Origin of the sequence: Klebsiella ornithinolytica NBRC 105727 = ATCC 31898 (genome assembly GCF_001598295.1) — a bacterium.
Classification (GTDB): Bacteria; Pseudomonadota; Gammaproteobacteria; order Enterobacterales; family Enterobacteriaceae; genus Klebsiella; species Klebsiella ornithinolytica.
In genome coordinates this window covers 283,444-341,114 of the sequence record NZ_BCYR01000005.1, presented here as the reverse complement: position 1 = coordinate 341,114, position 57,671 = coordinate 283,444, and the positions used below count along the sequence as shown (strand labels likewise).

53 protein-coding genes (2 of these 53 only partly in view) are annotated in these 57,671 nt (G+C 56.2%); 35 read left to right on the top strand and 18 right to left on the bottom strand.

Going from position 1 to position 57,671, the window contains the following annotated elements; all coding sequences use genetic code 11:
* On the top strand, positions 1 to 220 hold the 3' portion of the coding sequence (locus ROR01S_RS13155; RefSeq protein ID WP_004860481.1) for a YceK/YidQ family lipoprotein. Its footprint begins 8 nt before the window's first position; 220 of the gene's 228 nt are visible here — the last part of the coding sequence; its start codon lies off the left edge, out of view; it ends in the stop codon at positions 218 to 220.
* Here ROR01S_RS13155 and ROR01S_RS13150 read toward each other — a convergent pair whose 3' ends face one another.
* The 3 genes from ROR01S_RS13150 to ROR01S_RS13140 all read right to left on the bottom strand — a co-directional run bounded on the left by ROR01S_RS13150 (position 221) and on the right by ROR01S_RS13140 (position 3,022).
* Positions 221 to 607, bottom strand: coding sequence for a MysB family protein (locus ROR01S_RS13150; protein ID WP_004860482.1), 387 nt, complete (start codon positions 605 to 607; stop codon positions 221 to 223).
* Positions 608 to 699: 92 nt separating this feature from the next.
* On the bottom strand, positions 700 to 1,950 hold the full coding sequence (mdtG, locus tag ROR01S_RS13145; RefSeq protein WP_015584657.1) for a multidrug efflux MFS transporter MdtG: 1,251 nt from the start codon (positions 1,948 to 1,950) through the stop codon (positions 700 to 702).
* A 151-nt stretch (positions 1,951 to 2,101) separates the two neighbouring features.
* A complete protein-coding gene (locus ROR01S_RS13140) occupies positions 2,102 to 3,022 on the bottom strand; it encodes a Kdo(2)-lipid IV(A) acyltransferase (RefSeq protein WP_004860485.1) in 921 nt (306 codons plus the stop codon).
* A gap of 210 nt (positions 3,023 to 3,232) precedes the next feature.
* Here ROR01S_RS13140 and trhO point away from each other — a divergent pair, with 210 nt between their 5' ends.
* Positions 3,233 to 4,297, top strand: a complete 1,065-nt coding sequence (gene trhO / locus ROR01S_RS13135) for an oxygen-dependent tRNA uridine(34) hydroxylase TrhO (RefSeq protein WP_004860488.1) — start codon at positions 3,233 to 3,235, stop codon at positions 4,295 to 4,297.
* On the opposite strand, the gene ROR01S_RS26185 is transcribed toward trhO, so the two are convergent.
* From ROR01S_RS26185 to mdtH, 7 genes are all read right to left on the bottom strand, one after another.
* A complete protein-coding gene (locus ROR01S_RS26185) occupies positions 4,283 to 4,396 on the bottom strand; it encodes a YceO family protein (protein ID WP_004860490.1) in 114 nt (37 codons plus the stop codon). The genes trhO and ROR01S_RS26185 overlap by 15 nt on opposite strands.
* Before the next feature lie 76 nt (positions 4,397 to 4,472).
* Complete coding sequence (gene solA, locus ROR01S_RS13130; RefSeq protein WP_015584656.1) at positions 4,473 to 5,591, bottom strand: N-methyl-L-tryptophan oxidase; 1,119 nt, start codon at positions 5,589 to 5,591, stop codon at positions 4,473 to 4,475.
* Positions 5,592 to 5,716: 125 nt separating this feature from the next.
* Positions 5,717 to 5,971 (bottom strand): biofilm formation regulator BssS, encoded by a 255-nt coding sequence (bssS, locus tag ROR01S_RS13125; RefSeq protein ID WP_004860493.1) that lies wholly within the window; start codon positions 5,969 to 5,971, stop codon positions 5,717 to 5,719.
* A gap of 386 nt (positions 5,972 to 6,357) precedes the next feature.
* Positions 6,358 to 6,609 carry a DNA damage-inducible protein I gene (gene dinI / locus ROR01S_RS13120; protein ID WP_004860494.1) on the bottom strand — a complete coding sequence of 84 codons (252 nt, stop codon included), beginning with the start codon at positions 6,607 to 6,609 and terminating at the stop codon, positions 6,358 to 6,360.
* A 72-nt stretch (positions 6,610 to 6,681) separates the two neighbouring features.
* The gene (gene pyrC / locus ROR01S_RS13115; RefSeq protein ID WP_032717206.1) at positions 6,682 to 7,728 is read right to left on the bottom strand and encodes a dihydroorotase; all 1,047 of its coding nucleotides are present in this window, start codon (positions 7,726 to 7,728) and stop codon (positions 6,682 to 6,684) included.
* Positions 7,729 to 7,850: 122 nt separating this feature from the next.
* A complete protein-coding gene (locus ROR01S_RS13110) occupies positions 7,851 to 8,411 on the bottom strand; it encodes a lipoprotein (RefSeq protein ID WP_004860496.1) in 561 nt (186 codons plus the stop codon).
* A gap of 113 nt (positions 8,412 to 8,524) precedes the next feature.
* Entirely contained in the window at positions 8,525 to 9,733 is a 1,209-nt protein-coding gene (gene mdtH / locus ROR01S_RS13105; RefSeq protein WP_004860497.1) for a multidrug efflux MFS transporter MdtH, read from the bottom strand.
* A gap of 229 nt (positions 9,734 to 9,962) precedes the next feature.
* On the opposite strand from mdtH, the gene rimJ reads away from it, so the two are divergent.
* The 4 genes from rimJ to murJ all read left to right on the top strand — a co-directional run bounded on the left by rimJ (position 9,963) and on the right by murJ (position 13,778).
* Positions 9,963 to 10,547 (top strand): ribosomal protein S5-alanine N-acetyltransferase, encoded by a 585-nt coding sequence (gene rimJ / locus ROR01S_RS13100; RefSeq protein ID WP_004860498.1) that lies wholly within the window; start codon positions 9,963 to 9,965, stop codon positions 10,545 to 10,547.
* Between the two features lie 9 nt (positions 10,548 to 10,556).
* Positions 10,557 to 11,204, top strand: a complete 648-nt coding sequence (locus tag ROR01S_RS13095) for a YceH family protein (RefSeq protein WP_004860499.1) — start codon at positions 10,557 to 10,559, stop codon at positions 11,202 to 11,204.
* A 2-nt stretch (positions 11,205 to 11,206) separates the two neighbouring features.
* Positions 11,207 to 12,130, top strand: coding sequence for a Gfo/Idh/MocA family protein (locus tag ROR01S_RS13090; protein WP_015584654.1), 924 nt, complete (start codon positions 11,207 to 11,209; stop codon positions 12,128 to 12,130).
* A 112-nt stretch (positions 12,131 to 12,242) separates the two neighbouring features.
* Positions 12,243 to 13,778 carry a murein biosynthesis integral membrane protein MurJ gene (gene murJ / locus ROR01S_RS13085; RefSeq protein ID WP_015584653.1) on the top strand — a complete coding sequence of 512 codons (1,536 nt, stop codon included), beginning with the start codon at positions 12,243 to 12,245 and terminating at the stop codon, positions 13,776 to 13,778.
* Positions 13,779 to 13,832: 54 nt separating this feature from the next.
* Here the strand turns inward: murJ and ROR01S_RS13080 are convergent, their stop codons facing one another.
* The gene (locus ROR01S_RS13080; RefSeq protein WP_015584652.1) at positions 13,833 to 15,047 is read right to left on the bottom strand and encodes an MFS transporter; all 1,215 of its coding nucleotides are present in this window, start codon (positions 15,045 to 15,047) and stop codon (positions 13,833 to 13,835) included.
* Positions 15,048 to 15,063: 16 nt separating this feature from the next.
* On the opposite strand from ROR01S_RS13080, the gene ROR01S_RS13075 reads away from it, so the two are divergent.
* Positions 15,064 to 16,092: a LysR family transcriptional regulator gene (locus ROR01S_RS13075; RefSeq protein WP_162268837.1), complete on the top strand. Its 1,029-nt coding sequence runs from the start codon at positions 15,064 to 15,066 to the stop codon at positions 16,090 to 16,092.
* Positions 16,093 to 16,788: 696 nt separating this feature from the next.
* Here the strand turns inward: ROR01S_RS13075 and rne are convergent.
* Positions 16,789 to 20,085: a ribonuclease E gene (rne, locus tag ROR01S_RS13070; protein WP_064359561.1), complete on the bottom strand. Its 3,297-nt coding sequence runs from the start codon at positions 20,083 to 20,085 to the stop codon at positions 16,789 to 16,791.
* A gap of 828 nt (positions 20,086 to 20,913) precedes the next feature.
* Between rne and rluC the strand changes: the two genes are divergently transcribed.
* Complete coding sequence (rluC, locus tag ROR01S_RS13065) at positions 20,914 to 21,867, top strand: 23S rRNA pseudouridine(955/2504/2580) synthase RluC (protein ID WP_015584649.1); 954 nt, start codon at positions 20,914 to 20,916, stop codon at positions 21,865 to 21,867.
* Positions 21,868 to 22,332: 465 nt separating this feature from the next.
* Here the strand turns inward: rluC and ROR01S_RS13060 are convergent, their stop codons facing one another.
* A complete protein-coding gene (locus ROR01S_RS13060; protein WP_015584648.1) occupies positions 22,333 to 22,917 on the bottom strand; it encodes a Maf family protein in 585 nt (194 codons plus the stop codon).
* Between the two features lie 141 nt (positions 22,918 to 23,058).
* Here ROR01S_RS13060 and yceD point away from each other — a divergent pair, with 141 nt between their 5' ends.
* The 14 genes from yceD to ptsG all read left to right on the top strand — a co-directional run bounded on the left by yceD (position 23,059) and on the right by ptsG (position 35,675).
* A complete protein-coding gene (yceD, locus tag ROR01S_RS13055; RefSeq protein ID WP_004860507.1) occupies positions 23,059 to 23,580 on the top strand; it encodes a 23S rRNA accumulation protein YceD in 522 nt (173 codons plus the stop codon).
* A gap of 16 nt (positions 23,581 to 23,596) precedes the next feature.
* The gene (rpmF, locus tag ROR01S_RS13050; RefSeq protein WP_000290724.1) at positions 23,597 to 23,770 is read left to right on the top strand and encodes a 50S ribosomal protein L32; all 174 of its coding nucleotides are present in this window, start codon (positions 23,597 to 23,599) and stop codon (positions 23,768 to 23,770) included.
* 201 nt (positions 23,771 to 23,971) lie between these two features.
* Positions 23,972 to 25,069, top strand: a complete 1,098-nt coding sequence (plsX, locus tag ROR01S_RS13045) for a phosphate acyltransferase PlsX (RefSeq protein WP_071824628.1) — start codon at positions 23,972 to 23,974, stop codon at positions 25,067 to 25,069.
* A gap of 53 nt (positions 25,070 to 25,122) precedes the next feature.
* Positions 25,123 to 26,076 (top strand): beta-ketoacyl-ACP synthase III, encoded by a 954-nt coding sequence (locus ROR01S_RS13040; protein ID WP_064359560.1) that lies wholly within the window; start codon positions 25,123 to 25,125, stop codon positions 26,074 to 26,076.
* Positions 26,077 to 26,091: 15 nt separating this feature from the next.
* Positions 26,092 to 27,021, top strand: coding sequence for an ACP S-malonyltransferase (gene fabD / locus ROR01S_RS13035; protein WP_004860511.1), 930 nt, complete (start codon positions 26,092 to 26,094; stop codon positions 27,019 to 27,021).
* Between the two features lie 12 nt (positions 27,022 to 27,033).
* Positions 27,034 to 27,768: a 3-oxoacyl-ACP reductase FabG gene (fabG, locus tag ROR01S_RS13030; protein ID WP_004860512.1), complete on the top strand. Its 735-nt coding sequence runs from the start codon at positions 27,034 to 27,036 to the stop codon at positions 27,766 to 27,768.
* Between the two features lie 210 nt (positions 27,769 to 27,978).
* Positions 27,979 to 28,215 (top strand): acyl carrier protein, encoded by a 237-nt coding sequence (acpP, locus tag ROR01S_RS13025; RefSeq protein WP_000103754.1) that lies wholly within the window; start codon positions 27,979 to 27,981, stop codon positions 28,213 to 28,215.
* An 86-nt stretch (positions 28,216 to 28,301) separates the two neighbouring features.
* Positions 28,302 to 29,543: a beta-ketoacyl-ACP synthase II gene (fabF, locus tag ROR01S_RS13020; protein WP_004860514.1), complete on the top strand. Its 1,242-nt coding sequence runs from the start codon at positions 28,302 to 28,304 to the stop codon at positions 29,541 to 29,543.
* Between the two features lie 132 nt (positions 29,544 to 29,675).
* Positions 29,676 to 30,485 carry an aminodeoxychorismate lyase gene (pabC, locus tag ROR01S_RS13015; RefSeq protein ID WP_044346839.1) on the top strand — a complete coding sequence of 270 codons (810 nt, stop codon included), beginning with the start codon at positions 29,676 to 29,678 and terminating at the stop codon, positions 30,483 to 30,485.
* A 2-nt stretch (positions 30,486 to 30,487) separates the two neighbouring features.
* On the top strand, positions 30,488 to 31,510 hold the full coding sequence (yceG, locus tag ROR01S_RS13010) for a cell division protein YceG (protein WP_004860519.1): 1,023 nt from the start codon (positions 30,488 to 30,490) through the stop codon (positions 31,508 to 31,510).
* Complete coding sequence (gene tmk, locus ROR01S_RS13005) at positions 31,500 to 32,141, top strand: dTMP kinase (protein ID WP_004860521.1); 642 nt, start codon at positions 31,500 to 31,502, stop codon at positions 32,139 to 32,141. Before yceG ends, tmk begins: the two co-directional genes overlap by 11 nt.
* Positions 32,138 to 33,142, top strand: coding sequence for a DNA polymerase III subunit delta' (gene holB, locus ROR01S_RS13000; protein ID WP_064359559.1), 1,005 nt, complete (start codon positions 32,138 to 32,140; stop codon positions 33,140 to 33,142). The genes tmk and holB overlap by 4 nt, the downstream gene beginning before the upstream one ends.
* Positions 33,143 to 33,152: 10 nt before the next feature.
* A complete protein-coding gene (locus tag ROR01S_RS12995) occupies positions 33,153 to 33,938 on the top strand; it encodes a metal-dependent hydrolase (protein WP_004860525.1) in 786 nt (261 codons plus the stop codon).
* A 303-nt stretch (positions 33,939 to 34,241) separates the two neighbouring features.
* Positions 34,242 to 35,675, top strand: a complete 1,434-nt coding sequence (ptsG, locus tag ROR01S_RS12990; protein ID WP_064359558.1) for a PTS glucose transporter subunit IIBC — start codon at positions 34,242 to 34,244, stop codon at positions 35,673 to 35,675.
* A 174-nt stretch (positions 35,676 to 35,849) separates the two neighbouring features.
* Here the strand turns inward: ptsG and fhuE are convergent, their stop codons facing one another.
* A complete protein-coding gene (fhuE, locus tag ROR01S_RS12985; RefSeq protein WP_015584644.1) occupies positions 35,850 to 38,045 on the bottom strand; it encodes a ferric-rhodotorulic acid/ferric-coprogen receptor FhuE in 2,196 nt (731 codons plus the stop codon).
* A gap of 359 nt (positions 38,046 to 38,404) precedes the next feature.
* On the opposite strand from fhuE, the gene hinT reads away from it, so the two are divergent.
* The 8 genes from hinT (at position 38,405) to ROR01S_RS12945 (ending at position 44,546) form a co-directional block, all read left to right on the top strand.
* On the top strand, positions 38,405 to 38,761 hold the full coding sequence (gene hinT, locus ROR01S_RS12980) for a purine nucleoside phosphoramidase (RefSeq protein WP_004860530.1): 357 nt from the start codon (positions 38,405 to 38,407) through the stop codon (positions 38,759 to 38,761).
* Between the two features lie 3 nt (positions 38,762 to 38,764).
* Complete coding sequence (locus ROR01S_RS12975) at positions 38,765 to 39,139, top strand: YcfL family putative periplasmic lipoprotein (RefSeq protein ID WP_064359557.1); 375 nt, start codon at positions 38,765 to 38,767, stop codon at positions 39,137 to 39,139.
* Between the two features lie 21 nt (positions 39,140 to 39,160).
* The gene (lpoB, locus tag ROR01S_RS12970) at positions 39,161 to 39,796 is read left to right on the top strand and encodes a penicillin-binding protein activator LpoB (RefSeq protein ID WP_160873623.1); all 636 of its coding nucleotides are present in this window, start codon (positions 39,161 to 39,163) and stop codon (positions 39,794 to 39,796) included.
* Positions 39,777 to 40,595, top strand: a complete 819-nt coding sequence (gene thiK / locus ROR01S_RS12965) for a thiamine kinase (RefSeq protein WP_015584642.1) — start codon at positions 39,777 to 39,779, stop codon at positions 40,593 to 40,595. The genes lpoB and thiK overlap by 20 nt, the downstream gene beginning before the upstream one ends.
* A gap of 20 nt (positions 40,596 to 40,615) precedes the next feature.
* Positions 40,616 to 41,638, top strand: coding sequence for a beta-N-acetylhexosaminidase (gene nagZ / locus ROR01S_RS12960; protein ID WP_015584641.1), 1,023 nt, complete (start codon positions 40,616 to 40,618; stop codon positions 41,636 to 41,638).
* Positions 41,639 to 41,664: 26 nt separating this feature from the next.
* A complete protein-coding gene (gene ycfP, locus ROR01S_RS12955; protein WP_004860539.1) occupies positions 41,665 to 42,207 on the top strand; it encodes an alpha/beta hydrolase YcfP in 543 nt (180 codons plus the stop codon).
* 240 nt (positions 42,208 to 42,447) lie between these two features.
* A complete protein-coding gene (locus ROR01S_RS12950; protein WP_004860540.1) occupies positions 42,448 to 43,752 on the top strand; it encodes an NAD(P)/FAD-dependent oxidoreductase in 1,305 nt (434 codons plus the stop codon).
* Between the two features lie 254 nt (positions 43,753 to 44,006).
* Positions 44,007 to 44,546 (top strand): glycine zipper 2TM domain-containing protein, encoded by a 540-nt coding sequence (locus tag ROR01S_RS12945; RefSeq protein ID WP_004860542.1) that lies wholly within the window; start codon positions 44,007 to 44,009, stop codon positions 44,544 to 44,546.
* Positions 44,547 to 44,601: 55 nt separating this feature from the next.
* On the opposite strand, the gene ROR01S_RS12940 is transcribed toward ROR01S_RS12945, so the two are convergent.
* Positions 44,602 to 46,788: a TonB-dependent siderophore receptor gene (locus tag ROR01S_RS12940; RefSeq protein WP_004860545.1), complete on the bottom strand. Its 2,187-nt coding sequence runs from the start codon at positions 46,786 to 46,788 to the stop codon at positions 44,602 to 44,604.
* Positions 46,789 to 47,032: 244 nt separating this feature from the next.
* Complete coding sequence (locus tag ROR01S_RS12935) at positions 47,033 to 47,668, bottom strand: TetR/AcrR family transcriptional regulator (RefSeq protein ID WP_015584639.1); 636 nt, start codon at positions 47,666 to 47,668, stop codon at positions 47,033 to 47,035.
* Positions 47,669 to 47,916: 248 nt separating this feature from the next.
* Between ROR01S_RS12935 and bhsA the strand changes: the two genes are divergently transcribed.
* Complete coding sequence (gene bhsA / locus ROR01S_RS12930) at positions 47,917 to 48,174, top strand: multiple stress resistance protein BhsA (RefSeq protein ID WP_004860548.1); 258 nt, start codon at positions 47,917 to 47,919, stop codon at positions 48,172 to 48,174.
* A 213-nt stretch (positions 48,175 to 48,387) separates the two neighbouring features.
* On the opposite strand, the gene ldtC is transcribed toward bhsA, so the two are convergent.
* Positions 48,388 to 49,350: a L,D-transpeptidase LdtC gene (gene ldtC / locus ROR01S_RS12925; protein WP_064359567.1), complete on the bottom strand. Its 963-nt coding sequence runs from the start codon at positions 49,348 to 49,350 to the stop codon at positions 48,388 to 48,390.
* A gap of 169 nt (positions 49,351 to 49,519) precedes the next feature.
* On the bottom strand, positions 49,520 to 52,966 hold the full coding sequence (gene mfd, locus ROR01S_RS12920) for a transcription-repair coupling factor (RefSeq protein ID WP_032717210.1): 3,447 nt from the start codon (positions 52,964 to 52,966) through the stop codon (positions 49,520 to 49,522).
* Positions 52,967 to 53,531: 565 nt separating this feature from the next.
* Here mfd and lolC point away from each other — a divergent pair.
* The 4 genes from lolC to nagK all read left to right on the top strand — a co-directional run.
* Complete coding sequence (gene lolC / locus ROR01S_RS12915; protein ID WP_015584636.1) at positions 53,532 to 54,731, top strand: lipoprotein-releasing ABC transporter permease subunit LolC; 1,200 nt, start codon at positions 53,532 to 53,534, stop codon at positions 54,729 to 54,731.
* Entirely contained in the window at positions 54,724 to 55,425 is a 702-nt protein-coding gene (lolD, locus tag ROR01S_RS12910) for a lipoprotein-releasing ABC transporter ATP-binding protein LolD (protein WP_004860555.1), read from the top strand. The genes lolC and lolD overlap by 8 nt, the downstream gene beginning before the upstream one ends.
* Positions 55,425 to 56,669 (top strand): lipoprotein-releasing ABC transporter permease subunit LolE, encoded by a 1,245-nt coding sequence (gene lolE / locus ROR01S_RS12905; RefSeq protein ID WP_004860557.1) that lies wholly within the window; start codon positions 55,425 to 55,427, stop codon positions 56,667 to 56,669. Before lolD ends, lolE begins: the two co-directional genes overlap by 1 nt.
* Positions 56,670 to 56,824: 155 nt before the next feature.
* Positions 56,825 to 57,671, top strand: partial view of an N-acetylglucosamine kinase gene (gene nagK, locus ROR01S_RS12900; protein WP_004860559.1) — the 5' portion only. 65 nt of this gene lie beyond the right edge of the window; only the first 847 of its 912 coding nucleotides appear in the window; its start codon is at positions 56,825 to 56,827; its stop codon lies beyond the right edge, outside the window.

Sequence of the window (57,671 nt, the reverse complement as noted above, 5' to 3'; positions counted from 1 at the left end):
TTTACTGGTTATTGCCATGGCGCTGCTGCTCAGCGGCTGCGGCAGTATTATTAGCCGCACGGTGCCGGGGCAGGGGCATGGGAATCAGTATTACCCCGGCGTGCAGTGGGATGTGCGTGATTCGTCATGGCGATACATCACCATTCTCGATCTGCCTTTTTCGCTGGTGTTCGATACGTTGCTGTTGCCGCTTGATGCCAGCCACGGTCCGTACAACTAATCAGCGTTCATCCCACTCATCGGCAGCGGTCTGACCCTCTTCGGTATCCAGAGAGGGTTCCAGCTGAAACTCTCCTTCGTCCCACTCATGCAGCGTATTCTCTTCCAGCCACTCCTGACGCAGCTCTATCTCGTCATAGTCGCCGTCAAAAACACTCTGTGCCGCTTCGCCGCTTAACATCGGCAGGCATTCGCCTTCTTCATCTTCGTCGGCAAAAAATTCGGCCTGCCAGGCGATATCGCCATCCTGCAGAACGTACTTTTGGATATTCAGCTGCTCAACGTTGGCACTCTCCTCGTCGCTATCCGGATTATTGACCAGGAACTCTTCGCGGGCCGCATCGATAGCTTCTTCGAGCGTGGCATAGAAAATCGAATCCTTTGGCATAGATAACCCCCTAAGAAGAATGAAAAATGGACACGATTCAATCTATAGAAGGCGGTGAGCGTTGCGTCAAGGGGAAGGCGACGCTGTTGAACTTAATTTACCGAACGACCGCCCGAGTCCGCGTTCTGCGCGGGTTCATCACCGGAAGGGCGCCGCAAGCTGAGGGTGGAATAGATAGCGTTGAACAGGACGACCGTCGCGGTGACAAAAAAGACCGCCCGGAAACCATAGCTGGCAGATACCGCTGCGCCGATCAATGGGCCGGTGACGTTGCCGATATCGCGAAATGACTGGTTATAGCTAAAAATGCGCCCGGCCACCTGGCTGGTTGAGTTGTACACCAGCAGCGTCTGGACGGCCGGCAGCAGCGCGCCGTCGGCGGCACCCAGCAGAAAGCGTAAAATAGCCAGCTGCAGCGGCGTCTGGACGAATGACATTGGAATCAGCAGCAGAACGGAGACCATCAGCGCGACGATAAGGATTTTTTCCGGCCCGATACGATCCCCGAGCTTACCGAGGCGCGGGGCGCTGATCAGCGCCGCGACGCCCGGAACGGAGGCTATCATCCCGCTGATAAAGGCGATATTTCCGACGTCTCCGGCCAGCTCCCGAACGTAGAGGGTCAGGATAGGGGCGATTGAGCCGGTGGCGACCTGAATAATCATCGTGGTGACAAACAGACTCAAGACCAGCTTTGGGCTTTTCAGGGACGAAAAGACATCCCTTGCATTAAGCATCTCTTTCTTCGCGACCGGGACGAACTGCTCGCGAATGAAAAACAGCGTCAGGATAAAACAGACGAGCAGGACGCTGGCGGTCAGAAAGAAGACGGTGCGCAGTCCCCAATGGTCGGCAAGAAAGCCGCCCGCCAGCGGGCCAAGCAGCGCGCCGCTCACGGCGCCGGTAGATAGCGTACCCAGCGCCCAGCCGCTCTTCTGGCGCGGGATCTGGGTGGCGATCAGGGCATTCGCATTGGGAATAAAACCACCCAACAGCCCCAGCAAGGCCCGCAGTACCAGAAACTGCCAGATGTTTTGCGCCAGCCCCATCAACATCATGACGATAGCCATCCCCAGCGCGGAGCGCAGCAGCATAATTTTGCGCCCTTTGCGATCGGCCAGGCCGCCCCAGAAGGGAGAGGCAACGGCGGAGAACAAGAAGGTAATGCTGAATACCAGTCCTGACCACATATTCAGGGCACTGTGGCCCGTCACGCCAAGCTGCTCGACGTAGAGCGGGAGAAAGGGCATGACCAGGCTAAAAGCGGCACCGGTCAAAAAACAGCCGAGCCAGGTGACCGTGAGATTTCGTTTCCAGTTAATCGGACTATCTGCAGACGACATAGGCTTCCATTGGCCTGCGATGCAGGACAAAAAACAAAAGATGAGCCTGCTAATTATGCGCCTGAGTAACGATCATCGCAATGGAGGAGAGCGCTTAACGCTAAAGCGGAAAGTGCCTCCGGCCAGCATCGGGCTGCCGGAGGAAGCACACTTAATAGCGTGAAGGTACGCCGGGCGGGCGGGTCTTAAAGCGGCGGTGCAGCCACATATATTGCTCCGGCGCCATCAGAATGCATTTCTCGACGATGCGGTTCATCCAGGCCGCGGTCGTTTCCGCATCATCAAGCGGCGGATCGCATTCCGGCGGCAGAATAATTAGCTCATAACCTTTACCGTCGGGTTTACGCCGCGGAACGAACGGAACAATGCAGGCTTTCGACATCTTTGCCAGCATCCAGGTCCCCGACGTCGTTGCCGCCTGGTCGACGGCAAAGAGCGGCACGAATACGCTGGCGGTCGGGCCGTAGTCGTGGTCCGGCGCATACCAGATCACTTCGCCTTTTTTCAGCGCGCGAATCATCCCTTTCAGATCTTTACGGTCGATCATGTCTTTATTCGAGCGCAGCCGGCCCCAGGTTTGCAGCCAGTCAATGACCGGATTGTCATTTGGACGGTAGACGCCGATGCCGGGTTCGTTGATACCAAACATCCGCGCCCCCATTTCCAGCGTGAGGAAGTGAATGCCGATCAGCAGAATGCCGCGCTGTTGCGCCTGAACGTCCCGGATATGCTCAACGCCGATGGAGTCGGTCCAGCGCGCAATACGCCGGGTCGGCCAGAACCAGGCCATCCCGGTCTCCATTAACCCCATCCCCACCGATTCGAAGTTTTGCACCACCATCTGATGGCGCTCTTCTTCGCTTTTGTCCGGGAAGCACAGCTCCAGGTTACGGTAAGCGATTTTGGCGCGGCGTTTCATAAAGCGCATTGCCAGGCGGCCAATCGCATTGCCAAGGCGGTAAATCAACGGATAGGGAAGCTGAACAACCAGCCACAGCAGGCCAATACCTAGCCAAAGCAGCCAGTAACGCGGATGCAGCAGCGCCGCGGAAAATTTAGGTAAATGGGTCATCTCATACCTGTTTAAATAAGCAACTCATTCTATTATCGCATTTTTTCATGCTTCAGCCAAAACGGCTGTCCCAGGTGGCATTTATTGTTAAACGCGAACGAACGGGAGTGAAATGAATGTAGCGCAAAATGTGGGGATGTAAATTAACGTCGTTTGCTATATGATGCCGGCCGTTTATTTACCTCATTTCCTATGTCGAGCAGGTACACCATGCCAGTGTTACATAACCGCATTTCAAATGAGACGTTAAAAGCGCAGATGTTAGCTGAGAGCGAACCGCGTACAACGATCTCGTTTTATAAATATTTCACCATCGTGGATCCAAAAGCCACGCGCGATGCATTGTGGATTGCCCTCACCAAATTAAACGTGTTTGGTCGTATCTATCTGGCCCACGAAGGGATCAATGCCCAAATCAGCGTGCCAGAAAGTCAGGTCGATGCGCTACGCGAGTTTCTCTACGCCTTCGACCCGGCGCTGGATGGCCTGCGGATGAACATCGCGCTGGACGACGACGGAAAATCCTTCTGGGTGCTACGCCTGAAAGTCCGCGATCGTATCGTGGCGGATGGGATCGATGATCCGACGTTTGATGCCTCAGACGTGGGTGATTATCTGAAAGCGGCGGAAGTGAATGCGATGCTGGACGATCCCGATGCGGTGTTTATCGATATGCGTAACCACTATGAATATGAAGTGGGCCATTTTGAGCAGGCGCTGGAAATCCCGGCGGACACGTTCCGCGATCAGTTGCCGAAAGCGGTCGAGATGATGCAGGAACATAAAGATAAAAAAATCGTTATGTACTGCACCGGCGGTATTCGTTGTGAAAAAGCCAGCGCCTGGATGAAGCACAACGGCTTCAGTAAGGTCTGGCACATTGAGGGCGGGATTATTGAATATGCCCGTCGTGCGCGCGAACAGGGGCTGCCGGTACGCTTTATCGGTAAGAACTTTGTCTTTGACGAGCGGATGGGGGAGCGGATTTCCGATGATGTGATTGCCCATTGCCATCAGTGCGGTACCCCGTGTGATAGCCATACGAACTGCCTGAATGACGGCTGCCATCTGCTGTTTATCCAGTGCCCGAGCTGCGCCGAGAAGTTCGCCGGCTGCTGTAGCGAGGCGTGCATGGAAGAGCATAAGCTGCCGGAAGAGGAGCAGCGTCAGCTGCGTGCCGGACGAGAAAACGGCAATAAGATCTTCAACAAATCTCGCGGCCGCCTGAACACGAAGCTGGGGATCCCGGACCCTGAGACCTCAGAAAAACCATAACCAGATAAGATCAACGATCGCCAGCAGCAGCCACAGTGCGAGATAAATCATAAAGTGCTCGCGGACGTTGTTGACCAGTAAATCGTACAGGCGACGCATAAACTCTCTCTGTGATGAACGGCCTCCTCTGAGGCCGTTTTTTATTGCTCAAATCAACACCGCGCACGGCGGCCATCTAACCCTGAAAGCGTGCCAGCGAGAAGGGGGTCAGGTCGAAGGCGGGGGTTTCCCCCTGGGCAAACTGCGTGGCAATTTCTCCCAGCACCGGGGCGAATTTGAAACCATGACCGCTTAACCCGCTAATCAGCAACGTTTCAGGATGGCCGGGGAGGGTGTCGATAATAAAGTCTTCATCCGCCGTATTATCGTAGGTACAGGAGGCGCCATGCAGGCAGCCGCCGATACCGGGCAGCACGTTACGCAGGAAGCTGAACGACTCAGAGCCGTCGGTGGCCACCGCGCCAAATGGCGTGCGTTCTTCCGGCGCGGAGATAAGTTGCCCGCCGTTGTGCTTGCCGATCTTCAGTTCATTGTCTTCCGCCGGGAAACCATAGAACTGGTCGCCGTTTGGCAGCTCACCGGTAAATGCCGGGAAGTGGTTTTTAGTGCTATAGCGTCCATCAGCCTGGAACCAGGCGAAGATTTTGCGTACGGGCTGGACTGGCAGGTCGGGCAGCAGACGCGTTACCCATGTACCGGCGCTGACCAGCAGTTTCTTGCCGCTGTAGCTGCCATCGGCGGTGTCGATTGTCACGCCATCCGGGTGATGGTGTATGGCGGTAACCGGGCAATTAAACAGCTGAGCGCAGCCCGCCTCACGCGCGAGACGTATCCAGGTTTCGATGGCCAGCTCGCTACGTAAAACCCCGGATGCCGGTTCGAATATGCCACGATAATCATCCGGTACGCGAATCTCAGGCCAGCGGGCCATGATAGCCGGGGCATCCATCTCTTCGACGTTCAGTTGGAACTGGCGGGCGCTGTTCGCAACGTTGCTGAGAAACGTCGAGTTTGCCGGGCCGAGGTTAATCACCCCGGTGCGTTCGAAGACCGCCTCGCCGCTGAGGGTTGCAAGCTCATCCCACAGCGCCTGCGCACGCAGCACCAGCGGGACATATCTCTCTCCTTCACCGTAGGCGTGACGGATAAGACGCGTATTACCGTGATGGCTGCCCTCCTGATGCGGAGGCGTGTGCGCGTCGGTCATCAGCACGTTAAGTCCAGCCCGGCGGGCATAATAGCCGGCAGCGGCGCCAGTGGAGCCGCTGCCGATAATGATGAGGTCGTATTGCATGGTCTGTTCCGGTTTTTTGCTTTATTAGCAGGGTAATTAACAACCTGCACATATACAAGCCCGAAAATAAATCAGGCACCCGCAGGTGCCTGTTTAGTTAGCATATATCGATCGCGGCATAATCATTAATGCCTGCGGTACTCGTTTGCCTGGTATTCACCTGATTCTATCTTCGCAATACCTGCTTCCAGGATAGAAATAAATTGACGTGCGACTTCCGTCGTTAGCCAGAGCGTCTGGCCAATTTCAGCTTCGTTACTGCTTTCTTGAGTGGGGTTTTGGTAGTGCAGGCGCAACATCATTGCATCGTAGCTATCAACGGTGCTGATGTCCCATCCGACGAGGGGATGGGTCTGGATGACTTCATTATTCTTTTCCATCATAACCCCTTATTCATATGTTAAAAGACAACAATTCTCGAGGTTTAATGCATATTTTTTGAAGCAAGTTAATTATATCAGCTGTTAAGAATAAACTCGAGAAATTAAATCAAACAGGGCGAGCTTTCATCTGTTTGGTGCTTTTTTGCGCAAATTTAGTGCCGTGCATCGTTATTTTTAAAGGAAATAATCAGGAGGAAAAAGAAAAGTCTGAGATTGCAACGGGGATAAAAAAGCCGGGGCGACCCGGCAAAAAAAGCACAATGAGGGAGCAAATTGAATTTGCTGTGCCTGACGCGATGTTCCGGCAGCTTTTGCTTCAGACTGGCCTGCTCTGTTTGTTCAGAGCCCGTGCCATTCTGCTGCGGCATGCTGCCAGAGAGGCGTCAGGATGCGTCATGGACAAACCAGTCATCAGCGCTTTCCCAGGTTTCTTGCAGGATTTCGCTTATCCGGTCTTTATCTTCTTTCAGGCCGCCAATGACGGACAAATTGTTATTGGCGGCAAAGCGTACGGTTACCTGGCTTGGAAGAGCCGGGAACTGCTGTTCAATGCGTCGGGAGAGTTCATTATTTAGCGCTTCTAAGGCGCCGTGCGGTAAGGCTGTAGATTTGGCGATAGACACTTCGATGCGCATGATTGCCCCCTGTGTAATATACTGGTTATTTATACAGTATTCAGTTTGCGTTTACAACAAGGGGCAGCGCTTTTATTTTTTCATCGTCCAGCGCAGGGTTTCACCGGCAAGGAAAGGCACCAGGGTGTCGTCCGGCAGGGCGATGCTTTCAACGACGGTGCTCTCTTCGCGCACCAGCTCAACAAAGGTATCATTCACCGGCAGGCCGTAGAAGCGCGGGCCGTTGAGTGAACAAAACGCTTCGAAGTGCTGCAGGGCATTCATCTCTTCAAATACCGTCGCATAGCTGCCCAGCGCGGTCGGCGCGTTAAAGCAACCGGCGCATCCGCAGCTGGCCTCTTTACGATGGCGGGCGTGCGGAGCGGAGTCGGTTCCCAGAAACGCGCGGCTAAAGCCGCTGGCAACCAGCTCACGCAGCGCCTGCTGGTGGATATTGCGCTTCAGAATCGGCAGACAGTAAAGATGGGGACGCACGCCGCCAACCAGCATGTGATTACGGTTAAACATCAGATGCTGAGGCGTAATGGTCGCGGCCAGCAGTTCGTTACCGTCGCGAACGTATTCGGCGGCATCTTTGGTGGTGATATGTTCGAACACCACTTTCAGGCCCGGTAAACGCTGACGCAGCGGCTCCATTACCGTTTCGATAAAGCGCGCTTCGCGATCGAAGATGTCAATCTCGGCGTGGGTGACTTCACCGTGAACCAGCAGCGGCATGCCCAGCTTTTCCATGCGCTCCAGCACCGGCATGATGGCATCGATGCTGGTGACGCCGTGGCTGGAGTTGGTGGTGGCATTGGCCGGATAGAGTTTGGCTGCGGTGAATACGCCAGCGTGGAATCCACGCTCCAGCTCCGCCGGGTCGAGCGTATCGGTCAGGTAGCAGGTCATCAACGGCGTAAAGTCGTGCCCGGCGGGAACGGCGTCAAGGATACGCTGGCGATAGGCTATCGCCGCTTCAACGGTGGTGACAGGCGGCACCAGATTCGGCATCACGATCGCCCGGCCATAAAACTCACTGGTGTAAGGCACGACGATCTTCAGCATATCGTCATCGCGGAGATGGATATGCCAGTCGTCAGGGCGGCGGATTTTCAATACCTGGGATTGTGCTGTCATGGAAAGCTCCGGCTAATAGGGTCAGTCATCAGGGCTGTTTTTGCCGGGCACTAAGGATAAGCGTAAACGTTTTCCTTTGCATCAATTTCCGTAAAAAAACGGGCGCCGCAGCGCCCGTCGTATTAATTGGTGAACGGGATGATAATTTCGCCCGGTTTCACCTCGATGCCTTTTGCGTATTTTTTCGCCAGCGCTTCGCCGGTGCTGGCATCTTCGCGCAGAACGTAGGCCGGCTGCTGGTTAAAATAGCTACGCAGAGACTGATTCAGATAGGGAATCAGGGTCTGTACGACGGACTGCAGTTTCTCAGGCGACACTTTCGCATCAACCACTTCCATCTCCTGCAGGAAGATCGCGCCTTTCTCTTTATTAAAGACCGGCAGCGCCTTGAGCTTCAGGTCGATGGTGGCTTTCTGATTGCCGAATAACGAGTTCAGATCCAGGTTGGCAATGCCGCTCAGCGTCACTTTATTCGGCTCTTCACGGCCAATCGCACTGGTCAGATCGTGTAACTCAATATGGGCATCCGCCACGCCCGGCAGGCCGATATCTTTGGCGAAATGGTTACGTTTCTGTAGCGCCTGGTTAATTTCCTGCTCGCTAACTGAATACTGTGTGAGCTGGTTACAGCCGCTCAGAAGGCCGCTGACAATGAGCGCGGCCACGATAAACATCTTTTTCATTAGATTCCTTAACGGTCATGCCAGGACTTATCCTGACATAAAGCAGTATGGCCTGCCAGCATTCGACGCACTAGCGGAAAATGCTGAAAACAGGCCTTACCTTAAATCTCTGGTCAGGTACGTGGCTCCAGCATGCCGGACGTCGACCGCTTCTGGCTGAACTGCCACCACAGAGCAATGAAGGTAAACAGGCCGATAACACCCAGCATCAGCCACGGCAGTTCGGGCTGATTCAGCGCTTTACCCGCATCGAACAACCATCCGCCGCCGGCGTAGCCAAACGCGCCGCCGAAGGCCAGCCCCAGCCGGCTGAAGCCCATATAGCTGCCGCGCGCCCGGGCATCGGCTAAAGAGGCTCCCAGGGTTTCCCGCGCCGGTTCCGCAACGATCGATCCAATATAGAAGATACAAATCAGGGTAAACAGCTGCTGTAAATTGCTGGTCAAGCCAATAGGCAACATGGCGAGGGTCATCACCAGTAACCCGGCCATCAGCCGATGCTCCAGGCGAAAGCGCTGTTCGCTCCAGCGGGCAATGGGATAGAGCAGGGTTAACGATATAGCGGCTTCAATGGCATACATCCATTTTACCGCGGTCGGTGAACCGGCGATGTCGTTAACCATAATGGGCAGCATGAGCATCACCTGGACGGCCAGCATGTAGTAGCCGGTGAGCGTCAGAACGTAGGTGACAAAGCGCTTGTCGCGCAGCACCCGGCCCAGGCCTTCCCGCACCGGTGTTTTCACGGTGGAAAGCTTCCACGCCGGGAGATACCAGGCGTTGAACGCGGCGCAGGCGACAAACAACGCCGCGCCCACGCTGCAGACCAGGCGGAAGTCGTATTGCAGCAGCCAGCTGCCGAGCAGGGCGCCAATCACCGCCCCGGCGCTGTCCTGCATCATCAGAATCGAAAAGAATCGCCCGCGCTGATGCGGACGCACCAGCTTGACCACCAGCGCGGCGCGCGGCGGATCGAACAGGGTGCCGCCGAGCCCGGAGAGAATGCAGGAGAGCCACAGAACCCACGGTTCATGGGCCACGGCCATCGCCGCGAAACCGCCCGCGCGCATGAGCATGCCGGTGACGATCATCGGCTTGGCGCCAAAGCGATCGGCGACCGCGCCGCCAAAAATGCCTAATCCTTGCTGTACCAGCTGGCGCAGGCCGAGCGCAATCCCGACCATCAGCGCCGCCCAGCCCATCTGGTCAACAAAGCGAATAGAAATTAGCGGGAAGACGACAAAAAAGCCCAGAACCACCAGCATGTTGTCGACCAACAGGAAATATTTACCCAGGCTCCTTGCCTGCGATACGCGGGACATTTCCCCTCCAGGGAAAATAAAGAGTTACCCGGATAGTGTGCGGGGAAGATGCTGACTTTCCCAGCATCATTGCGACAATATTTTTTTATCAAAAAGCAAGATCGATAGAGTCTATTCATCGAAAAAGGGAGATGGTGCAGAAAATGGTATGTTGCTGTTTTCACACAACCGTTCAGGACAGGTATAGTGAAAGGAGCAGGGTAATCAGTCAGGGGAACAGGAGAAGGGAATGTTTGGCTATCGCAGTAACGTACCTAAGGTGCGTTTGACGACGGACAGGCTGGTGGTGCGGCTGGTATACGATCGTGACGCCTGGCGTCTGGCCGATTATTACGCGGAGAATAAAGGGTTCTTAAAACCCTGGGAGCCAGTGCGCGATGACAGCCACTGCTACCCCTCTGGCTGGCAGGCGCGTTTATCGATGATTTCCGAGTTTCATAAACAGGGCTCGGCATTCTATTTTGCGCTGCTCGATCCTGAAGAGAAAGAGATTATCGGCGTGGCAAATTTTTCCAATGTGGTTCGCGGGTCGTTTCATGCCTGCTACCTCGGCTATTCCATTGGCGAGAAGTGGCAAGGCCAGGGGCTGATGTTTGAGGCCCTGACCGCGGCGATTCGCTATATGCAGCGCACGCAGCATATCCATCGCATCATGGCCAACTACATGCCGCATAATCAACGTAGCGGCGATTTACTGGCTCGTCTTGGCTTTGAAAAAGAGGGGTACGCCAAAAATTATCTGCTGATTGACGGGCAGTGGCGTGACCATGTACTGACGGCGTTGACGACACCGGACTGGACTCCGGGTCGCTGAGGAGAGAGCATGAAATATCAGTTAACCGCACACGAAGCGCGCGTCATCGGGTGTCTGCTGGAAAAACAAGTAACCACGCCTGAGCAGTATCCGCTGTCGGTCAATGCGGTGGTGACCGCCTGCAATCAGAAAACCAATCGTGAGCCGGTGATGTCGCTGAGCGAAAGTGATATTCAGGATCTGCTGGATGCCCTGGTCAAACGCCATTACCTGCGTACGGTCAGCGGTTTCGGCAATCGGGTGACCAAATATGAACAGCGCTTTTGTAATTCCGAGTTTGGCGATCTGAAACTGTCTCCGGCGGAAGTGGCGATCGTGACGACGCTGCTGCTGCGCGGCGCGCAGACGCCGGGCGAGTTGCGCAGCCGAGCGCAGCGAATGTATGACTTTAGCGATATGGCGGAAGTGGAGAGCGTGCTGGAAACGCTGGCAACCCGGGATGACGGACCTTTCGTCGCTCGTCTGCCGCGCGAGCCAGGGAAACGAGAATCCCGCTATATGCATCTGTTCTGCGATGATATGGACTCGCTTATTACCGCCGTCGAGGCCGTCTCGCCGCCGGCCGATGATCTTCTCGCGCGGGTTGAGGCGCTGGAAGGCGAAGTCGCGGAACTGAAAGAGCGGCTGGCCTCGCTGCTGGCTCACCTGGGAGATTAATCGTGACCGCGAAATTACGCATTGGCGTGGTGGGGTTAGGGGGCATCGCGCAGAAGGCCTGGCTGCCGGTGCTGGGCGCCGCAGACGGTTGGACGCTGCAGGCGGCCTGGTCGCCGGGTAAAGAGAAAGCGCTACGCATCTGCGACGCCTGGCGCATTCCTTATGCCGACTCGCTGGAGCAGCTGGCGGCGCAGTGTGACGCGGTCTTTGTGCATACTTCAACGGCTTCGCATTTTGAGGTGGTGAGCCGCCTGTTGCATGCAGGGGTGCATGTGTGCGTGGATAAACCGCTGGCCGATAAGCTGAATGAGGCAGAGTCGCTGGTCGAACTGGCGGCGCGCCGCAAGCTCACGCTGATGGTCGGTTTTAACCGTCGCTTTGCGCCGCTGTATCGTGAACTCAAAACGCAGATGGGCGGCGCCGCATCGCTGCGCATGGATAAACATCGCAGCGACAGCGTCGGCCACGATCTGCGTTTTACGTTGCTGGATGATTATCTGCATGTGGTGGATACCGCGCTGTGGCTGGCGGGCGGTACCGCGCGCCTGAGCGGCGGCTCGCTGCATACCACGGCCCAGGGCGAAATGCTCTACGCCGAACACCACTTCAGCACGCCTCAACTGGAGGTCACCACCAGCATGCACCGGCGTGCCGGTAGTCAGCGGGAGTGGGTGCAGGCGGTGACTGACGGCGGACTGTACGCCGTCTGTGATATGCGTGAATGGCAGGAAGAGCGCGGTCAGGGGGTGATTATGCGCCCGGTTCCGGGCTGGCAAACCACGCTCGAGCAACGGGGTTTTGCCGGCTGCGCTCGCCACTTCATCGAATGCGTGCAAAATCAGACGGTTCCGGAAACTGCGGGTGAACAGGCGCTGCTGGCGCAACGGGTGGTCGAAAAACTCTGGCGCGAGGCAATGAGTGAATAATTGGTTGTAACATCTGGGAGTAGTAATTCATGACGAACCCGGTAGACTATCGCCACTTTCCAGCGCCCGCAATCGCGGGCGTTTTACTTCAGGGTTGTGGAATAACACGTTAATGAACCTTTTAAAATCACTGGCAGCAGTCAGTTCGATGACCATGTTTTCACGCGTTCTGGGGTTTGCGCGTGATGCTATCGTCGCCCGAATTTTTGGCGCAGGGATGGCGACGGATGCCTTTTTCGTCGCGTTTAAATTACCGAATTTGCTGCGCCGTATCTTTGCTGAAGGGGCGTTCTCTCAGGCATTTGTTCCCATTCTTGCCGAATATAAAAGCAAGCAGGGCGAAGATGCGACCCGCGTGTTTGTGGCCTATGTCTCTGGCCTGCTGACGCTGGTTCTGGCGGTCGTTACCGTTCTTGGAATGCTGGCGGCACCCTGGGTGATTACCGTGACCGCGCCCGGTTTTGCCGACAGCCCGGATAAATTTACCCTGACCACCCAGCTGCTGCGCATCACCTTTCCTTATATTCTGCTGATTTCACTGGCGTCGCTAGCCGGGGCGATTCTCAACACCTGGAACCGTTTTTCCGTTCCCGCTTTCGCTCCGACGTTCCTCAACGTCAGTATGATTGGTTTTGCTCTGTTTGCCGCACCCTATTTCCATCCGCCCATGCTGGCGATGGCGTGGGCGGTCACCGTCGGCGGCGTGCTGCAGCTGGCCTATCAACTGCCGCATCTGAAAAAGATTGGCATGCTGGTTCTGCCGCGCATTAACCTGAAAGATGCCGGCGCAATGCGGGTGGTCAAACAGATGGGGCCGGCGATCCTCGGCGTCTCCGTCAGCCAGATTTCATTGATTATCAACACCATCTTTGCCTCGTTCCTGGTATCCGGTTCGGTGTCGTGGATGTATTACGCGGATCGCCTGATGGAGTTTCCGTCCGGGGTCCTTGGCGTGGCGCTGGGGACTATCCTGCTGCCATCGCTGTCAAAAAGCTTTGCCAGCGGTAATCATGATGAGTACTGCCGCCTGATGGACTGGGGGCTGCGCCTGTGCTTTCTGCTGGCGTTGCCAAGCGCCGTGGCGCTGGGGATCCTGGCGAAGCCGCTCACCGTGGCGCTGTTCCAGTACGGGAAATTCAGCGCGTTTGATGCGGCGATGACCCAACGCGCGCTGGTGGCTTACTCCGTCGGACTGATGGGACTGATTGTCGTTAAGGTACTGGCGCCGGGCTTTTATTCACGGCAGGACATTAAAACCCCGGTAAAAATCGCGATCGTTACGCTGATTATGACCCAGGTGATGAACCTGATCTTTATTGGCCCGCTGAAGCATGCCGGGCTGTCGCTCTCTATCGGCCTGGCGGCCTGTCTTAACGCCGGTCTGTTGTACTGGCAGCTGCGTAAGCAAAAGATCTTTACTCCGCAGCCGGGATGGTTCTCCTTCCTGCTGCGCCTGGTGGTTGCGGTGCTGGTGATGTCGGCGGCGCTGCTGGGTATGATGTATATCATGCCGGAGTGGTCGCAGGGCTCCATGCCGTTCCGCCTGCTGCGCCTGATGGCGGTTGTGGCGGCGGGCGTAGTGGCGTATTTTGCCACCTTAATGGCGCTGGGCTTCCGGGTAAAAGAGTTTGCCCGACGTACGGCCTGAGGCCATTCGCCGGATTGAAAAAGACCCGTTCCGCATGGCGGAGCGGGTCTTTTTTTATCGGACTGCGCGCGCTACGGATGCCAGACGGGCGCTTTCCCGCAGACGAATCGCGAGCGCAATCGCGCCGGTGACCACGGCCAGAACAACAACACCGTTCCAGCCGGCGACCACGTATAGCCGACTGCCGAGTACTGAACCGAGCGCCATCCCAATAAACACGCCGGTGAACAGCAGGGCGTTCAGGCGACCGCGAGCCTGCGGCTCGAGGCTATAAACCAGATTCTGGTGCGCGACCAGGCTGGACTGTAGACCGAGATCGAAGCCGATGGCCGAAAGACCGATTAGCAGCAGCTGACCATGTGGCGGCAGGACCGGCATCAGGAACATCAGGGCAAAAGAGAGGGTCACCAGGCCTGCACCCAGTTGAGTGACTCTTCCCGCGCCATATTTATCGGCCAGGCCACCCGCCAGCGGGGCGGCAAGGGCTCCGGCCGCTCCGGCGATGCCGAATCCCCCGGCCACGGCGCTGCCCATCTGATAATGTGCGAGCAGCATCACCGCCAGCGTTGACCAGAAGGCGCTGAAGGCTATGGATAAAAAGCCCTGAGCCACTGCCGCGCGTCGCAGCGCAGGATAGCGTTGCCACAGGTGCGCCATGGATTTCATCAGCTGCGGATAGCTTAGCGTGGAGTGAATCGCAAAGCGGGGAAGAATACGCCACATCAGCAGACCGATGAGAGCGATACTCACGGCTGCCGCCTGATACATCACCCGCCAACCGAACAGCGCCCCGACCAGGCCGCTGACGGTCCGCGAGAGCAGAATCCCCAGCAGCAGGCCGGTCATCACCGTCCCGACCATTTTTCCCTGCTTACCGGCCGGGGCCAGAATCGCTGCTGCCGGAACAATATCCTGCGCCATCGTCGCGGCCATCCCGATCAGTAAGCTGACCACCAGCAGTGAAGTGAGCTGGTCCGTCAGGCTACACAGCAGGAGCAGGACCGCCAGCGCCGCGCTTTTCAGCAGAATCAGCGTCCGCCGGTCGTGGCGATCGCCGAGCGGCAGCAGAAACAGAATGCCCAGCGCGTAGCCCGCCTGGGTCAGGGTCGGGACGAGACCCATCCCTTCAACGCTCAGGCGCAGGTTGGCACCCATCAGCGGGAGCAGGGGCTGGGCGTAATAAATAGAGGCAACGCTAAAACCAGCGCCAAGAGCGAGTATAAAAATGATCCAGCCTGCCTCGCGGGAGGATAGTGGAGTCGGGGTCATGATGAAGTCCTCGTAGATGAGATGGCGCTATTCTTCCCCGAATGCCGCTGGCGCGGTAGATAGCGTGGTGGTAAAACGGTTATACGTTTCACGTATAGAGAAAATGATAATGAAGAGGCAGGAGCGTATAGATCGCATCGAACTGATGCGGACCTTTATTCGAATCGTCGAGGCCGGTTCACTCTCTTCGGCGGCGCGGCAGCTGGAGACTACCCAGGCGACGGTCAGCCGCCGTCTGCAGTCGCTGGAGAGTATGCTCGGTAGCCGGCTGATCCTGCGCACAACCCATGCCATGAAGCTCACCGATGATGGCGAACGCTGTTACCAGCATGCGCGTCAGGTGGTAGATGCCTGGCTGGCGCTGGAGGACGAGATGAGTATCGCCGACGATCGGCCGGTAGGGGTACTGCGCGTGCGTGCGCCTCATGCCTTTGGTCAGCAGCAGCTGCTGGGGCCGCTGGTCAGTTTTCTGCAGCGCTATCCGCAGCTGGCGGTGGAGTGGATGCTGAATGACAAAACCGTCGATTTTCTCAGTGACAATATCGATTGTGCGATTCGGGTGGGGGCTGAAGTTGACCCGGCCACGGTGTCGGTGCTGCTGGCCGAAGTTCCGCGTAGTCTGGTGGTCGCCCCGGAGCTGTTGTCGCGCTATCCGGCATTAGCGATACCTCAGGATCTGTCGCGGCTGCCGTGGGTGGCCATCAGTACCTTTTATCAACATGAAGTGGAGTTGCAGCATCAGGAGGATAGCCGGGAGCTTTCGTTTGGTATTGTGCCGTGCCTGAGCACCGATAGCGTGTATGTGGCCCGTAATACGGCGCTGGCGGGGCTGGGGGCTGCTATCGTGTCGAGTTGGGCTGTGACGGAGGATATCGCCGCCGGTCGGCTGATTGAGCCATTTCCGCAGTGGCGGGCCTCTCCGCTGCCGGTCCACCTGGTCTATCCGTGGGCGCGTTATTATCCGACCCGCCTGCGGAAGTTTCTCGATCTGATGCGCGAAGTGATGCCGCAGGTTGCCGGGATGCAGCGCCCGGAAGGGGAATAAAGAAACGGCCAGAGGCTAATATCGATTGTTTAAGGGGCGGCTGACCGATCCGGCAGAGGTGTAAGAATCCGTCATCTCACGGAGATTACCGTTTTTTATGCGGCGTGGTCAGGTTTTCAACATCTCTGCAGGAGTTTCTGTCCCGTCGTTCGCTGTTAAGCCAGGGATGTCATTTTTATGCTGGTTTATGCGAAAAGGGTCTTCGTACTCTGGCGCATGTGTTGTGTGGAATATTCCGTTCACGTGAGATTCCGCACGCTGCTGTTTCCTGCGCGACAGGTGAACGGCACAAGGCCGGTTTCGCCTGGCCCTGGGAACCCGGCATTGCGGCAGGAAAATCGTCGCGACGCGATACCTTTGTCTCCGCCGTCTGGCTGTTGGGGGACGGCAAGAGGTCACCTCCCTGTAAGGCTTGCCTCCGCCAGATGAAGACGGAGTGGAGCATACCGCGCAGCGGCCGTTTTCAGCGCAATGCCGTTCACCCGCAGCGGGGGGGAGAAAAGTGGCGGATTTATCGTGAACGGAACATGCCACAAAAGTGAACGGAATACTCCACTGCACCCCCGCGGCAGACCCCTTTCGCGCCAACCACCGTTTACCGGCATCACCCTGTCCGGCGATAAAGCAAAAAAAAAGCGGGTTACCTTTAAGTAACCCGCATTAGGCCTGTGGCCGGTTTTTTATGACGTACCGCGTTTACTCGGCAGGTTGTGGACGGGTAGGTTCCGCCGTCGCCTGGTGAGTTGCGCTGTGGCCGCCTGCTGCGCCTTTGCCGTCAAAGGCAAATGACGGGCGAACCCAGTCGCTGTGACGCGGCGCTTCTGGCTCGTAGGCCGGCGCCGGAGCACGCGTCATCGGGGCGGTGGCGTGGCGATGAGACACGACAACCGCTGCCGCTGGTGTAGCGACCACGACCGGAGCAGGCGCTGATTCGACGACCGGCGCGGCTTCAACCACCGGAGCAGTTTCAACTACCGGAGTAGCTTCAACTACCGGAGTAGCTTCAACTACCGGAGTAGCTTCAACCACCGGCGCCGGTTCAATGACCTGCGGTGCCGGAGCTTCTGCTGCCACAACCGGGGCAGGTTCCTCAACAACGGCTTCTGCAGCCGTGTCTACCGCTACTGTTTCCGGCTCGGCAACAACCGGCGCAACAATGCTTTCTGCCTCAACTACCGGCGCTTCTGCGGCGATAATATCCTGCGGAGCAACCTCGGTTTCGCGGGCGACCTCCGGCTGAACAGTCTGCGCGGCTTCAGCGACGGTCGCTTCGGCTACGACAGGTTGTTCGGCGGCAACAGGCGCTGCTTCGGCAACCGCCGGGGCGACCACTTCTGCAATGGCAGCTTCAGCGACAGCAAAAGGAGCGACAGTTTCAGTCACGGAGGCCTGAACCTGCTGTTCTTCCTGCTGTTGATCCTGCGGACGGGCAACCGGGTAACGAATCCACACTTTACCTGACGCCATTTCCGGAGATGCACAGGCTACGGTCAGCGGCATCGGCGACTGGGTCGGGTAACGCTCATCGCGGTAACGACGACGGCGCTGACCGCTGACGCGCAGATGACGCGGCGAGCGACGAGAGCGACGCGGCATACCGTTGGCTTCGCGAGACTCGTTGTTGTCGTCATGGTCGCCGTTACTTTCAACGACGGCAGGCAGATCGACTTTCGCCAGTTCCGTGCGCGGAGCGACAGCTTCCGGCTGGACCGCAGCCGCGGTTTCAACAACCTGAGCGGCCGTTTCTGCGACCGCAGACTCGATGCGAACCTTCTGGGATAACTGACGCGGTTTACGACGAGACATCGTCTGAACGCGTTCTTCCTGCTCGGCTTCCTGCTGGACTACCGGCTCTTCGCGCGTTTGTGGCTTAGCTTCCTGCGGCGCCTGGCGCTTCTCATCGTTACGACGACGATTACGCTCACGACGCGGCTGCTGCTCATCGCGCGCTTTGCCTTTTTCAGCATCCTCGGTCACCGTCTGGCGAGATTCACGCGGCTCGACATTCTGCTGCTGTTTCTCGCGACGATTACGGCGGTTTTCCTCGCGGGATTCACGAGGTTCACGGCCTTCGCTATTTTCAGCGCGGTTATCGCGGTTATCACGACCGTCGCGGTTATCACGGTTATCACGACGCTCGTTGCGGTCGCGGCGATTGTTGGTCCGCGGTTTGCGACGTTCTTGCTGACGTTCCGGTTTCTCTTCGGCTTTCTTCTCTACCTGAGGTTCTGCCGGTTTAGCTTCTTCTGCACCGGAGAAGATGTTTTTCAGGGCACCAAAGAAGCGCGAAAGCAGACCAGGCTGCGCCGGCGCGGCAGCGGCAACCGCTGGTTTTGCGGCGGCAGGTGCGGCAACAGGAACTTCCTGCTCGGGTGCAGGCGGTACGTCCGGCATCACGAAGGTGGCCAGAGCCGGCTGCTCAGGGCGTTTACGCTCGGCCGGTTCTTCGTCCGCAGGCAGCGCCATCTCTTCTTCATGCAGTTTAGGCAGCAGATAGCTCAGGGTAGAGGTCTCTTCGCCTTTGCGTACGCGCAGCACGGAGTAGTGCGGGGTTTCCATCTGATCGTTCGGGACGATGATCACGCGAACGTCGCCCTGACGGGTTTCGATGGCGCTCACCGCAGCGCGTTTTTCGTTCAGCAGGTAGGACGCAATCGGCACAGGCACGATAGCGTGAACTTCCTGGGTGTTCTCTTTCAGCGCTTCTTCTTCAATCAGACGCAGGATCGAGAGCGACAGGGACTCGTTATCACGAACGGTGCCAGTACCGCTACAGCGCGGGCAGACGTGATGACTGGATTCACCCAGCGACGGGCTCAGACGCTGACGCGACATTTCGAGCAGGCCGAAGCGAGAAATATGGCTGATCTGGATACGGGCACGATCCTGACGTACCGCTTCGCGCAGGCGGTTTTCAACCGCGCGCTGGTGGCGTACCGGCGTCATGTCGATGAAGTCGATGACAATCAGGCCGCCGAGGTCACGCAGACGCAGCTGGCGGGCAATCTCATCGGCCGCTTCCAGGTTCGTGTTGAATGCCGTTTCTTCGATGTCACCGCCGCGGGTGGCGCGAGCGGAGTTGATATCGATAGCGGTTAACGCTTCGGTGCTGTCGATAACGATTGACCCGCCGGAAGGCAGGCGCACTTCGCGCTGGAAGGCGGATTCAATCTGCGATTCGATTTGGTAATGGCTGAACAGCGGGATTTCACCGGTGTACAGTTTGATTTTGCTGCTGAAATCCGGGCGACCCAGTGCAGCGATGTGCTGGCGAGCCAGCTCAAGCACTTTCGGGTTATCGATCAGGATTTCGCCGATGTCCTGGCGCAGGTAATCACGGAAGGCGCGCACGATGACGTTGCTTTCCTGATGAATCAGGAACGGCGCCGGGCGGCTATCAGCGGCTTTCTGGATGGCTTCCCAGTGTTTCAGACGGAAGCTCAGGTCCCACTGCAGCGCTTCGGCAGATTTGCCGACGCCCGCGGTACGCACGATAAGCCCCATGCCGTCCGGCAGCTCAAGGCTGGCCAGCGCTTCTTTCAGTTCGGTACGGTCGTCACCCTCGATACGGCGTGAAATGCCGCCCGCGCGCGGGTTGTTCGGCATCAGTACCAGATAGCTACCCGCCAGGCTGATAAAGGTGGTGAGCGCGGCACCTTTGTTGCCACGTTCTTCTTTATCAATCTGAACAATTACTTCCTGACCTTCACGCAGAACATCCTTAATATTCGGACGACCGTGAGAATTGTAGTTGGCAGGGAAGTATTCGCGGGCGATTTCTTTGAGGGGGAGGAAACCATGACGCTCGGCGCCGTAATCAACAAACGCGGCTTCAAGGCTAGGTTCAATACGGGTAATTTTGCCTTTGTAGATGTTCGCTTTTTTCTGTTCGTGCCCGGGGCTTTCGATATCCAGGTCGTACAGGCGCTGCCCATCAACAAGGGCGACGCGCAACTCTTCCTGCTGAGTTGCGTTGATTAACATTCTTTTCATCGTAACTTACTCATTATTCTTACATTGACGACTAAGCTGCGGGCAGAGTATTGCCTTGCCGGGGAAAACCGATGGCCTCGTGTCTGTTTCACGTCGCCAACCTCACGGTTGTCGCGCGCTTAAGAGGCGCAGAGTGTCGGTCGCCTGTATTTCAAACGGAAACACAGCGCAATTAGCAGGGGAACAGCCTGGGATGTATCACCAGAGAAGATTCCATTTATACACGTCATTTTTCAGGTTGCTTCTGCTTCGGCTTGCTCGTTCACCCCTGTCGCTGACCTACTGATGATGTCAGTTCCGGAGATTCTCTCTTTCGCCGCCTTGGCGCATCCTGAATAATTTTGCGTATATCTCGTCGTCTTTCACGTTACAGATGTAGTGGCTTAACCCGCTCATCTCAATCAGCGGACTGAGTAGAGCACCCGGGAATACCCGGAGTCGACGCCTTCCTGCGACGTGAAATCCATAGAGGCCTGTACCGGTAAGGACTGCAACCCGCAGCCCGCTAACTGTCTGAAAGATCAATACGTCTTACGCCATTGCTGCGTGGATGATCGGTCAGACAAAATTGGTCATTCCGCTAATTTCTTGTTCTAACAAGATTCAACACGGAAAACGGCATCATTATTCCATTGCTAACCTTGTTATAGCAAGTTGACTTTTACCTTTTATCACCCGGTTACTCACAGTTTTTTCACCAGCGCATACAGATTGTTCTAATAACAAACAAAACGCTGATGAAGCATTCAATGAAAACCGGATAATGATAAATATAAGCATATAAAAATGAGTGGCGCTAATGCGTCGGGCTATTTAGAATCGCGCACCATGAAAACTGAGACTCCAAGCGTAAAAATGGTTGCCATTACCGCCGATGAAGCGGGGCAACGCATCGATAACTTTTTGCGTACGCAGCTAAAGGGCGTACCGAAGAGCATGATTTATCGCATCCTGCGTAAAGGCGAGGTGCGGGTGAATAAAAAACGCGTCAAGCCGGAATACAAGCTGGAAGCCGGCGACGAAATCCGCATTCCTCCCGTTCGGGTTGCCGAGCGTGAAGAAGAAGCCGTCTCCCCGCATCTGCAGAAGGTGTCGGCGCTGGCCGATGTGATTCTGTATGAGGATGACCATATTCTGGTGCTGAATAAACCTTCCGGTACCGCGGTGCACGGCGGCAGCGGCCTGAGTTTCGGCGTCATTGAAGGCCTGCGCGCGCTGCGTCCGGAAGCCCGTTTCCTCGAACTGGTTCACCGCCTTGACCGCGATACCTCCGGCGTACTGCTGGTGGCGAAGAAGCGCTCCGCACTGCGTTCGCTGCATGAACAGCTGCGCGAAAAAGGAATGCAGAAGGATTATCTGGCGCTGGTGCGCGGGCAGTGGCAGTCGCACACCAAAGTGGTGCAGGCACCGCTGCTGAAAAACATTCTGCAGAGCGGCGAACGTATCGTTCGCGTCAGTCAGGAAGGAAAACCGTCGGAGACGCGCTTTAAGGTTGAAGAGCGCTATACGCACGCGACGCTGGTTCGCTGCAGTCCGGTTACCGGGCGTACGCATCAGATCCGCGTTCACACGCAGTATGCGGGCCACCCGATTGCTTTTGACGACCGTTATGGCGACCGCGAGTTTGACAAACAGCTGGCTGGCACCGGCCTGAATCGGTTGTTCCTCCATGCCGCCGCGCTGAAATTTACTCATCCGGGGACCGGGGAAGTAATGCGTGTCGAAGCGCCGCTGGATAACCAGCTGAAGCGCTGCCTGCAGGTGCTACGTAATAGCAAATGATCGTCCCGGCGGACGGTGAGTCCGCCGCTGTCATCTGCCGCGTCGCTGTGCCAGCCTTCACCGCGACCTTTACACCTTTCCGGGTCAATTCATCCGCAGCATGCCGCGCCTGCGCGATATCCCCATACCACAACCAATCAAGATTGCCGGTGTACTCCATCGCCAGACCTCCGGGTCAGGCGCCAGACAGCGGTCGACTCGCTCCCCGCAGCCCCTGACCTGTTGTCAGCGCCATCCTGACTTCGGCAATAGCCGTGTTGTGTCGTCCACCAGCGGATGGATAAACAGACCGACAGTCCGCGCCCTCTAATCAGGCTGGCGGGGTAATGGGCAGCCGGGGTCGACGCGTGAGTGAGTCCACGGTCATTCCAGTCGACAGGGGAAAAGAGATGGCTGGTTGAGACGGGAAAACCCAGGGCAAAGAAGCAGGCCAGAACGGCGGTTCCGGCCCGGCAGAATAAACGGCTAGCGCAACAGCGGATTACAGCCTTCCCGGCGTAGCATCTGACACAGGGCGATCAGCGGCAGGCCCACCAGCGCATTCGGGTCGCGTCCTTCCAGGCGTTCGAAGAGGGTAATGCCCAGTCCTTCACTTTTAAAACTCCCGGCGCAGTGCAGCGGACGCTCTTTGCGCACATAATTGTCTATTTCCTGCTCGCTTAAATGGCGAAAATGGACATCAAAGGGTTCACACTCGGTTTGTAGATGGCCGTTGGCGGAATTATAAAGCGCCAGCCCGGTATAAAAGGTCACAATTGTGCCGCTGGCTTTCCTTAACTGCAGGCGCGCATTCTCTTCGCTGTGCGGCTTGCCGGTAATTTCGCCATCGAGGACGCAGACCTGATCGGAACCGATAATTAAGTGCCGCGGATAGCGCTCGGCAAGAGCCTGCGCCTTTGCCTGTGCCAGACGGACCACCAGCTGGCGGGCGGGTTCGCCTGGATGAGGGGTTTCGTCGACGTCAGGCGCCGCGCAGTCAAACGGCATTGCCAGTTTTTCCAGCAACATTCGCCGCCAGGGCGATGTCGATGCCAGGATAAGCTCAGACATATTTTTTCATCCACATATAGCGCTTCGAAGAGCATCATTTTAAACTATGGGCCGCAATGTGTGCGAATAAATGGCGAAAGGCAACCTGAGGCTGCCTTTTTCTTTGACTCTATGACATTACAAAGTTAATATGCGCGCCCTATGCAAAAGGTAAAATTACCCCTGACTCTCGATCCGGTTCGCACGGCTCAAAAACGCCTCGATTACGAAGGTATTTATGCCCGTGATCAGGTTGAACGTGTAGCCGATTCAGTCGTCAGCGTGGACACCGATGTGGAATGCAGCATGTCGTTCGCTATTGATAATCAGCGCCTTGCCGTTATTACCGGCGATGCAAAGGTATCAGTAACCCTCGAATGTCAGCGTTGCGGGAAACCGTTCCCCCATCATGTCCACACAACGTATTGTTTTAGCCCCGTCAGAAATGACGAACAGGCCGAAGCACTGCCGGAAGCGTATGAGCCGATTGAGGTTAACGAATTCGGTGAAATCGACCTGCAAGCGATGGTTGAGGATGAAATCATTCTCTCCTTGCCTGTAGTTCCGGTGCATGATTCTGAACACTGTGAAGTGTCCGACGCGGACATGGTCTTTGGTGAACTGCCTGAAGAGGCACAAAAACCAAATCCATTTGCCGTATTAGCCAGCTTAAAGCATAAGTAATTGAGGAGTAAGGTCCATGGCCGTACAACAGAATAAACCAACCCGTTCCAAACGTGGCATGCGTCGTTCCCATGACGCTCTGACCGCAGTCACCAGCCTGTCTGTAGACAAAACTTCTGGTGAGAAACACCTGCGTCACCACATCACTGCCGACGGTTTCTACCGCGGTCGCAAGGTTATCGCTAAGTAATCACGCACTACTCCATGGATTTCGCGCGGCAAGAGGCGTAAGCGAGGACATCGCCGGCAGCATAGACAACTATGCGATCGGGATGAACAAGCGCAGTCAACATACTTGCAGCGTGAAAGACAAAGAGTATAAGCGTGATGAAGCTTAGCGAGGATTTCCCCAGGTGACTGGGGAATAACCGAACCGGGCAGCGACGATACCTTGACACGTCTAACCCTGGCGTTAGATGTCATGGGGGGTGATTTTGGCCCATCCGTGACAGTGCCTGCAGCACTGCAGGCACTGAACTCTAATTCGCAACTCACACTTCTTTTAGTCGGCGACCCCGACACCATCACGCCATTACTTGCCAAAGCTGATTTCGAACAACGTTCGCGACTGCAGGTGATCCCTGCGCAGTCAGTTATTGCTAGTGATGCGCGGCCCGCTCAGGCGATCCGCAGTAGCCGCGGAAGCTCAATGCGCGTGGCGCTGGAGTTAGTAAAAGAAGGGCGGGCGGAAGCCTGCGTCAGCGCGGGGAATACCGGTGCGCTGATGGGGCTGGCAAAATTATTACTCAAACCCATTGAAGGGATTGAGCGTCCGGCGCTGGTGACGGTCTTACCGCATCAGCAAAAGGGCAAAACGGTGGTGCTTGATTTAGGCGCCAACGTAGATTGCGATAGTACGATGCTGGTGCAGTTTGCGGTGATGGGCGCCGTACTGGCCGAAGAAGTGGTCGGCATTGAGAACCCCCGCGTCGCGCTGCTGAACATCGGCGAAGAAGAGATGAAGGGCCTCAGCAGTATTCGCGATGCCGCTGCGGTGCTAAAGACACTGCCGTCGCTGAACTATATCGGCTATCTTGAAGCCAACGAACTATTGACGGGCAAAACCGATGTGCTGGTTTGTGATGGATTCACGGGCAACGTCACATTAAAAACTATGGAAGGTGTTGTCAGAATGTTCCTCTCGCTGCTGAAATCACAGGGTGAGGGCAAAAAACGGTCGTGGTGGCTGCTGTTATTGAAGCGTTGGTTACAAAAAAGCCTGGCCAGGCGATTCAGTCACCTCAACCCCGACCAGTATAATGGCGCCTGTCTGTTAGGATTGCGCGGTTCCGTGATTAAGAGTCACGGTGCTGCCAATCAGCGCGCCTTCAGCGTGGCGATAGAGCAGGCAGTGCAGGCGGTGCAGCGGCAAATTCCTCAGCGGATCGCCGCTCGCCTGGAATCTTTATACCCAGCAGGTTTCGAACTGCCCACGGGCGACAGAAACGGGAACTCCCGGCAGCAAAGCGGGACGAACGAAGAAGGCTGACGACCAGCGGTTTGAACAAGGCGGGTATATTACCCAAGAGTGACTGAGCGTACATGTATACGAAGATTATTGGTACCGGCAGTTATCTGCCCGAGCAAGTGCGTACTAACGCCGACCTGGAAAAAATGGTAGAGACGTCTGACGAGTGGATTGTCACTCGTACGGGTATCCGTGAACGTCGTATTGCTGCACCGAATGAAACCGTTTCTACGCTGGGTTTTGAAGCGGCAAAAAATGCGCTGGATATGGCGGGCGTTAAACCGGAGCAAATTGGTCTGATCGTTGTTGCGACCACCTCGGGTACTCACGCATTTCCAAGTTCAGCGTGTCAGATTCAGGCTATGCTGGGTATTAATGGCTGCCCGGCCTTTGACGTAGCGGCGGCGTGCGCAGGGTTTACCTACGCGCTGAGCATCGCCGATCAATACGTGAAAAACGGAGCCGTGGACTATGCGCTGGTGATTGGCGCTGACGTTCTGGCGCGCACCTGCAATCCTGACGATCGCGGGACGATCATTATTTTTGGTGATGGCGCGGGAGCCGTCGTACTGGGCGCTTCTGAAGAGCCGGGGATCATTTCCACCCACCTGCATGCGGATGGCCGCTACGGCGAGCTGTTAACGCTGCCGAACGCCGATCGCGTAGAGCCGGAAAATCCGATCTATCTGACGATGGCGGGCAACGAAGTGTTTAAAGTTGCCGTGACCGAGCTGGCGCACATTGTTGATGAGACGCTGGCGGCGAACAATCTCGATCGCTCGGCGCTGGACTGGCTGGTACCGCATCAGGCTAACCTGCGCATCATCAGCGCGACGGCGAGAAAACTGGGAATGTCGATGGATAACGTGGTGGTGACGCTCGATCGTCATGGCAATACCTCCGCGGCTTCCGTTCCCTGTGCGCTGGATGAAGCGGTTCGCGATGGCCGCATCCAGCGTGGTCAGCTGATTCTGCTGGAAGCCTTTGGTGGCGGTTTCACCTGGGGTTCCGCGCTGGTTCGTTTTTAGTATAAGGATTTAGACATGACGCAATTTGCTTTTGTGTTCCCGGGACAAGGTTCTCAGACGGTCGGCATGTTGTCTGACATGGCAGCGGCGTATCCGGTTATCGAAGAAACTTTCCGTGAAGCCTCTGCGGCGTTGGGTTACGATCTGTGGGCGCTTGCTCAGCAGGGCCCGGCGGAAGAACTGAACAAAACCTGGCAAACTCAGCCTGCGCTGCTGACCGCTTCCGTGGCGCTGTATCGCGTCTGGCAGCAGCAGGGCGGTAAGACCCCGGCTCTGCTGGCGGGTCATAGCCTGGGTGAGTATTCCGCGCTGGTTTGCGCCGGCGTGATTGATTTTGCCGACGCGGTGCGTCTGGTCGAAATGCGCGGCAAATTTATGCAGGAAGCTGTTCCGGAAGGGACCGGCGCCATGTCAGCGATTATCGGTCTTGACGATGCGTCTATTGCCAAAGCCTGTGAAGAGTCTGCCGAAGGGCAGGTCGTGGCTCCGGTCAACTTTAACTCGCCGGGCCAGGTGGTCATTGCCGGCAACAAAGAAGCCGTTGAGCGTGCCGGTGCCGCCTGCAAAGCTGCCGGTGCTAAACGTGCGCTGCCGCTGCCGGTGAGCGTCCCGTCCCACTGCGCGCTGATGAAGCCTGCGGCGGAAAAACTGGCGGTTGAACTGCAAAACATCACCTTTAACGCACCGGTTATTTCGGTGGTGAACAACGTTGATGTGAAGTGTGAAACGGCGCCAGACGCGATTCGCGATGCGCTGATTCGCCAGCTGTACAGCCCGGTTCAGTGGACCAAAACCGTTGAGTTTATGGCATCCCAGGGCGTAGAGCATCTGTATGAAGTGGGGCCGGGTAAAGTCCTCACCGGTCTGACCAAACGTATTGTTGACACCCTGACCGCTTCCGCGCTTAACGAGCCAGCAGCGATGTCTGCGGCGCTTGAGCAATAAAAGAGGAATACCATGAGTTTTGAAGGAAAAATCGCGCTGGTTACCGGTGCAAGTCGCGGCATCGGCCGCGCAATCGCAGAAACGCTTGTCGCCCGTGGCGCAAAAGTGATCGGCACGGCCACCAGCGAGAGCGGTGCGCAGGCGATCAGCGATTACCTCGGTGCTAATGGCAAAGGTATGCTGTTGAATGTGACCGATCCGGCATCTATCGAATCTGTTCTGGGAAATATTCGCGCAGAGTTTGGTGAAGTTGATATCCTGGTTAATAATGCCGGTATTACTCGTGATAACCTGTTAATGCGAATGAAAGATGATGAGTGGAACGATATTATCGAAACCAACCTGTCATCAGTTTTCCGTCTGTCAAAAGCAGTAATGCGCGCTATGATGAAAAAGCGTCACGGCCGCATTATTACTATCGGTTCTGTGGTCGGTACCATGGGAAATGCTGGTCAGGCCAACTACGCTGCGGCGAAAGCGGGTCTGATTGGTTTTAGTAAATCGCTGGCACGTGAAGTCGCGTCCCGCGGTATTACTGTTAACGTTGTTGCTCCGGGCTTTATTGAAACGGACATGACGCGTGCGCTGTCTGAAGATCAGCGTGCGGGTATTCTGGCGCAAGTTCCTGCGGGTCGCCTCGGCGATGCAAAAGAAATCGCCAGTGCGGTTGCGTTCTTAGCTTCTGACGAAGCAGGTTACATCTCTGGTGAAACCCTGCACGTCAACGGCGGAATGTATATGGTCTGACCGAGATTTGCACAAAACGCTCAGGAACCGCGCAGTCTGTGCGATCCCGAATGCGGTTTTGTGCAAAATGATTTGCGTTCTGAGGGCAAACACCCGCAAAATAGCGTAAAATCGTGGTAAGACCTGCCGGGATTTAGTTGCAAATTTTTCAACATTTTATACACTACGAAAACCATCGCGAAAGCGAGTTTTGATAGGAAATTTAAGAGTATGAGCACTATCGAAGAACGCGTTAAGAAAATTATCGGCGAACAGCTGGGCGTTAAGCAGGAAGAAGTTACCAACAATGCTTCCTTCGTTGAAGACCTGGGCGCTGATTCTCTTGACACCGTTGAGCTGGTAATGGCTCTGGAAGAAGAGTTTGATACTGAGATTCCGGACGAAGAAGCTGAGAAAATCACCACTGTTCAGGCTGCCATTGATTACATCAACGGTCACCAGGCGTAAGTGAACATCTCCAGGCGGTCATTCGACCGCCTGAGTTTTATCTTTTTGTCCCACAAGAATCTATTTTCCCTCCCTGGAGGACAACCGTGTCTAAGCGTCGTGTAGTTGTGACCGGACTGGGCATGTTGTCTCCTGTCGGCAATACCGTAGAGTCTACCTGGAAAGCTCTCCTTGCCGGTCAGAGTGGCATCAGCCTGATCGACCATTTCGATACTAGCGCCTATGCAACAAAATTTGCTGGCTTAGTAAAGGATTTTAACTGTGATGACATTATCTCGCGCAAAGAACAGCGCAAGATGGATGCCTTCATTCAATATGGAATTGTCGCTGGCGTTCAGGCCATGCAGGATTCTGGTCTTGAAGTAACGGAAGAGAACGCAACCCGCATCGGTGCCGCTATTGGTTCCGGCATTGGCGGTCTCGGCCTGATCGAGGAAAACCACAGTTCGTTGACCAACGGCGGACCTCGTAAGATCAGCCCGTTCTTTGTACCGTCTACAATTGTTAACATGGTGGCCGGGCATTTGACCATCATGTTTGGTCTGCGTGGGCCGAGTATTTCTATCGCGACCGCTTGTACCTCTGGCGTACACAATATTGGTCAGGCTGCGCGTATCATTGCGTACGGCGATGCTGACGCAATGGTGGCCGGCGGTGCGGAAAAAGCCAGTACCCCGCTTGGCGTGGGTGGCTTTGGTGCCGCGCGTGCGCTCTCAACCCGCAACGACAATCCGCAGGCGGCAAGCCGTCCGTGGGATAAAGATCGTGACGGTTTTGTGCTGGGCGACGGTGCGGGTATGGTCGTGCTGGAAGAGTACGAACACGCCAAAAAACGCGGCGCGAAAATCTACGCGGAAATCGTCGGCTTTGGTATGAGCAGCGATGCTTACCATATGACGTCTCCTCCGGAGAACGGTGCCGGTGCGGCCCTGGCGATGGTGAATGCCATCCGCGATGCAGGGATTGAACCGGGCCAGATTGCTTACGTCAATGCGCACGGCACCTCGACGCCGGCGGGCGATAAAGCAGAAGCGCAGGCGGTTAAATCTGTCTTCGGCGATGCTGCAAGCCGCGTGATGGTCAGCTCAACCAAATCAATGACCGGGCACCTGCTGGGCGCCGCCGGAGCAGTAGAATCGATCTACTCCATCCTGGCGCTGCGCGATGGCGTGGTTCCGCCGACCATCAACCTGGATAATCCGGATGAGGGTTGTGACCTGGACTTCGTTCCGCACGAAGCGCGTCAGGTTTCCGGTATGGAGTACGCGCTGTGTAACTCCTTCGGCTTTGGTGGCACCAACGGTTCACTGATCTTTAAAAAGATCTAAGCCCGTCGCGCCTGCCGCTAAATCCTGACTCAGGCCTGCATAAAATGCGGGCCTTCTTTTTTCTTCAGCTTTCTCTGCTTGTCCTGCGTAATTCATCCTGAGACACTGACAGGCCACCGATAAGGAGCCGCTATGTTCTTGATTAATGGCATTGAACGGGACACCCTCGCCGCCAGTGACCGGGCAATCCAGTTCGGCGACGGGTGCTTTACCACCGCACGTATCGTGGGACATCAAGTGCAGATGTTGCCGGCCCATCTCCGACGTTTGCAGCTGGCCTGCGCAGCGCTCATGATTCCCTACGCGCAATGGCAGCAGCTGGAAGCTGAAATGCAGCGCCTGGCGCTTGAACAGCAAAGCGGCGTGCTGAAAGTGATACTGACCCGGGGGGCGGGCGGTCGCGGCTACAGCGGCGCGAGCTGTCAGAGTCCCACACGTATCCTCAGCGTTTCAGCTTATCCCGCCCATTATGCGCGCTGGCAAGAAACCGGCGTTGCGCTGACGCTAAGCCCGGTTCGCCTGGGGCGTAATCCATTGCTGGCCGGGCTGAAGCATCTGAACCGACTGGAGCAGGTGTTGATCCGGTCTCATCTTGAGCAGACGGACGCCGATGAGGCGCTGGTTCTTGACAGCGACGGGTGGCTTACGGAATGCTGTGCCGCAAATCTGTTCTGGCGCAAGGGGATGGATGTGTTTACGCCACGTCTCGATCATGCCGGAGTCAATGGCATTATGCGTCAGCATTGCATCGCGCAGCTGGCACAATCGTCGTTTCGCGTTGTCGAAGTCACTGCGGGCGCAGATGCCTTGCGTGATGCCGATGAAGTGCTGATATGCAATGCGCTGATGCCGCTGGTACCGGTTCGCCGCTGGGACGAGACATGCTGGTCCTCGCGAGAGCTTTATCATTTTTTAGCCCCACTGTGTGAGCTGTCTGGTTAGTCATGAAGAAAATGTTACGTTTTATCCTGCTGTTATTGGTCGTGCTGGGCATTGCTGCAGGCGCGGGCATCTGGAAAGTTCGTCAGCTTGCCCAGAGCAAGCTGCTGATTAAAGAAGAGACGATCTTCACCTTAGAGGCCGGTACCGGGCGCATGGCGCTGGGGGAACAGCTGTACGGCGATAAGGTCATTAACCGGCCGCGCGTATTCCAGTGGCTGCTACGTCTTGAGCCTGAATTATCCCACTTTAAAGCCGGTACCTACCGCTTCACGCCGAACATGACGGTGCGTGAAATGCTGCAACTGCTGGGCAGCGGCAAAGAGGCCCAGTTCCCGCTGCGGTTTGTGGAAGGGATGCGGGTGAGCGACTACCTGCGTCAGCTGCGCGATGCGCCGTACATCAAACATACGCTGGCGGACGATCGCTACGAAACCGTCGCCCAGGCGCTTAACCTCGAGCATGCGGACTGGGTTGAAGGCTGGTTCTGGCCGGATACCTGGATGTATACCGCCCATACCAGCGATGTGGCGATCCTCAAGCGCGCGCATCAGAAGATGGTCGCGCAGGTCGAAAAAGCCTGGGAAGGGCGGATGGATAATCTGCCGTACAAAGATCAGAACCAGCTGCTGACCATGGCGTCCATTATTGAAAAAGAGACGGCGGTTGCCGCAGAACGCGACCGCGTGGCGTCGGTATTTATCAATCGTCTGCGGATTGGCATGCGTCTGCAAACCGACCCGACCGTGATCTACGGTATGGGGGAGAGTTATACTGGCAAGCTGACTCGCAAAGATCTGGAGACGCCGACGGCCTACAATACCTACGCGATCGGCGGTTTGCCGCCGGGGCCTATCGCCGTACCGGGAGAAGCCTCTCTGAACGCCGCGGCGCACCCGGCGAAAACGCCTTATCTCTATTTTGTTGCCGATGGTAAAGGTGGGCATACGTTTAATACCAATCTGGCCAGCCACAACCGCTCGGTACAGGATTATCTGAAAGTACTTAAGGAAAAAAATGCGCAGTAACTATATCGTTATCGAAGGCCTGGAAGGCGCAGGGAAGACCACCGCGCGCAATCTGGTGGTGGAGGCGCTGCAGGAGTCGGGTATCAGCGATCTGGTGTTTACCCGTGAGCCGGGCGGCACTATTCTGGCCGAGAAGCTGCGCAGCCTGGTGCTGGATATTCAATCCACCGGCGATGAAGTGATTAATGACAAAGCCGAAGTGCTGATGTTTTACGCCGCCCGTGTTCAGCTGGTCGAGACGGTGATCAAACCCGCTCTGGCTCGCGGCCAATGGGTCATCGGCGATCGTCACGACCTGTCGACCCAGGCCTATCAGGGCGGCGGTCGCGGTATCGACCAGACGATGTTGGCGACGCTGCGTGATGCGGTACTGGGCGATTTTCGCCCGCACCTGACGCTGTATCTGGATGTAACGCCGGAGGTGGGGCTGAAGCGCGCGCGCGCGCGCGGCGAACTCGATCGCATTGAACAAGAGTCGCTGGATTTCTTCAATCGTACCCGGGCGCGCTACCTTGAGCTGGCGGCGCAGGATCCTACTATTCACACCATCGATGCGACGCAATCGCTGGACGCCGTCGCAAGCGATATCAGGGCGGTTATCAGTCGGTGGGTCGCGGAGCAAAGCGCATGAAATGGTACCCGTGGTTACGCCCGGCATTTGAACAATTAGTCGCCGGCTATCAGGCTGGACGGGGTCACCATGCGTTACTGCTTCAGGCATTGCCTGGCATGGGGGGCGAGGCGCTGATCTATGCGCTGTGCCGCTATCTCATGTGCCGCCAGCCGGAAGGAAATAAAAGCTGCGGGCAGTGCCATAGCTGCCAACTGATGCAGGCTGGCACGCACCCCGATTACTACACCCTGGCGCCGGAAAAAGGCAAAAGCGCCCTCGGTATTGACGCGGTGCGTGACGTTAACGAAAAGCTGTATGAGCGTTCCCGTCTTGGCGGCGCCAAAGTGGTATGGATAGGCGATGCTGCCTTGTTAACGGATGCCGCGGCAAATGCCCTGTTAAAAACGCTGGAAGAACCGCCGGAAAACACCTGGTTTTTCCTCGCCTGTCAGGAACCCGCGCGGTTGCTGGCCACGCTGCGCAGCCGCTGTCGCCTCCATCACCTTGCGCCACCGTCAGAGTCCTACGGGCTGGCGTGGCTGGAACGCGAGGTGGCACTGCCTCAGGAGGCGCTGCTCTCCGCGCTACGCCTGAGCGCGAATGCGCCTGCGGCGGCGCTGGATCTGCTGCAGGAAAGTCACTGGGCTTCCCGGCAGCAGCTGGTCCAGACGCTGGCGAGCGTGTTAAGCAGCGGCGACTGGCTGGCGCTGCTGCCGATTCTGAATCACGAACAGGCCGCAGTTCGTTTGCACTGGCTGGCATCGCTGCTGCTGGATGCACAAAAACGGCAGCAGGGAATCACCCTGGTGAGTAACCCTGATGCCTGGACGCTGGTCAATCAGCTGGCGCAGGCGCTGCCTGCCGCCCGCTTGCAGGCGATCGCACGCGACGTCAGCGCCTGCCGGGACCAGCTGTTGAACGTGGTTGGCGTCAACCGCGAACTGCTGCTAACCGAGCGCCTTCTGCGCTGGGAACATTACCTGCAACCTGGGACGGTACTTCCCGTATACCACCTCTGAGCGAGACATTATGTTTTTAGTCGACTCCCACTGCCATCTGGATGGCCTGGATTATCAAACGCTGCACAAAGACGTGGACGATGTGCTGGCAAAAGCCGCTGCCCGTGACGTGAAGTTTTTCCTCGCGGTGGCCACGACGCTGCCGGGATACCGCGGAATGCGTGAGTTGGTCGGCCCGCGCGACAATGTGGTTTTCTCCTGCGGCGTCCATCCGCTCAATCAGGATGAAGAGTACGATGTTGACGAGCTGCGCAAGCTGGCGGCGGAAGAGGGGGTTGTCGCAATGGGGGAGACCGGGCTGGACTATTTTTACACGCCGGAAACCAAACCCCGCCAGCAGGCTTCCTTTCGCGATCATATCCGCATTGGCCGCGAGTTAAACAAGCCGGTTATCGTGCATACCCGCGACGCGCGCGCCGACACGCTGGCGATTTTACAGGAAGAAAAAGTGACGGATTGCGGTGGCGTACTACACTGTTTCACTGAGGACAGGGAGACGGCAGGTAAACTGCTGGATATGGGTTTCTATATCTCGTTTTCCGGGATCGTCACCTTCCGTAATGCCGAACAGCTGCGCGATGCCGCGCGCTATGTTCCGCTCGACCGCCTGCTGGTGGAAACCGACTCGCCGTACCTGGCGCCGGTCCCGCATCGCGGCAAAGAGAACCAGCCGGCAATGGTACGCGATGTTGCGGAATACATGGCGGTACTGAAGGGGGTTTCGCTTGAGCAACTGGCGCAACAGACCACGCAAAATTTCGCCAGCCTGTTCCACATTGACCCCGCCAGACTGTAACCTGCCGATCTTTCTATTATTTTAAGGCTCGTAATTAATAGGTAAAGCGAGTAAAGTTCACCGCCACAAAATGGGCGGTGAAGGGTTTTTTGCAACATCCAGACACGGCTTATGTAAGTTGGTGTAAATTTTTCAACGCTGACTGATTGAAACGTGATAGCCGTCAAACAATGATTCCGTCAATTATTTTACTCTGTGTAATAAATAAAGGGCGCTTAGATGTCCTGTCCACGGCACGGTTCTCCCCCCGTGCCAATGCGTGAAAACGTAAAAAGCACCAAATACTCAGGAGCACTCTCAATTATGTTTAAGAATGCATTTGCTAACCTGCAGAAGGTCGGTAAATCGCTGATGCTGCCGGTCTCCGTGCTGCCTATCGCAGGTATCCTGCTGGGCGTCGGTTCCGCAAACTTCAGCTGGCTGCCAGCCGTTGTTTCCCACGTTATGGCAGAAGCAGGCGGTTCAGTCTTTGCCAATATGCCATTGATCTTCGCTATCGGTGTGGCGCTTGGCTTCACCAATAACGACGGCGTATCTGCGCTGGCTTCCGTTGTTGCTTACGGCATCATGGTGAAAACCATGGCGGTCGTTGCGCCGCTGGTTCTGCATTTACCTGCTGAAGAAATTGCGGCCAAACACCTGGCTGATACCGGCGTACTCGGCGGTATTATCTCTGGTGCTATTGCAGCGTACATGTTCAACCGCTTCTACCGTATCAAGCTGCCTGAATATCTGGGCTTCTTTGCGGGCAAGCGTTTTGTTCCGATTATCTCCGGTCTCGCCGCTATTTTCACCGGCGTGATCCTGTCCTTCATCTGGCCACCGATCGGTACTGCTATCCAGACCTTCTCTCAGTGGGCGGCATACCAGAACCCGGTTGTGGCGTTCGGTATCTACGGCTTCATCGAACGCTGCCTGGTACCGTTTGGTCTGCACCACATCTGGAACGTTCCTTTCCAGATGCAGATTGGTGAATACACCAACGCGGCAGGTCAGGTCTTCCACGGCGATATCCCTCGTTATATGGCAGGCGACCCGACTGCGGGTAAACTGTCCGGTGGCTTCCTGTTCAAAATGTACGGCCTGCCGGCTGCTGCTATCGCGATTTGGCACTCCGCTAAGCCGGAAAACCGCGCGAAAGTGGGCGGTATCATGATCTCCGCAGCGTTGACCTCGTTCCTGACCGGTATCACCGAGCCGATCGAGTTCTCCTTCATGTTCGTTGCGCCGATTCTGTACGTTATCCACGCAATTCTTGCCGGTCTGGCCTTCCCGATCTGTATCCTGCTGGGTATGCGTGATGGTACGTCGTTCTCTCACGGTCTGATCGACTTCATCGTCCTGGCTGGTAACAGCAGCAAGCTGTGGCTGTTCCCGATCGTCGGTATCTGCTATGCCATCGTCTACTACGTTATCTTCCGCGTGCTGATTAAAGCACTGGACCTGAAAACTCCGGGTCGTGAAGATACCACTGAAGACAGCAAAGCCGGTGCGACCAGCGAAATGGCTCCGGCACTGATTGCAGCGTTCGGCGGTAAAGACAACATCACTAACCTTGATGCATGCATCACCCGTCTGCGCGTCAGCGTGGCCGACGTAGCGAAAGTTGATCAGGCTGGCCTGAAAAAACTGGGCGCTGCTGGTGTGGTTGTTGCAGGTTCAGGTGTTCAGGCAATCTTCGGGACCAAATCCGATAACCTGAAAACTGAAATGGATGAATACATCCGCAGCAACTAAGTCGTGATGTGGGGAGACTAAGGCAGCCAACTGGCTGCCTTTTTTATTGCTGCCTTGGGCCGCGGATGAACAGGTGAATAAGAGACGAGATGGATGATATCGGGGATGAAACAGCCCCCGCCATATTATTCACGAGCGGGGACTGACTGGTAGAGAACAGCTTAAATCGATAGATCAGAAGCTGTAGCTGGCATTAACTGAGAAGTTGCGTGGCGCACCATACACGCCGTAGCTACCCAGATAGTCGTAGTACTCTTTGTCGAACAGGTTGTTGACATTGCCCTGCACGGCAAAGTTTTTACTCACCTGGTAGCGGGTGAACAGATCGATAATCGTGTAACCGCTTTGGGTAATCGTGCTGACGTTGTTCGGGCCATTATCAAGCTCTTGCCAGGTTTTATTCTGCCAGCGCGCGCCGCCGCCGATGGTCAATGCCGGCAACACTGGCAACTGGTAACGGGTGAACAACTTCAGTGAGGTACGCGGCTGGCTTGGGTTAACCGCATTTCCGTCTTCATCTTCTGCAACGTAGCGACTGCCGCCAAAGGTTAATTGCCAGTTATCGGTCAGCGCACCGTTCAGCTCAAATTCAATCCCTTTGCTGACGGTGCCATCGACAGATTTATATGCCGTCTGGCCGCCAGAACCTGGAATTGTTGTCCCGGTATTCACGGCGACGTTGTCCTGTTCAATACGGAAGAGGGATACCGTTGCTGTCAGACGAGTGTCGAACCAGTCACCTTTCACGCCTGTTTCATAGCTCTTACCGGTCGTCGGATCGAGGAACACACTATTGATATCGCGCTGGCCGGTCGGCTGGAAGATAGAGGTATAGCTGGCGTAAACGGACCAGGTATCGTCGATGTCATAAATCAGGCCGGCATACGGGGTCACGTCGTCGAATTTTGCGTGACGGATTTCATCCGGCTGGCGCTCGAGGTTATATTTAGCGCTCCACTCTGTATAGCGGGCGCCAAGGATCAGGTGCAGCGGATCCGCAAGGGAGATGCGCGACGCGGCATACAGGGATTTCTGCCGGATCACGTCGCGCTGATAGAGCGCAAAATTGGACCATGCCGGGTCGGACAGCTTACCGTTATAGTCGTAAATACTGCCAACGTCCATCAGGCCATAGTTATCGTTAACCGGATAGGCGTTGTCATAGTTATTGCGCTGGCGGCTATAGCTGCCGCCGAACATGACTTCATGCTGGCGGCCCAGCAGGTTGTACCCGCCGCGTACGAATGCGTCTACTGAGTCCTGTTTACGTTGACCCTTGTTCCAGCCGCCCCAGGCGCCATACCATTTGGATGCGTCATACAGTCCCGTTGCTTTATCGGGATAACCGTCGATATACATTAACTTGCTGTCAAAGTTGGTTTCCGCGTGCATGGTATTGATTTTGGCTTCCCAGCCGTTATCAAAGCGCTGTGTGAGGTTGGCGAAGATTTTGGTTGAATCGACGTTAGAGTAGGTCCAGTCGGCCGCGGTGTTAAAGCCTCGACGGAAATGGGTCTTGCTGCCATCGCTGAACATTGACGGGAAACCGCCCCAGGTCGGGCTGTCTTCCTCACTCTCCTGATAGTCATAGCCCAACGAAAGAGTGGTGGAATCCGTGACGTCCGCATCCACGACGCCGTAGATGAATTTTTTACGATAGTGGTTACGTTCAACCCACGAATCCTTATCCTGGTAGCCGGTGATGACCCGTCCCCGGACGTTGCCCGACTCGGTTAACGGAGCCTGGAGATCCAATACATAACGTTGATTGTTCCAGCTGCCATAGGTGGCAGAAACCGAGCCTTTAAATTCTTTACTGTCGGCATGCTTACGTACCATGTTGACATAGGCTGAAGGGTTGCCCGTGCCGCTCATTAACCCCGCCGCGCCGCGTACTACTTCGATTTTGTCATAAATTGCCGTATCGCCAGCGGTATCGCCGAAGTTCCATCGGTTATCGAGGAACGTTGGCATATCTTCATACGCAAAGTTGCTGACGAAGAAGCCGCGGGAATAAAAGTTAGTACGATGGGTGTCAACGCGGGATGCGCTCACGCCGGTCGTATTATCCAGAACCTGTTCGATAGTGTTGAGTTCCTGGTCCTGCATGCGCTGCTGGCTGATGACACTGACGGATTGTGGGATATCCCGTTGTACTAATAGCAGTTTAGTGCCAGTGGTGGTGGTTTTAACGCTGTAATCCTGCTGTTGGGCATCAGGCCTGATTTCCGTTGTACCTTCTACAATGATGGTATCGTCGGTATCGGCGGCGGCAATACTGAGGCCGGGATGAAGCGCCAGCGCAATACCAACGGCCAGCAGGGACGGCGCGATACGCCGATCCCGGGAATTAATCGTGAGAAGCATCATAAACCCTTAATCAAATAGTTATTGTTATGTGCCGGGACTCTACGGCCACGGTCATATCGTGTCTGGAAGCGCACCGCATCCAATAGTGAATACAAATGAGAAATATACGCATTAGTATTTAATGTGTAAACAGAAGTAAGAAGTGTTATCAGAAACGGCAATTAGCGCTTCGGTTAAACGCATTCACCGGAGATATGATTAATCCATCAGCAGCTAACAGCGCCGCGGGATAAGAAAAAGCGCATTCAGGTTGAAAGAGGAGGAGTAACTCGCTCATACTCTTAGGCGAATCCTGTGCATCCGCGTTTATCTGCAGAGGCAGGCCAGAGCACGGTATAAAAATTAATAAGGAATCAGTCATGGCAGAAGAAACGATTTTTAGCAAAATCATTCGCCGGGAGATCCCGTCGGATATGGTTTATCAGGATGAACTGGTGACCGCTTTTCGCGATATTTCCCCGCAGGCGCCGACCCACATTCTGATTGTCCCCAATATCCTGATTCCTACCGTCAACGATGTGACCGCTGAACATGAACTGACGCTGGGGCGCATGATGACCGTGGCGGCAAAAATTGCGCGTGATGAGGGTCTTGCTGACGATGGCTATCGTCTGATTGTCAATTGCAATCGCCACGGCGGCCAGGAAGTCTACCATATCCACATGCACCTGCTGGGCGGTCGCCCGCTAGGTCCGATGCTGGCTCACAAAGGTTAATCGATGCGCGCAGCTCATTTCGGCCCGCTTCTGGCGGCTGTGCTCCTGGTCGGGTGCGGTTCCCATGCGGAAATCCCCGTGGGTGAACAGCAGACTCTGGTGATGGAATCCAACGTGCTGGCGGCGGGCATCAGCGCCGATGCGCCAGAGGTCACGGCCTCAGAGATTCAGGCAACCGCCACTTCCAGACTGTTTAATGAACGACAGGAACCGATCATCGTGCATTACCGCTTCTTCTGGTATGACGCCAGAGGACTGGAAATGCATCCGCTGGAGCCGGCCCGGAGTATCACGGTGCCTGCGCACTCTTCTGTCACCTTGTACGGTAGCGCGAATATTTTGGGGGCGCATAAGGCCCGCCTGTATCTTTATCTGTAAGGGGTAATTGTAATGATTAAAATGTGTCGCTACGCGTTAATCACGGCACTGGCGATATTCCTTGCTGGGTGCGTGGGGCAACGTCAGGAGCCCGCTCCCGTTGAGGAGGCGCAGCCGAAGCCAACGCAGCCCGCCCAGCCGCAGCCGACGGTACCAACCGTACCTACGGTTCCGACTATTCCGGGGCAGCCCGGGCCGATTGAACACGAGCAGCAGCCGGCACAGCCCGCGCCGCGCGTGCGTCATTATGACTGGAATGCGGCGGTACAACCGATGGTGGGGCAAATGCTGCAGGCAGGCGGCGTCAATGCGGGAAGTATTCTGCTGGTCGACAGCGTGAATAACCGCACCAACGGCACGCTAAACGCCGGAGAGGCGACGACGGCGTTGCGCAATGCCCTGAGCGGGAATGGCAAATTTACGCTGGTGTCTGCCCAGCAGCTGGGCGTGGCAAAACAGCAGCTGGGTTTATCCCCTCAGGATAGTCTCGGCAGCCGCAGCAAAGCGATGGGGATTGCCCGTACCGTGGGAGCTCAGTACGTGCTGTACTCAAATGCGACCGGCAACGTCAATTCACCTGAGCTGAAAATGCAGCTGATGCTGGTTCAGACCGGCGAGATTATTTGGTCAGGTAAAGGTGCCGTTCAGCAACAGTAAACTGACGCGCGATGAGGTGTTGTCGCGCTTTTTTCCCCGCTATTCACCTGTCGCCGGCCTGGGCCAGAATGGCCTGAGCGGCGGCAGCTGTATTATCAGCGACGGCGTCCGGCGGCTGGTCCTGCGCCAGCCGCACGACCCCGACGCTCCCGCCCGTGAATTCCTCCGCCAGTACCGCACCCTGTCTCGCCTGCCGAAGACCGTCGTCCCCGCGCCGCTTTTCTATTCGCCGGGATGGCTGGCGGTGGAATATTGCGACGGCGAGATGAAAAGCACGCTTCCGGAGTGCCCGCGGCTGGCAGGGTTATTGTATCATCTGCACCGGCAGCCGCGTCTGGGCTGGCGTGTGGCGCTGGCACCGCTGCTTGAACGCTACTGGCTGGCCTGCGATCCTGCGCGGCGCACGCCGCTGTGGTTGCGTTGGCATAAACGTTTGTTGCAGCGCGGCGAGCCTCGCCCTCTGCGGCTGGCGCCGCTACATATGGATGTGCACGCCGGCAATATTGTCCATACGAAAGCGGGGCCGCGGTTGATCGACTGGGAATATGCGGGCGATGGCGACATTGCGCTGGAGCTGGCCGCGGTGTGGATTGCGCCGACGGCGCATCGCCAGCTGGTCACCGCATATGCCCGGCTGGCACATATTGATGAGCGGCTGCTGTGGCGACAGGTACAACGCTGGCGTCCCTGGGTCATATTGCTGATGGCGGGCTGGTATGAACGCCGCTGGCAGCAGACCGGCGACCGGCAATTTATCACGCTGGCAGATGAAACATGGTGTCAGTTAGGCAAAGAATGAAAAGGATAAGAGAGGTCAGTGTGGGTCCGGTAATGTTGGATGTCGAAGGGTTTGAACTGGATGCGGAAGAGCGTGAGATTCTCGCTCATCCGCTGGTGGGCGGGCTGATTTTATTCACCCGCAACTATCACGATCCGGCCCAACTGCGGGAGCTGGTGCGCCAGATCCGCGAGGCTTCGCGCAATCATCTGGTGGTGGCCGTCGATCAGGAAGGCGGTCGCGTTCAGCGCTTTCGCGAGGGGTTTACCCGACTGCCGGCCGCGCAATCTTTTGCGGCGCTACTGGGGATGGAAGAGGGCGGCGCGCTGGCGGCTCAGGCCGGTTGGCTGATGGCCAGCGAGATGATCGCGATGGATATCGATATCAGCTTTGCGCCGGTTCTCGATGTCGGCCACATCAGTGCCGCGATCGGTGAACGCGCTTATCATGACGATCCGGATAAAGCGCTGGCTATCGCCCGCCGCTTTATCGACGGAATGCACGAGGCGGGAATGAAAACCACCGGGAAACACTTCCCGGGACACGGCGCAGTGACCGCGGATTCGCATAAAGAGACGCCGCGAGATCCGCGTGCTGAAGCCGAGATTCGGGCCCGGGATATGGCGGTTTTCCGCACCCTGGTGGCGGAAAATCGTCTCGACGCCATTATGCCTGCCCACGTTATCTACAGCGATGTGGATCCGCGCCCGGCCAGCGGTTCAGCGCACTGGCTCAAGACGGTGTTGCGCGGTGAACTGGGTTTCGATGGGGTGATCTTCTCTGACGATCTGTCGATGGAAGGGGCGGCGATCATGGGCAGCTATGCCGAACGCGGGCAGGCATCGCTGGATGCAGGTTGCGATATGATCCTGGTCTGCAATAATCGTAAGGGTGCGGTCAGCGTGCTGGATAACCTGTCGCCGATCAAAGCAGAGCGTGTTACGAAATTGTATCATAAAGGTTCATTTACCCGTCAGGAGTTAAGGGATTCTGCCCGTTGGAAGACGGTTAATGCGCAGCTGGAGCAGCTCCACGCGCGTTGGCAAGAGGCGAAGTCTGCGTAATTGACCTGAAGTCTGGTGAGGATGCGATGATTATCTATTTACACGGTTTTGACTCAAACAGTCCCGGAAACCATGAGAAGGTGCTGCAGCTGCAGTTTATCGATCCCGATGTGCGTCTGATAAGCTACAGTACGCGGCACCCAAAACATGATATGCAGCACTTGTTAAAAGAAGTCGATAAAATGCTGCAGCTTAATACTGACGATCGGCCGCTGATTTGCGGCGTCGGTCTGGGCGGCTATTGGGCGGAACGGATCGGTTTCCTTTGCGATGTGCGTCAGGCTATTTTTAACCCCAATCTGTTTCCTGCGGAAAACATGGAAGGGAAGATCGACAGGCCTGAAGAGTATGCTGATATCGGGACCAAGTGCGTCAACAATTTCCGCGAGAAAAACCGCGATCGTTGTCTGGTGATACTCTCCCGCCAGGACGAAGCGCTGGACAGCCAGCGTTCCGCCGACCTGCTGCATCACTACTATGAAATCATCTGGGATCATGAGCAGACCCACAAATTCAAAAACATCTCACCCCATCTGCAGCGGATAAAAGCCTTTAAGACGCTAGGCTGATCTGCTCCCGGCCTCCGGCCCGTCGTATGTGAATACGGCGGGCTTTTTTTATGTCGCCGGTGATGGCATGGTTAAAAAACAGGCGGTAAAACTTGATGCATATCAATTTTGGTATGACCAATGACCCGTTCATGGTATTCTCAATTTCGCTGAATGGTTTCACTGCTGTAACTTGTTGTTAAATAAGAGCTATTTATATAACTTTTAATTAACAATTGGTTAATATTTTTAGGGGGTCTCGTGACTACACCATTGAAAAAAATCGTAATCGTAGGTGGCGGTGCCGGTGGACTGGAACTGGCGACTCAGCTGGGGAGAAAGCTGGGGCGTAACAAAAAAGCGAAAATCACGCTGGTGGACCGTAATCATAGCCATCTGTGGAAGCCGTTGCTGCATGAAGTGGCGACCGGTTCGCTCGATGAAGGTGTCGATGCGCTGAGCTATCTGGCCCACGCCCGCAACCACGGTTTCCAGTTCCAGCTGGGTTCAGTGGCGGATATTAACCGTGAAGCGAAAACCATTACGCTGTCCGAGCTGCGTGACGAGAAGGGTGAGCTGCTGGTCGCCGAGCGCAAACTGCCGTACGACACGCTGGTGATGGCGCTGGGCAGTACCTCTAACGATTTTAATACTCCGGGCGTCAAAGAGAACTGTATTTTCCTTGATAACCCGCACCAGGCGCGTCGTTTCCATCAGGAAATGCTGAACCTGTTCCTGAAATACTCGGCTAACCTCGGCGCCAACGGCAAAGTCAATATCGCGATCGTGGGCGGCGGGGCAACCGGCGTTGAGCTCTCGGCTGAACTGCACAACGCGGTGAAGCAGCTGCACAGCTACGGTTATAAAGGGCTGACTAACGAGGCATTGAACGTGACCCTGGTTGAAGCGGGTGAGCGTATTCTTCCTGCGCTGCCGCCGCGTATTTCCGGCGCCGCTCACAATGAACTGACAAAGCTTGGCGTGCGCGTCCTGACGAAAACCATGGTGACCAGCGCCGATGCCAACGGTCTGCACACCAAAGACGGCGAGTTCATTAATGCCGACCTGATGGTCTGGGCGGCGGGGATCAAAGCGCCGGACTTTATGAAAGAGATCGGCGGTCTGGAAACCAACCGCATTAACCAGCTGGTGGTTCAGCCAACGCTGCAAACGACGCTTGACCCGGATATTTATGCGATCGGCGACTGCGCATCCTGCGCGCGTCCGGAAGGCGGATTTGTGCCGCCGCGCGCCCAGGCGGCTCACCAGATGGCGACCTGCGCGCTGAATAATATTCTGGCGCAGATGAAAGACAAACCGCTGAAGTCCTACGTCTACAAAGATCACGGTTCGCTGGTTTCGCTCTCCAACTACTCGACCGTCGGGAGCCTGATGGGCAACCTGATGCGCGGTTCAATGATGGTTGAAGGACGTATTGCGCGCTTCGTCTATATCTCTCTGTACCGTATGCACCAGATCGCGCTGCACGGCTACTGCAAGACCGGCCTGATGATGCTGGTAGGTCGCATCAACCGCATCATTCGTCCCCGTCTGAAGCTGCACTGAGTATCTGTTTGCCTCATTCCCGGGTTGTGCCGCCAGGCGCGCTCGGGATTGTGACAAGGCTAACGTCGAGCCGGTTATCTCCTTGCCGGCTCAACGACAGAATTTCTGTCTGTCATTGAACGCATAACATCTCAGATTCCTCTGAATCCACTCCGTTTTCCGCTTTTCCTCGCATTTTTCATCCGCTTTCTCATTTGCAAGGTTCCCGGGTCGATAGCAGAATTGTTTCTATCAGCAACAAGGGAGGATACCCCGTGAATAAATCAATGTTGGCGGGTATAGGGATTGGCGTGGCTGCCGCGCTGGGTGTTGCAGCTGTCGCTGGTCTTAACGTCTTAGATCGTGGCCCGCAATATGCGCAAGTGGTGTCCAGTACACCGATAAAAGAGACCGTAAAAACTCCGCGTCAGGAATGCCGTAACGTCACCGTGACCCATCGTCGTCCGGTGCAGGATGAAAACCGCATCGCCGGCTCCGTTCTTGGCGCCGTTGCCGGCGGGGTCATCGGCCATCAGTTTGGCGGCGGTCGTGGTCGCAGCGTGGCGACCGTAGTGGGCGCGTTGGGCGGCGGTTATGCCGGTAACCAGATTCAGGGCTCGATGCAGGAAGGGGATACCTACACCACCACCCAGCAGCGCTGTAAAACGGTGTACGACAAGTCGGACAAAATGCTGGGCTACGATGTGACCTACAAAATCGGCGATCAGCAGGGAAAAATCCGCATGGAACACGATCCCGGTACGCAGATTCCGCTGGACAGTAACGGCCAGCTGGTCCTTAACAACAAAGCGTAAAAAAGACGTGACTGTTATTTGCCCCTCCTGCACTCAGGCTGAGGGGCTTTTTTTATCAGAAGCTGACGGCGTAGTTCAGGCCAAAGGTACGCCCGCGACCTTTGTATTCATACAGTGAACTGCTGCCGTAGGTCGGGCTGTAGAGCAGCGGGGCGCGTTGTCCCCAGATGGTGACATAGTCTTCGTTCAGCAGGTTCTCGATGCTGAAGGTCAGTTTGCCAACCGGGAGCGCATAGCTGCCGATAAAGTCTACGGTATTGTAGCCGTCGAGCTTATTACCGCTGGCATCGCTCAGGTCGAATACCTGCTGAGTCTGCACGCGCAGCGACCACGGATCCGGTGCCCAGCCGACCCAGGCGGTGGCTTTGGAAGGCGAAGCGAGAGTCACATCCCATTTCTGCCAGCTACCGTCACTCTTCACCTGGGATTTCAACACGTTGAAGTTTGCACCTGTGCTCCAGTCGCTATCCGGGAAGAAGTAATCGACGGCCCCTTCCACACCGTAAATACGCCGCTTGTCGGATTGTACGTCGATCGTCATATCGGTACGGTTAACAACAATGGTTTTGTCCGAGGTGGAGTAGTATGCCGCCAGCTGGGTACGCAGATTATCGCCGGTGTAACGCCAGCCCAGTTCGTAGGAGTTGACTTTGATCCCCTGCAGCGGCGAATCACCCACGTTGACACTCGACAGCAGGGGATAGTTGCCGTTGACCGCCGCGCCGTATTTGCCGATACCATAGTATTTACCCGGGTCCGGCAGCTCGACGCCCTGCGAGAAGTTAAACCAGGTCTGCTGGCGGTCGGTGAGGTGGGCGACAATACCGGCGTTAAACAGGAAGTTATCATAATCCGTTTTACCACCCGGGATGGCATCGGCCGAGTTCACCTTGCCGCTGGCGACATCCTGCTGCTGGGCGTAGCCGACAAAATCATCAACCCGGTTTTCCGTCCACTGATAGCGCACGCCGCCGCTCAGGGTGAAAATATCATTCAGGTCATAACTACTCTGCAGGAACGGCGCCAGGTTTGTAATGCTATAGCCCGGATAACGTCCTGTTGTATAGATAGACTCGTTGTGCAGGCCGCCTGATGCCATCGAGGTGTTCAGATCGAAGAACATCTGGTTGGCATTAAAGGTCTCATGATCGGCATCCAGCCCCCAGGTCAGATCCCAGCCGTCGAGCGGTTGGCTGTTGAGGGTAATCTTCGCACCGTACTGATCGGTATCCTGTTTAGATGAGGAGAAGCTGCTGACCTGACCTTTGGTGAGCGTCGGGAAGGGGTAAAAGGTCAGCGACTCGTCGCGATAATAGATCTGACTGACCAGATTCTGGCCATAGAAATCGGCATCGGAGTATTGCAGGCTAATCAGATGCCGCTCGGTGCCAGGAACGCGGTCGGAATTGAGTCCGTCGGTGGTATAGGCTTTACCCTCGCCGGTGACGGCCGACATGTTTTTGCCGAGATACAGGCCGTAATCATCGCCCTGGCTTTTATAGTATTGCGTTACCAGCTGCAGCTGACGGTTATCGTCAATGTTGATGGTGCCGGTGCCCATGACATCCAGACGATCCGAGTGCTGCAGGCCGGTCTGCGTATTATCGAGGACCAGCGCATCGTTATTGCCATCATACCAGCCGCCAAAACGCTGATAAGCCACCGATAACCGGCCGGAGGCATGGTCGGTGCCGCCGCTGACCGCCGCCGCTACGCGTTCGTCGTGATCGTTGCTGTTGGCAAACCCGCTTTTGCCACCTAATTCCAGATCCACCTGGCGTTCCTGCTGCCCTTTTTTGGTCACGATATTGATCAGGCCGCCGGTACTGCCGCCGCCATACAGCGAAGTGGCGCCGGAGATGACTTCAATATGCTCAATGTTGAACGGGTCGATGGCGTCGAGCTGACGGCTGTCGGTACGGGAAGAGTTGAGGCGAACGCCGTCGATCAGCACCACGATGGCCCGCCCACGCATGTTCATTCCGTAGTTGGTTCGTCCCTGGCTGCTGACATCAATGCCGGGAATCAACTGGGCCAGGACGTCTTTGAACTCCTTTCCACCCTGAACCTGTTGTTCTATCTCCTGACCTTCGATAACCCACGTGGTTTGCGCCATTTCGGCGACGGTGCGGTGAGTTCGGTTGGCGCTAACGATAATGTTTTCTTCATCCGCCTGCGCGACAAAGGCGGGCAGGGCGGTGGCCAGCAGCAGTGGGTTAAGCACCCAGAGACGCTTGTTCATACGCATTCCTTTTATGAGTTAACGGCATTCATATTGTTTTTAGTGTTCGATGCGGGCGCATCGGATGTTACAGATGGAAATAAGCAGAAAAACTTAAGAGCGGATTTTGCACGTAGTGATTATTGTTATCAATATCATTTACAACAAAATTGACACCTAACAGCGTGAAAACATGAGTAAAATTGGGGTTAATCAGGAAAGAGGGGTGAAAACCCGGTGGCGATCGTCACCGGGGAAGCGCAGATTAGTGCTGGAGGATTTGCGGCCACAGCCGCAGAGTGGTATCGGCGATTTGCATCAGTCTGGTGAAATCAGCCCCTTCGCGTGCGCTGATGGACATCCCTTGCAACACGCAGTTTAAGAACTGCGCCAGCTGTCGCACATCGCCGTTTTCCGGCAGCTCGCCGCGCAGCTGACGCTGCTGGAGGAACTGGGTCAGCGTTTGTTCCTGCATCGCGTGCCGCGACTTAATGGTATTGGCGATCGCGGTAGATGATGCCGCCAGCGCCGCGGAAGTATTGATCATAAAGCAGCCTGCCGGCGTGTCTTTGCTGGTAAAGCAGGTGGCAATGGCGGTGAAATAGTCCCGCAGCGCCTGATCGACTGATTTTTCTTCGGCAAACAACAGCGCTTCATGTCTGGCGGCAAAACGTGAAATATAGCGATCCAGAACCGCGCGAAATAACCCTTCCTTGTTGACGAACTCAGCGTACAGCGTCGGTGCTTTTGCCCCGGTCGCCTCCACCAGATCGGCAAGAGAAGTTGCCTCGTAGCCGTGCTGCCAGAAAAGTGCCATAGCCTTATCCAGCGCCGCTTCCTTGTCGAACACTTTAGGTCGGCCACGGCTTTTTTTTGTGCAACTTTGAACGTCAGTTGTCATGATGCCGCTGTACCTATGTTGGTTTGTTGAAGGGGCATTATAAAAACAAACGTTACAACCTTCCAGCGCTGAACCCGCAAAAATAAATAATTCATATATGTATGAATTTTAAGTTGTTTATAAATAAATAAACGATCGTTATAAAAATTCATTGACGTGTGATATAGGTCACATTATTATTTACCTATCGATCGTTAGTTAATTCTTGCGACCCTACTAAAAAAATCATCTGCATAGGTATAATAATCATGAAAAACATCAAAACGCTGACGCTGGCCGCCGTGCTAAGCTCTCTTTCTTTCGCCAGCTTCGCGGCTGTTGAGGTGCAATCCACACCTGCCGGCCAACACAAAATAGGTACTGTTTCTGCCTCCGCCGGGACAAACCTGGGCTCGCTGGAAGACCAGCTGGCGCAGAAAGCGGAAGAAATGGGCGCAACCTCTTTCCGTATCACCTCAGTCACGGGTCCAAACACCCTGCATGGCACTGCGGTTATCTACAAATAAGTTTCGTTTTACCCCTGTCATGCCACTGACAAAACGCGACCCCTGACCCCTTTATCAGGCCGCGAGCAGTAAGTTGTTCCCTGTTATGCCACTTACGTGACGCGGTTTTCACCCCTTTATGAAACCGCGAAGCGTCGCACTATCGTTTTACCCCTTTGTTATCCCATAAAAAAACCGCCCCCAGGGGCGGTTTTTTTATTTCAGTCTACGCACTTACAATGACTGCTCGCCAGCAGTATGGTGGCGGGTAACGTCAATCGGCATACCTGAACGCAGCGTCATCGCACGATCCATCACCGTCTGATCGGTCTGCGCGGCCTGCTTAAACGCCATCATTTCACTATTCAGGACTATCGGCAGCGTCTGCGGATCGTCATTTAAGTGTTTGGACAGCGGCTGATGGATTTCCACCAGGCGTCTACCGTCAGGCTCCACGGAGACTTTCACTGGCGTGTTGATAATATTGACTTTTGTCCCTGGGGTGACGTGCTTAAACAGGGTTTTGATGTCGTCATCGCGCAGGCGGATACAGCCGGAGCTGACGCGCATTCCGATGCCAAAATCGGCATTCGTGCCATGCAGCAGATAGACGCCGCCGTAGGCCGCAAGGCGGATAGCATGGTGGCCCATCGGGTTATCCGGCCCGGCAGGTACCACGCCCGGGAGTTCTATCCCCATCGCTTTATACCGTGCGCGAATATTCGCCGTCGGCGTCCAGGTTGGATTTGCGCGCTTGTCGGAGACGGTGGTGATCATCGTAGGGGTCAGGGTATCGCCTCCCAACTGGCCGATACCGATAGGGTAGACGGTGACCTCGTTTTTCCCCGGCGGGTAATAGTAGAGGCGAAGCTCGGCGAGATTAATCACCAGCCCTTCGCGCGGCGCTTCCGGCAGTAGAGTCTGGAGCGGAATGGTCAGCACGCTGCCGGCACGCGGAACGTAAGGGTCGACGCCGGGATTAGCCTGAAGTAATGCCAGAAAGCCCACGTTGTATTTTTTGGCGATAGCTTCCAGCGAACCGCCGTTATTCTGGACGACGTGAAACTGATTTTGCCCGACGAGGCGGCTGCCTGACGGCGGTAAGGGCCAGGTATTGGCGCGGGCAGGAAGGGCCAGGGCGCCAGCAACGGCCACCATTATCAGCCACAGTGAGAAACGCGATATGAGAGTAGTCATAATAAATAAGTGGTTATTTTTTATGAGGAAACAGACGGGGATTATCGCGCGGGCATCTGTGGGGAAACCCTGGTGAATTGCAAAATGTTTGTAAAGTTTACCGGGTGTGACCGCGACGGAAGAAAAACAGGCGCGGAAGACGGCGACGGGCACCGTCTCCGCGCTGCGATTATGCGGTCGCGTTCTCTTCTAACTGACGCATAAACTGGCGAACCCACTCCATCCGCGTTTTACGCTCGCCAAGATCCTGCATGAACTTCAGTCGCGTCGGACCATCCAGGCGGAAGTGCTGTGGCTGTTTTTGCAGCAGGCCAATCAGCCATACCGGGTTGACGTTGTTCTTTTCATTGAACTCAATCACGCCGCCTTTCTCATTACCCTCCAGCTTCCGGATACCCAGCTTCTGCGCCTGTTGACGCAGGCGGGCGATATCCAGCAGGTTTCTCGCCGCATCCGGCAGCGGGCCGAAGCGGTCAATCAGTTCGACTTTAATCTCTTCCAGGTCGTGCTCATTCCTGGCGCTGGCAATCCGCTTGTAGAACGAGAGTCGGGTATTCACATCAGGAATAAAGTCGTCCGGCAACAGTGAAGGCATACGCAGCTCAACTTCAGTCTGCTGGCTGGTCAGATCCTCAAGCGAAGGTTCGCGTCCGGCTTTCAGCGCATCGACAGCATTCTCCAGAAGCTCCATATAGAGCGAAAAACCGATGGTGGTCATCTGCCCGCTCTGATCTTCGCCCAGCAGCTCGCCGGCACCGCGGATTTCCAGGTCATGCGTAGCCAGCGCGAAACCGGCGCCGAGATCCTCCAGCGAGGCGATGGCTTCCAGACGCTTTTGCGCATCGGTGGTCATCGCTTTCGGGTGCGGCGTCAGCAGCCAGGCATAGGCCTGATGATGCGAGCGGCCAACGCGTCCGCGCAGCTGGTGCAGCTGAGCCAGACCGAAATGGTCCGCGCGCTCGATGATAATGGTATTGGCGGTCGGGATATCGATCCCGGTCTCAATGATGGTGGTACAGACCAGCACGTTAAAGCGCTGGTGGTGGAAATCATTCATCACCCGTTCCAGCTCGCGCTCGCGCATCTGCCCGTGACCGATGGCAATACGTGCCTCCGGCACCAGCTCCGCGAGTCGATCCGCCGCTTTCTGGATATTCTCCACGTCGTTATAGAGGTAGTAGACCTGGCCGCCGCGCAGCACTTCACGCAGAATCGCCTCGCGAACCACCAGCGAGTCATACTCCCGGACGAAGGTTTTCACCGCCAGACGGCGGGCGGGCGGCGTGGCAATAATGGACAGATCCCGCATTCCGCTCATCGCCATGTTCAGCGTTCGTGGGATCGGCGTGGCGGTCAGCGTCAGAATATCGACGTCGGCACGCATCGCCTTGATTCGCTCTTTGTGGCGAACCCCGAAGCGATGCTCTTCATCGACGATCAGCAGCCCAAGGTCGCGCAGTTTGACTTCGCTTTGCAGCAGCTTATGCGTGCCGATAAGAATATCGATTTTACCCTCGGCGGCCTGTTCAAGAATCTGCGCCTGCTCTTTCGCGCTGCGAAAGCGTGACAGCATTTCAATGCGTACCGGCCAGTTGGCAAAGCGGTCGCAGAAATTATCGAAGTGCTGCTGCGCGAGCAGGGTGGTTGGCACCAGGACCGCGACCTGCTTGTGGTTCTCCACTGCCAGGAACGCGGCACGCATCGCTACTTCGGTTTTACCGAAGCCGACGTCGCCACAGACCAGGCGGTCCATGGCCAGCGGTTGACACATGTCGCTGAGAACGGCGTTAATTGCCTGCGCCTGATCCGGCGTGGTCTCAAACGGGAAACCGTCGCAGAATAGCTGGTACTGTTCGCGATCGTGCTTAAAGGCAAAGCCCGATTTCGCCGCGCGCTGGGCGTAAATATCGAGCAGTTCCGCCGCCACGTCGCGCACTTTTTCCGCCGCTTTCTGCCGCGCGCGCGCCCAGGCATCGCCACCGAGTTTATGCAGCGGGGCGCTCTCTTCTGCCCCGCCGGCGTAGCGGCTAATCAGATGCAATGATGACACCGGCACATACAGTTTGGCATCGTTGGCGTAGGTCAGCATCAGGTATTCCCCTTTGATGCCGCCAGCTTCCAGCGTGGTCATACCGGCATAACGACCAACGCCATGCTCCAGGTGCACCACCGGCTGGCCGATATGCAGTTCCGCCAGGTTACGGATTAAGGTGTCGGGGTTAATGGTGCGGCGTGAATCCTGGCGACGACGCGCCACGCGCTCGCCCAGCAGGTCGCTTTCGCAAATCAGTGCCAGATTACGCGGGCTATCGATAAACCCGTGTTCGGCGGCGCCAATCATTAAATAGCGGCCGTTGCCGGTGGCTTCTTCCAGCCGCAGAATATGTTTCGGCGCAATTTTGATGCGCGCCAGCACTTCGCCCAGCGCCTCCCGGCGACCTTCGCTCTCAACCGAGAAAATAACCGGGCCGTTAAAGGCTTCGAGGAAACGACGCAGATTGTCCAGCGGCGCTTTGTTCTGTGCCTGCACCGAAAGGTCCGGCAGCGTTTGATAGCCGAGGTTAATATTGGCGGCTTTCTCGGCCAGACGCTCCGTTTTTAACTGAATACGCGGCCATTTTTTCAGCTCGCTGAACAGTTCGTCGATCCGCAGCCAGAGCTGTTCCGGCGGCAGCAGCGGACGCATCGGGTCGACGCCGCGGCTTTCGAAACGGGCGCGGGTTTCGTTCTGAAAACGCCCGGCGCTGGCTTCCAGATCGCCGGTATTGACGATCAGGGCGTTTGCCGGGAAGTAGCTGAACAGCGGCGGCAGCGGCTCACTGAAAAACAGCGGCTGCCAGTATTCAATCCCGGTCGGTAAGGTCCCTTTGCTGACCTGCTGATAGATATGTTCGGCGTCCCGCTTGACCTCAAAACGGTCGCGCCACTGGCTACGGAACAGCTCAATCGCCGCCTGATCGGTCGGGAACTCATGTGCGGGCAGCAGATTAATGGCGGCCACCTCTTCCAGCGTACGCTGGCTGTCGACGTCGAACAGGCGCAGGCTGTCGATTTCATCATCGAAGAAGTCGAGGCGGTAGGGTTGTTCGCTACCCATCGGGAACAGGTCAAGCAGGGCGCCGCGGGTGGCGTACTCCCCGTGTTCCATTACCTGATCCACATGGCGATAGCCGGCGCTGTCCAGCTGAGTGCGCAGGGCGTCACGCGACAGACGCTGGCCTTTTTTCATCACCAGCGCGTGTCCGTGGAGGAAATTATGCGGACAGACGCGCTGCATGAGTGTGCTGACCGGCACGATCAGCACGCCGCGCTGCATGGTGGGTAATTGATAGAGAGTGGCGAGGCGGGAAGAGATAATGTCCTGATGCGGCGAGAAGCTATCGTAAGGTAGCGTTTCCCAGTCTGCCAGGCCCGTCACCATGCTGTCGGTAAACTGGCGAACTTCATCGTTCAGGCGCAGGGCATTTTGCATATCGGGGGCGACGAGTATAACCGGCCCACCGTGGCGCTCGGCCATTTCCGCAACCAACGTGGCACAAGCCGCGCCGGTTAATTCACCGAGGTGCCGCTGTTCGCCGGGCTTGACCGGCAGTGTGTATCGGTATTGTTGAGGCATAGCTGTTATCAGGATCCCTTCTTGATTCGCTCGATATGTGTACCCTAAATATTTCGAATTGCTGCTCAAAAACACCTCAGGCATTGTTGAACAGCGCTTGCACTGACCCCGAAGGGACAAGGCCACAGGCCAGGTTACGCGGCAAGTGAGCGACAAATTCGTCAGGAACGAACCTGAACAGTCGACGATGCCTCTGGCGAGGGACAAAGTGGTCCCTCATTTTGCCGATTGCGACCCGATGAGCTTACGCAGGTAAGTGATTCGGGTAAACCAGCGTCGCCAATGCACATGCAGCTTGAAGTATGACGGGTATATAAGGGCAAACCGCTAATATTCAATGTTGATGATTATCCGCGATTGACCCGTATTCGCCAACCTGATTGACGGTGAGAGGACCCGCCACGGGGAAAGATTCTGATAGATATGCGCTGACTAATCAAATATCCATTTGATTTATCTTTACTTTTTTCTTATTACGCGACAAAAACTTACCGTTTCAGTGATTTACGCGTTGTGCTATGCCATATATACTCGTGCATCGGCTATCAGCAACCAGATGGATTACATGTACCAACCTGCCGCACTCTTTATCGGCCTTCGCTACATGCGCGGGCGCGCAGCCGACCGCTTCGGTCGTTTCGTCTCCTGGCTATCCACCATCGGCATTACGCTTGGCGTGATGGCGCTGGTGACCGTGCTTTCGGTCATGAACGGCTTCGAGCGCGAGCTGCAGAACAACATCCTGGGGCTGATGCCGCAGGCTATGATCAGCGCACAGCAGGGCTCGGTGAACCCTCAGCAACTGCCGGAAAGCGCCATCAAATTACAGGGCGTTACGCGTATTGCGCCATTAACGACCGGCGATGTGGTGCTGCAAAGCGCCCGCAGCGTCGCAGTTGGCGTGATGCTGGGTATCGACCCGACGCAAAACGATCCGCTCACTCCCTATCTCGTTAACGTGAAGCAAAGCGATCTTCAGGCCGGGAAATATAACGTTATTCTGGGCGAACAGCTTGCCGGTCAGCTGGGGGTCAACCGCGGCGATCGGATTCGGGTCATGGTGCCCTCAGCCAGTCAGTTCACGCCAATGGGGCGGGTGCCCAGCCAACGACTGTTTAACGTTATCGGCACCTTTGCCGCCAACAGTGAAGTGGACGGCTATCAGATGTTGACCAATATCGACGACGCCTCGCGCCTGATGCGCTACCCGCTGGGTAACATTACCGGCTGGCGTCTGTGGTTGAGTCAGCCTTTGCAGGTGGATACTCTCAGCCAGCAGGCGCTGCCGCAGGGAACGAAGTGGCAGGACTGGCGCGAGCGGAAAGGCGAGCTGTTCCAGGCCGTGCGTATGGAAAAAAATATGATGGGCCTGCTGCTGAGCCTGATCGTGGCCGTTGCGGCGTTTAATATCATTACCTCGCTGGGGATGATGGTCATGGAAAAACAGGGCGAGGTGGCGATTTTGCAAACCCTGGGGCTAACCCCGCGACAGATTATGCTGGTCTTTATGGTCCAGGGGGCCAGCGCCGGGATCGTCGGCGCTTTGCTTGGCGCCGCATTCGGCGTACTGCTTGCCAGCCAGTTAAATAATTTAATGCCGATTATCGGCGCGTTCCTTGACGGCGCTGCGCTGCCGGTCGCAATCGAGCCTTTACAGGTGACGATTATCGTTCTGGTGGCCATGGTGCTGGCATTGTTATCAACGTTGTATCCTTCCTGGCGCGCTGCCGCCACTCAACCCGCTGAGGCTTTACGTTATGAATAAGATCCTGCTGCAATGCGACAATCTGTGCAAACGCTATCAGGAAGGCACTGTGCAAACCGACGTGTTGCACAATGTCAGCTTCAGCATTGAGGAAGGGGAGATGATGGCGATTGTCGGTACCTCGGGTTCCGGGAAAAGTACGCTGCTCCATCTGCTCGGCGGACTGGATACGCCGACCTCCGGCGATGTGATCTTCTCCGGGCAGTCGATGAACCGGCTCTCTGCGGCCGCGCGAGCCGACCTGCGTAACCGTGAACTGGGTTTTATCTATCAGTTCCACCACCTGTTGCCGGATTTCACCGCCCTTGAAAACGTGGCAATGCCGCTGCTGATTGGCAAACAGAAAGCAGCGGATATTGAACGTCAGGCTAAGGCGATGCTGCATGCCGTGGGGCTGGAACACCGCAGCAACCACCGCCCGTCAGAGCTATCCGGCGGCGAGCGCCAGCGGGTGGCGATTGCCCGGGCGCTGGTCAACAAGCCGCGGCTGGTGCTGGCGGATGAGCCGACCGGTAACCTCGATGCCCGCAACGCCGACAGTATTTTTCAGCTGCTGGGGGAACTGAACGTTGCCCAGCGCACCGCTTTTCTGGTGGTGACCCACGACCTGCAACTGGCCAAACGGATGAATCGCCAGCTGGAGATGCGTGATGGCCATCTGGACGCGGAACTGACCCTGATGGGGGCCAGGTAATGACTTCTCCGTTATCGTTATTGATTGCCCTGCGTTTTAGCCGCGGGCGGCGGCGTGGCGGCATGGTGTCGCTGATTTCGGTGATTTCAACCATCGGGATTGCGCTCGGGGTGGCGGTATTGATCGTCGGCCTCAGCGCAATGAACGGTTTTGAACGTGAGCTGAACAACCGCATTCTGGCCGTGGTGCCGCATGGCGAAATCGAGCCGGTGAAGCAGCCGTGGACCAACTGGAACGACGCGCTGGCGAAGGTGGAAAAGGTTAAAGGGATCGTTGCCGCGGCGCCGTATATTAACTTCACCGGGCTGGTGGAGAGCGGCAGCAACATGCGCGCCATTCAGGTCAAGGGTGTCGATCCGCAGCAGGAAAGCCGCCTGAGTTCCCTGCCTCAGTTTGTTCAGAATAACGCGTGGGCTAATTTTAAAGCCGGCGAACAGCAGGTCATTCTCGGTAAAGGGGTGGCGGATGCGCTGCACGTGAAGCAGGGCGACTGGGTTTCCATCATGATCCCCAACTCTGACGCCGAACATCAGCTCCTGCAGCCGAAACGCGTCAGGCTGCATGTGACCGGGATTTTGCAGCTCAGCGGCCAGCTCGATCACAGTTTTGCGATGATCCCGATGAGCGATGCCCAACAGTATCTGGAGATGGCTGGCAGCGTGACCGGGATTGCGATTAAAGTTACCGATGTGTTCCACGCCAACACGCTGGTGCGTGATGCCGGCGAAGTGACCAACAGCTACGTTTACATCAAAAGCTGGATCGGGACTTACGGTTATATGTATCGTGATATTCAGATGATCCGCGCCATTATGTACCTCGCGATGGTGCTGGTGATCGGCGTGGCATGCTTTAACATCGTTTCCACCCTGGTGATGGCGGTGAAAGATAAAAGCAGCGATATTGCGGTACTGCGCACGCTCGGGGCGAAAGATGGCCTGATCCGCGCCATTTTTGTCTGGTATGGTTTGCTTGCCGGTTCGGTCGGGAGCCTGATTGGCGTGGCGATCGGCGTCATTTGTGCGCTGAATCTGACGTCCATCATCAACGGCCTCGAATACCTGATCGGGCACAAATTCTTGTCCGGCGACATCTATTTTATTGACTTCCTGCCGTCTGAACTGCACTGGCTGGATGTTATTTATGTGCTGGTGACGGCACTGTTGCTGAGTTTGCTGGCCAGCTGGTATCCCGCCCGCCGCGCCAGCCGCATAGACCCGGCGAGGGTGCTGAGTGGCCAGTAATTCAGTGGATTGCGGGGGATGAACTCGTAGGTCGGGTAAGGCGAAGCCGCCGCCTGACATTGCGCCCGCTGGCGCTTCGCTTGCGCGGACCTACAAGAACTTCTGTCGTCCACTCTTTACGTCCTGACCTTTTCGGTCAGTAAAGAGGAATTGCTATGTACTACGGATTTGACATTGGTGGCAGCAAAATAGCGCTGGGCGTGTTTGATAGCGCGCGGCGATTGCAGTGGGAAAAACGCGTTGCCACGCCGAAGGAGAGTTATGCCGACTTTCTGCAGGCGGTAGAGGCGCTGGTCCATGAAGCTGACAGCCGCTTTGACTGTCAGGGGACGGTGGGGATTGGGATTCCGGGAATGCCGGAAACTGCGGACGGCACGCTGTATGCCGCCAACGTTCCCGCTGCCAGCGGTCAGTCGCTGCGCAGCGATCTGAGCGCCCGGCTCGGGCGTGAAGTCCGTCTGGATAACGATGCCAACTGCTTTGCTCTCTCCGAAGCCTGGGACGATGAATTTACGCAATATCCGCTGGTCATGGGGCTGATTCTCGGTACCGGAGTGGGCGGCGGCCTGGTCCTCAACGGTAAATCGATTACCGGACATAGCTATATTACCGGTGAATTTGGCCATATCCGGCTGCCGGTGGATGCGCTGGAGGTGGTGGGACGTGATTTCCCGCTCACCCGCTGCGGCTGCGGCCAGCTGGGCTGCATTGAAAACTATCTCTCCGGCCGCGGTTTTGCCTGGCTCTATGAACATTTCTATCAACACACCCTGACTTCACCCGACATCGTGGCGCTCTGGCAGCAGGGCGATGCGCGGGCGCGTGAGCACGTCGAACGCTATCTTGACCTGCTGGCGGTCTGTCTGGGTAATATTCTGACTATCGTTGATCCGGATCTGCTGGTGCTTGGCGGAGGATTGTCTAACTTTACTGCCATAAGCGAAGGGCTGGCGCAGCGCCTGCCGCGACATTTACTTCCGGTTGCCCGGGTACCGCGTATTG

Coding starts and splice junctions, on each gene's coding strand:
- hinT (WP_004860530.1), top strand. CDS start 38,405: ATGGCAGAAGAAACGATTTTTAGCAAAATCATTCGCCGGGAGATCCCG.
- ROR01S_RS13075 (WP_162268837.1), top strand. CDS start 15,064: ATGAGATGGCGCTATTCTTCCCCGAATGCCGCTGGCGCGGTAGATAGC.
- lolE (WP_004860557.1), top strand. CDS start 55,425: ATGACTTCTCCGTTATCGTTATTGATTGCCCTGCGTTTTAGCCGCGGG.
- ROR01S_RS26185 (WP_004860490.1), bottom strand. CDS start 4,396: ATGCGTCGCCTGTACGATTTACTGGTCAACAACGTCCGCGAGCACTTT.
- lpoB (WP_160873623.1), top strand. CDS start 39,161: ATGTGTCGCTACGCGTTAATCACGGCACTGGCGATATTCCTTGCTGGG.
- rluC (WP_015584649.1), top strand. CDS start 20,914: ATGAAAACTGAGACTCCAAGCGTAAAAATGGTTGCCATTACCGCCGAT.
- ptsG (WP_064359558.1), top strand. CDS start 34,242: ATGTTTAAGAATGCATTTGCTAACCTGCAGAAGGTCGGTAAATCGCTG.
- ROR01S_RS13140 (WP_004860485.1), bottom strand. CDS start 3,022: ATGACCCATTTACCTAAATTTTCCGCGGCGCTGCTGCATCCGCGTTAC.
- acpP (WP_000103754.1), top strand. CDS start 27,979: ATGAGCACTATCGAAGAACGCGTTAAGAAAATTATCGGCGAACAGCTG.
- mdtG (WP_015584657.1), bottom strand. CDS start 1,950: ATGTCGTCTGCAGATAGTCCGATTAACTGGAAACGAAATCTCACGGTC.
- ROR01S_RS12995 (WP_004860525.1), top strand. CDS start 33,153: ATGTTTTTAGTCGACTCCCACTGCCATCTGGATGGCCTGGATTATCAA.
- ROR01S_RS13060 (WP_015584648.1), bottom strand. CDS start 22,917: ATGTCTGAGCTTATCCTGGCATCGACATCGCCCTGGCGGCGAATGTTG.
- ROR01S_RS12975 (WP_064359557.1), top strand. CDS start 38,765: ATGCGCGCAGCTCATTTCGGCCCGCTTCTGGCGGCTGTGCTCCTGGTC.
- bssS (WP_004860493.1), bottom strand. CDS start 5,971: ATGGAAAAGAATAATGAAGTCATCCAGACCCATCCCCTCGTCGGATGG.
- rimJ (WP_004860498.1), top strand. CDS start 9,963: ATGTTTGGCTATCGCAGTAACGTACCTAAGGTGCGTTTGACGACGGAC.
- tmk (WP_004860521.1), top strand. CDS start 31,500: ATGCGCAGTAACTATATCGTTATCGAAGGCCTGGAAGGCGCAGGGAAG.
- lolC (WP_015584636.1), top strand. CDS start 53,532: ATGTACCAACCTGCCGCACTCTTTATCGGCCTTCGCTACATGCGCGGG.
- lolD (WP_004860555.1), top strand. CDS start 54,724: ATGAATAAGATCCTGCTGCAATGCGACAATCTGTGCAAACGCTATCAG.
- yceD (WP_004860507.1), top strand. CDS start 23,059: ATGCAAAAGGTAAAATTACCCCTGACTCTCGATCCGGTTCGCACGGCT.
- ROR01S_RS13080 (WP_015584652.1), bottom strand. CDS start 15,047: ATGACCCCGACTCCACTATCCTCCCGCGAGGCAGGCTGGATCATTTTT.
- ldtC (WP_064359567.1), bottom strand. CDS start 49,350: ATGACTACTCTCATATCGCGTTTCTCACTGTGGCTGATAATGGTGGCC.
- rpmF (WP_000290724.1), top strand. CDS start 23,597: ATGGCCGTACAACAGAATAAACCAACCCGTTCCAAACGTGGCATGCGT.
- fabG (WP_004860512.1), top strand. CDS start 27,034: ATGAGTTTTGAAGGAAAAATCGCGCTGGTTACCGGTGCAAGTCGCGGC.
- ROR01S_RS13095 (WP_004860499.1), top strand. CDS start 10,557: ATGAAATATCAGTTAACCGCACACGAAGCGCGCGTCATCGGGTGTCTG.
- murJ (WP_015584653.1), top strand. CDS start 12,243: ATGAACCTTTTAAAATCACTGGCAGCAGTCAGTTCGATGACCATGTTT.
- ROR01S_RS13040 (WP_064359560.1), top strand. CDS start 25,123: ATGTATACGAAGATTATTGGTACCGGCAGTTATCTGCCCGAGCAAGTG.
- fhuE (WP_015584644.1), bottom strand. CDS start 38,045: ATGATGCTTCTCACGATTAATTCCCGGGATCGGCGTATCGCGCCGTCC.
- bhsA (WP_004860548.1), top strand. CDS start 47,917: ATGAAAAACATCAAAACGCTGACGCTGGCCGCCGTGCTAAGCTCTCTT.
- fabD (WP_004860511.1), top strand. CDS start 26,092: ATGACGCAATTTGCTTTTGTGTTCCCGGGACAAGGTTCTCAGACGGTC.
- pyrC (WP_032717206.1), bottom strand. CDS start 7,728: ATGACAGCACAATCCCAGGTATTGAAAATCCGCCGCCCTGACGACTGG.
- pabC (WP_044346839.1), top strand. CDS start 29,676: ATGTTCTTGATTAATGGCATTGAACGGGACACCCTCGCCGCCAGTGAC.
- rne (WP_064359561.1), bottom strand. CDS start 20,085: ATGAAAAGAATGTTAATCAACGCAACTCAGCAGGAAGAGTTGCGCGTC.
- trhO (WP_004860488.1), top strand. CDS start 3,233: ATGCCAGTGTTACATAACCGCATTTCAAATGAGACGTTAAAAGCGCAG.
- ROR01S_RS13110 (WP_004860496.1), bottom strand. CDS start 8,411: ATGAAAAAGATGTTTATCGTGGCCGCGCTCATTGTCAGCGGCCTTCTG.
- holB (WP_064359559.1), top strand. CDS start 32,138: ATGAAATGGTACCCGTGGTTACGCCCGGCATTTGAACAATTAGTCGCC.
- yceG (WP_004860519.1), top strand. CDS start 30,488: ATGAAGAAAATGTTACGTTTTATCCTGCTGTTATTGGTCGTGCTGGGC.
- mdtH (WP_004860497.1), bottom strand. CDS start 9,733: ATGTCCCGCGTATCGCAGGCAAGGAGCCTGGGTAAATATTTCCTGTTG.
- dinI (WP_004860494.1), bottom strand. CDS start 6,609: ATGCGCATCGAAGTGTCTATCGCCAAATCTACAGCCTTACCGCACGGC.
- ROR01S_RS12940 (WP_004860545.1), bottom strand. CDS start 46,788: ATGAACAAGCGTCTCTGGGTGCTTAACCCACTGCTGCTGGCCACCGCC.
- ycfP (WP_004860539.1), top strand. CDS start 41,665: ATGATTATCTATTTACACGGTTTTGACTCAAACAGTCCCGGAAACCAT.
- ROR01S_RS13150 (WP_004860482.1), bottom strand. CDS start 607: ATGCCAAAGGATTCGATTTTCTATGCCACGCTCGAAGAAGCTATCGAT.
- solA (WP_015584656.1), bottom strand. CDS start 5,591: ATGCAATACGACCTCATCATTATCGGCAGCGGCTCCACTGGCGCCGCT.
- ROR01S_RS12935 (WP_015584639.1), bottom strand. CDS start 47,668: ATGACAACTGACGTTCAAAGTTGCACAAAAAAAAGCCGTGGCCGACCT.
- mfd (WP_032717210.1), bottom strand. CDS start 52,966: ATGCCTCAACAATACCGATACACACTGCCGGTCAAGCCCGGCGAACAG.